Source organism: Streptomyces sp. NBC_01551, from assembly GCF_026339935.1.
GTDB lineage: Bacteria > Actinomycetota > Actinomycetes > Streptomycetales > Streptomycetaceae > Streptomyces.
Window position 1 is genome coordinate 3,944,555 of record NZ_JAPEPX010000001.1, and the last position, 55,100, is coordinate 3,999,654.

General features: G+C 68.5%; 62 protein-coding genes (2 of these 62 running past the window's edge). 58 read left to right on the plus strand and 4 right to left on the minus strand.

Translation table 11 applies throughout. The features are described 5' to 3' along the window. The 8 genes from rplK to OG982_RS17885 all read left to right on the plus strand — a co-directional run. A protein-coding gene (gene rplK, locus OG982_RS17850; protein WP_266785572.1) for a 50S ribosomal protein L11 crosses the window boundary here: on the plus strand, positions 1-78 show its final stretch. Its footprint begins 357 nt before the window's first position; only the last 78 of its 435 coding nucleotides appear in the window; its start codon lies off the left edge, out of view; it ends in the stop codon at positions 76-78. 90 nt (positions 79-168) lie between these two features. After that, positions 169-897, plus strand: a complete 729-nt coding sequence (gene rplA, locus OG982_RS17855; protein ID WP_266785570.1) for a 50S ribosomal protein L1 — start codon at positions 169-171, stop codon at positions 895-897. Positions 898-1,097: 200 nt separating this feature from the next. Then, entirely contained in the window at positions 1,098-1,985 is an 888-nt protein-coding gene (locus tag OG982_RS17860; RefSeq protein ID WP_266785568.1) for an LppX_LprAFG lipoprotein, read from the plus strand. Between the two features lie 144 nt (positions 1,986-2,129). Beyond that, complete coding sequence (locus OG982_RS17865) at positions 2,130-2,954, plus strand: hypothetical protein (protein ID WP_266948868.1); 825 nt, start codon at positions 2,130-2,132, stop codon at positions 2,952-2,954. Between the two features lie 255 nt (positions 2,955-3,209). Further along, complete coding sequence (gene rplJ, locus OG982_RS17870) at positions 3,210-3,740, plus strand: 50S ribosomal protein L10 (RefSeq protein ID WP_099889951.1); 531 nt, start codon at positions 3,210-3,212, stop codon at positions 3,738-3,740. A 110-nt stretch (positions 3,741-3,850) separates the two neighbouring features. Next, a complete protein-coding gene (gene rplL / locus OG982_RS17875; RefSeq protein WP_266785562.1) occupies positions 3,851-4,234 on the plus strand; it encodes a 50S ribosomal protein L7/L12 in 384 nt (127 codons plus the stop codon). Positions 4,235-4,831: 597 nt separating this feature from the next. Continuing rightward, entirely contained in the window at positions 4,832-8,314 is a 3,483-nt protein-coding gene (gene rpoB, locus OG982_RS17880; protein WP_266785560.1) for a DNA-directed RNA polymerase subunit beta, read from the plus strand. Positions 8,315-8,411: 97 nt separating this feature from the next. Further along, positions 8,412-12,311 carry a DNA-directed RNA polymerase subunit beta' gene (locus OG982_RS17885; protein WP_030230602.1) on the plus strand — a complete coding sequence of 1,300 codons (3,900 nt, stop codon included), beginning with the start codon at positions 8,412-8,414 and terminating at the stop codon, positions 12,309-12,311. An 81-nt stretch (positions 12,312-12,392) separates the two neighbouring features. Here the strand turns inward: OG982_RS17885 and OG982_RS17890 are convergent, their stop codons facing one another. Beyond that, complete coding sequence (locus OG982_RS17890) at positions 12,393-14,969, minus strand: YfhO family protein (RefSeq protein ID WP_266948869.1); 2,577 nt, start codon at positions 14,967-14,969, stop codon at positions 12,393-12,395. 457 nt (positions 14,970-15,426) lie between these two features. On the opposite strand from OG982_RS17890, the gene rpsL reads away from it, so the two are divergent. The 41 genes from rpsL (at position 15,427) to glmM (ending at position 43,710) form a co-directional block, all read left to right on the plus strand. Then, complete coding sequence (rpsL, locus tag OG982_RS17895) at positions 15,427-15,798, plus strand: 30S ribosomal protein S12 (protein WP_007265893.1); 372 nt, start codon at positions 15,427-15,429, stop codon at positions 15,796-15,798. Positions 15,799-15,800: 2 nt separating this feature from the next. Then, positions 15,801-16,271 carry a 30S ribosomal protein S7 gene (rpsG, locus tag OG982_RS17900; protein WP_007265894.1) on the plus strand — a complete coding sequence of 157 codons (471 nt, stop codon included), beginning with the start codon at positions 15,801-15,803 and terminating at the stop codon, positions 16,269-16,271. A gap of 39 nt (positions 16,272-16,310) precedes the next feature. After that, positions 16,311-18,443 carry an elongation factor G gene (gene fusA, locus OG982_RS17905; protein WP_266785555.1) on the plus strand — a complete coding sequence of 711 codons (2,133 nt, stop codon included), beginning with the start codon at positions 16,311-16,313 and terminating at the stop codon, positions 18,441-18,443. Positions 18,444-18,591: 148 nt separating this feature from the next. Beyond that, the gene (gene tuf / locus OG982_RS17910; RefSeq protein ID WP_037798043.1) at positions 18,592-19,785 is read left to right on the plus strand and encodes an elongation factor Tu; all 1,194 of its coding nucleotides are present in this window, start codon (positions 18,592-18,594) and stop codon (positions 19,783-19,785) included. Positions 19,786-19,987: 202 nt separating this feature from the next. Then, complete coding sequence (locus OG982_RS17915; protein WP_266948870.1) at positions 19,988-20,347, plus strand: hypothetical protein; 360 nt, start codon at positions 19,988-19,990, stop codon at positions 20,345-20,347. 460 nt (positions 20,348-20,807) lie between these two features. Continuing rightward, complete coding sequence (gene rpsJ, locus OG982_RS17920; RefSeq protein WP_003948644.1) at positions 20,808-21,116, plus strand: 30S ribosomal protein S10; 309 nt, start codon at positions 20,808-20,810, stop codon at positions 21,114-21,116. Between the two features lie 14 nt (positions 21,117-21,130). Continuing rightward, positions 21,131-21,775, plus strand: a complete 645-nt coding sequence (gene rplC, locus OG982_RS17925; RefSeq protein ID WP_007265899.1) for a 50S ribosomal protein L3 — start codon at positions 21,131-21,133, stop codon at positions 21,773-21,775. A gap of 5 nt (positions 21,776-21,780) precedes the next feature. Beyond that, entirely contained in the window at positions 21,781-22,431 is a 651-nt protein-coding gene (gene rplD / locus OG982_RS17930) for a 50S ribosomal protein L4 (protein WP_031152736.1), read from the plus strand. Next, complete coding sequence (gene rplW / locus OG982_RS17935; RefSeq protein ID WP_030154694.1) at positions 22,431-22,754, plus strand: 50S ribosomal protein L23; 324 nt, start codon at positions 22,431-22,433, stop codon at positions 22,752-22,754. Before rplD ends, rplW begins: the two co-directional genes overlap by 1 nt. A gap of 39 nt (positions 22,755-22,793) precedes the next feature. Then, entirely contained in the window at positions 22,794-23,630 is an 837-nt protein-coding gene (rplB, locus tag OG982_RS17940) for a 50S ribosomal protein L2 (RefSeq protein WP_030154695.1), read from the plus strand. Between the two features lie 12 nt (positions 23,631-23,642). Next, entirely contained in the window at positions 23,643-23,924 is a 282-nt protein-coding gene (rpsS, locus tag OG982_RS17945) for a 30S ribosomal protein S19 (protein ID WP_266785550.1), read from the plus strand. Positions 23,925-23,967: 43 nt separating this feature from the next. Next, a complete protein-coding gene (gene rplV, locus OG982_RS17950; RefSeq protein ID WP_007265904.1) occupies positions 23,968-24,315 on the plus strand; it encodes a 50S ribosomal protein L22 in 348 nt (115 codons plus the stop codon). Next, on the plus strand, positions 24,315-25,154 hold the full coding sequence (gene rpsC / locus OG982_RS17955; protein ID WP_007265905.1) for a 30S ribosomal protein S3: 840 nt from the start codon (positions 24,315-24,317) through the stop codon (positions 25,152-25,154). Before rplV ends, rpsC begins: the two co-directional genes overlap by 1 nt. A gap of 5 nt (positions 25,155-25,159) precedes the next feature. After that, positions 25,160-25,579, plus strand: a complete 420-nt coding sequence (rplP, locus tag OG982_RS17960; protein WP_008739704.1) for a 50S ribosomal protein L16 — start codon at positions 25,160-25,162, stop codon at positions 25,577-25,579. After that, positions 25,579-25,803 carry a 50S ribosomal protein L29 gene (rpmC, locus tag OG982_RS17965; protein ID WP_008739703.1) on the plus strand — a complete coding sequence of 75 codons (225 nt, stop codon included), beginning with the start codon at positions 25,579-25,581 and terminating at the stop codon, positions 25,801-25,803. Before rplP ends, rpmC begins: the two co-directional genes overlap by 1 nt. Continuing rightward, positions 25,803-26,087, plus strand: a complete 285-nt coding sequence (rpsQ, locus tag OG982_RS17970; protein WP_008739702.1) for a 30S ribosomal protein S17 — start codon at positions 25,803-25,805, stop codon at positions 26,085-26,087. The genes rpmC and rpsQ overlap by 1 nt, the downstream gene beginning before the upstream one ends. Positions 26,088-26,192: 105 nt before the next feature. Next, positions 26,193-26,561 (plus strand): 50S ribosomal protein L14, encoded by a 369-nt coding sequence (gene rplN / locus OG982_RS17975; RefSeq protein WP_003956455.1) that lies wholly within the window; start codon positions 26,193-26,195, stop codon positions 26,559-26,561. Between the two features lie 2 nt (positions 26,562-26,563). After that, positions 26,564-26,887, plus strand: coding sequence for a 50S ribosomal protein L24 (rplX, locus tag OG982_RS17980; RefSeq protein ID WP_266785548.1), 324 nt, complete (start codon positions 26,564-26,566; stop codon positions 26,885-26,887). Next, complete coding sequence (gene rplE / locus OG982_RS17985) at positions 26,887-27,438, plus strand: 50S ribosomal protein L5 (RefSeq protein WP_030008469.1); 552 nt, start codon at positions 26,887-26,889, stop codon at positions 27,436-27,438. The genes rplX and rplE overlap by 1 nt, the downstream gene beginning before the upstream one ends. A gap of 5 nt (positions 27,439-27,443) precedes the next feature. Further along, the gene (locus tag OG982_RS17990; protein ID WP_003956452.1) at positions 27,444-27,629 is read left to right on the plus strand and encodes a type Z 30S ribosomal protein S14; all 186 of its coding nucleotides are present in this window, start codon (positions 27,444-27,446) and stop codon (positions 27,627-27,629) included. A 223-nt stretch (positions 27,630-27,852) separates the two neighbouring features. After that, positions 27,853-28,251: a 30S ribosomal protein S8 gene (gene rpsH / locus OG982_RS17995; RefSeq protein ID WP_007265911.1), complete on the plus strand. Its 399-nt coding sequence runs from the start codon at positions 27,853-27,855 to the stop codon at positions 28,249-28,251. Positions 28,252-28,271: 20 nt separating this feature from the next. Continuing rightward, entirely contained in the window at positions 28,272-28,811 is a 540-nt protein-coding gene (gene rplF, locus OG982_RS18000; protein ID WP_266785545.1) for a 50S ribosomal protein L6, read from the plus strand. Between the two features lie 2 nt (positions 28,812-28,813). After that, a complete protein-coding gene (rplR, locus tag OG982_RS18005) occupies positions 28,814-29,197 on the plus strand; it encodes a 50S ribosomal protein L18 (RefSeq protein WP_266785543.1) in 384 nt (127 codons plus the stop codon). 45 nt (positions 29,198-29,242) lie between these two features. Next, a complete protein-coding gene (gene rpsE / locus OG982_RS18010) occupies positions 29,243-29,845 on the plus strand; it encodes a 30S ribosomal protein S5 (RefSeq protein ID WP_030388857.1) in 603 nt (200 codons plus the stop codon). After that, positions 29,845-30,027, plus strand: a complete 183-nt coding sequence (gene rpmD / locus OG982_RS18015; RefSeq protein WP_005313525.1) for a 50S ribosomal protein L30 — start codon at positions 29,845-29,847, stop codon at positions 30,025-30,027. Before rpsE ends, rpmD begins: the two co-directional genes overlap by 1 nt. A gap of 1 nt (position 30,028) precedes the next feature. After that, the gene (gene rplO, locus OG982_RS18020) at positions 30,029-30,484 is read left to right on the plus strand and encodes a 50S ribosomal protein L15 (RefSeq protein WP_030008473.1); all 456 of its coding nucleotides are present in this window, start codon (positions 30,029-30,031) and stop codon (positions 30,482-30,484) included. Positions 30,485-30,670: 186 nt separating this feature from the next. Further along, entirely contained in the window at positions 30,671-31,984 is a 1,314-nt protein-coding gene (secY, locus tag OG982_RS18025) for a preprotein translocase subunit SecY (RefSeq protein ID WP_266785541.1), read from the plus strand. Next, a complete protein-coding gene (locus OG982_RS18030) occupies positions 31,984-32,631 on the plus strand; it encodes an adenylate kinase (protein ID WP_266785539.1) in 648 nt (215 codons plus the stop codon). The genes secY and OG982_RS18030 overlap by 1 nt, the downstream gene beginning before the upstream one ends. Positions 32,632-32,722: 91 nt before the next feature. Continuing rightward, positions 32,723-33,559: a type I methionyl aminopeptidase gene (map, locus tag OG982_RS18035; protein ID WP_266785537.1), complete on the plus strand. Its 837-nt coding sequence runs from the start codon at positions 32,723-32,725 to the stop codon at positions 33,557-33,559. 153 nt (positions 33,560-33,712) lie between these two features. Continuing rightward, positions 33,713-33,934: a translation initiation factor IF-1 gene (infA, locus tag OG982_RS18040; RefSeq protein WP_003956442.1), complete on the plus strand. Its 222-nt coding sequence runs from the start codon at positions 33,713-33,715 to the stop codon at positions 33,932-33,934. Between the two features lie 74 nt (positions 33,935-34,008). Beyond that, on the plus strand, positions 34,009-34,122 hold the full coding sequence (gene rpmJ, locus OG982_RS18045) for a 50S ribosomal protein L36 (protein WP_003956441.1): 114 nt from the start codon (positions 34,009-34,011) through the stop codon (positions 34,120-34,122). 200 nt (positions 34,123-34,322) lie between these two features. Then, the gene (rpsM, locus tag OG982_RS18050) at positions 34,323-34,703 is read left to right on the plus strand and encodes a 30S ribosomal protein S13 (RefSeq protein ID WP_030710357.1); all 381 of its coding nucleotides are present in this window, start codon (positions 34,323-34,325) and stop codon (positions 34,701-34,703) included. 54 nt (positions 34,704-34,757) lie between these two features. After that, positions 34,758-35,162: a 30S ribosomal protein S11 gene (gene rpsK, locus OG982_RS18055; protein ID WP_003956432.1), complete on the plus strand. Its 405-nt coding sequence runs from the start codon at positions 34,758-34,760 to the stop codon at positions 35,160-35,162. Between the two features lie 142 nt (positions 35,163-35,304). Continuing rightward, positions 35,305-36,327, plus strand: a complete 1,023-nt coding sequence (locus OG982_RS18060; RefSeq protein ID WP_008739666.1) for a DNA-directed RNA polymerase subunit alpha — start codon at positions 35,305-35,307, stop codon at positions 36,325-36,327. A 92-nt stretch (positions 36,328-36,419) separates the two neighbouring features. After that, positions 36,420-36,884: a 50S ribosomal protein L17 gene (rplQ, locus tag OG982_RS18065; protein ID WP_008739665.1), complete on the plus strand. Its 465-nt coding sequence runs from the start codon at positions 36,420-36,422 to the stop codon at positions 36,882-36,884. A gap of 107 nt (positions 36,885-36,991) precedes the next feature. Further along, a complete protein-coding gene (gene truA, locus OG982_RS18070) occupies positions 36,992-37,843 on the plus strand; it encodes a tRNA pseudouridine(38-40) synthase TruA (RefSeq protein ID WP_266785534.1) in 852 nt (283 codons plus the stop codon). Positions 37,844-37,981: 138 nt separating this feature from the next. After that, the gene (locus tag OG982_RS18075) at positions 37,982-39,613 is read left to right on the plus strand and encodes an ABC-F family ATP-binding cassette domain-containing protein (protein WP_266948872.1); all 1,632 of its coding nucleotides are present in this window, start codon (positions 37,982-37,984) and stop codon (positions 39,611-39,613) included. 54 nt (positions 39,614-39,667) lie between these two features. Then, positions 39,668-40,984, plus strand: a complete 1,317-nt coding sequence (locus OG982_RS18080; protein WP_266948873.1) for a glycosyltransferase family 87 protein — start codon at positions 39,668-39,670, stop codon at positions 40,982-40,984. Positions 40,985-41,215: 231 nt separating this feature from the next. After that, positions 41,216-41,659 (plus strand): 50S ribosomal protein L13, encoded by a 444-nt coding sequence (gene rplM, locus OG982_RS18085; protein ID WP_008739660.1) that lies wholly within the window; start codon positions 41,216-41,218, stop codon positions 41,657-41,659. 42 nt (positions 41,660-41,701) lie between these two features. Continuing rightward, positions 41,702-42,217 carry a 30S ribosomal protein S9 gene (rpsI, locus tag OG982_RS18090; RefSeq protein WP_008739658.1) on the plus strand — a complete coding sequence of 172 codons (516 nt, stop codon included), beginning with the start codon at positions 41,702-41,704 and terminating at the stop codon, positions 42,215-42,217. Between the two features lie 134 nt (positions 42,218-42,351). After that, complete coding sequence (gene glmM, locus OG982_RS18095; RefSeq protein WP_266785525.1) at positions 42,352-43,710, plus strand: phosphoglucosamine mutase; 1,359 nt, start codon at positions 42,352-42,354, stop codon at positions 43,708-43,710. 11 nt (positions 43,711-43,721) lie between these two features. On the opposite strand, the gene OG982_RS18100 is transcribed toward glmM, so the two are convergent. Both OG982_RS18100 and coaA read right to left on the minus strand, forming a co-directional pair. Continuing rightward, on the minus strand, positions 43,722-44,687 hold the full coding sequence (locus OG982_RS18100) for a DUF389 domain-containing protein (protein ID WP_266785523.1): 966 nt from the start codon (positions 44,685-44,687) through the stop codon (positions 43,722-43,724). A 24-nt stretch (positions 44,688-44,711) separates the two neighbouring features. Next, entirely contained in the window at positions 44,712-45,704 is a 993-nt protein-coding gene (gene coaA / locus OG982_RS18105; RefSeq protein ID WP_266791887.1) for a type I pantothenate kinase, read from the minus strand. Between the two features lie 348 nt (positions 45,705-46,052). Between coaA and OG982_RS18110 the strand changes: the two genes are divergently transcribed. The 8 genes from OG982_RS18110 to OG982_RS18145 all read left to right on the plus strand — a co-directional run bounded on the left by OG982_RS18110 (position 46,053) and on the right by OG982_RS18145 (position 54,054). After that, positions 46,053-46,793, plus strand: a complete 741-nt coding sequence (locus OG982_RS18110) for a hypothetical protein (protein ID WP_266785521.1) — start codon at positions 46,053-46,055, stop codon at positions 46,791-46,793. Positions 46,794-46,901: 108 nt separating this feature from the next. After that, positions 46,902-48,749: a glutamine--fructose-6-phosphate transaminase (isomerizing) gene (glmS, locus tag OG982_RS18115; protein ID WP_266785519.1), complete on the plus strand. Its 1,848-nt coding sequence runs from the start codon at positions 46,902-46,904 to the stop codon at positions 48,747-48,749. Between the two features lie 24 nt (positions 48,750-48,773). After that, entirely contained in the window at positions 48,774-49,142 is a 369-nt protein-coding gene (locus OG982_RS18120) for a holo-ACP synthase (protein WP_266785517.1), read from the plus strand. 36 nt (positions 49,143-49,178) lie between these two features. Then, on the plus strand, positions 49,179-50,573 hold the full coding sequence (locus OG982_RS18125) for an NAD(P)H-hydrate dehydratase (protein WP_266785515.1): 1,395 nt from the start codon (positions 49,179-49,181) through the stop codon (positions 50,571-50,573). 231 nt (positions 50,574-50,804) lie between these two features. Further along, positions 50,805-51,953: an alanine racemase gene (alr, locus tag OG982_RS18130; protein ID WP_266948875.1), complete on the plus strand. Its 1,149-nt coding sequence runs from the start codon at positions 50,805-50,807 to the stop codon at positions 51,951-51,953. An 11-nt stretch (positions 51,954-51,964) separates the two neighbouring features. Beyond that, positions 51,965-53,233, plus strand: a complete 1,269-nt coding sequence (locus OG982_RS18135) for an alpha/beta fold hydrolase (protein WP_266785511.1) — start codon at positions 51,965-51,967, stop codon at positions 53,231-53,233. After that, positions 53,136-53,744 (plus strand): tRNA (adenosine(37)-N6)-threonylcarbamoyltransferase complex ATPase subunit type 1 TsaE, encoded by a 609-nt coding sequence (gene tsaE / locus OG982_RS18140; protein ID WP_323139264.1) that lies wholly within the window; start codon positions 53,136-53,138, stop codon positions 53,742-53,744. The genes OG982_RS18135 and tsaE overlap by 98 nt, the downstream gene beginning before the upstream one ends. Before the next feature lie 127 nt (positions 53,745-53,871). After that, the gene (locus tag OG982_RS18145) at positions 53,872-54,054 is read left to right on the plus strand and encodes a hypothetical protein (RefSeq protein ID WP_266785507.1); all 183 of its coding nucleotides are present in this window, start codon (positions 53,872-53,874) and stop codon (positions 54,052-54,054) included. Between the two features lie 57 nt (positions 54,055-54,111). Here the strand turns inward: OG982_RS18145 and OG982_RS18150 are convergent, their stop codons facing one another. Continuing rightward, complete coding sequence (locus tag OG982_RS18150) at positions 54,112-54,684, minus strand: hypothetical protein (protein WP_266948877.1); 573 nt, start codon at positions 54,682-54,684, stop codon at positions 54,112-54,114. 125 nt (positions 54,685-54,809) lie between these two features. Here OG982_RS18150 and tsaB point away from each other — a divergent pair, with 125 nt between their 5' ends. After that, positions 54,810-55,100: the 5' portion of a tRNA (adenosine(37)-N6)-threonylcarbamoyltransferase complex dimerization subunit type 1 TsaB gene (gene tsaB / locus OG982_RS18155; RefSeq protein ID WP_266948878.1), read on the plus strand. 372 nt of this gene lie beyond the right edge of the window; 291 of the gene's 663 nt are visible here — the first part of the coding sequence; the start codon lies at positions 54,810-54,812; its stop codon lies off the right edge, out of view.

Genomic DNA, 55,100 nt, shown 5'->3' on the forward strand with positions numbered 1-55,100 from the left:
AACGCCAACGACATCGACGCCGCCGTGAAGATCATCTCCGGCACCGCGCGCTCGATGGGCATCACGGTCGAAGGCTGATCCAGCCACACCCCCCGTACCACCAGTGGTAGGACCAAGCGCTGGTCCGCACCACGACTCCACGCCTGAAGAAAAAACACAGGAGCAGAAGTGAAGCGCAGCAAGACTCTCCGCGCTGCGGACGCCAAGGTCGACCGGGAGAAGCAGTACGCCCCGCTCGAGGCCGTCCGTCTCGCCAAGGAGACCTCCACGACCAAGTTCGACGGCACCGTCGAGGTCGCCTTCCGCCTGGGTGTCGACCCGCGCAAGGCCGACCAGATGGTCCGTGGCACCGTGAACCTCCCGCACGGCACCGGCAAGACCGCCCGGGTCCTGGTCTTCGCGACCGGTGACCGTGCTGCGGCCGCGGAAGCCGCCGGCGCCGACATTGTCGGCGACGACGAGCTGATCAACGAGATCGCCAAGGGCAACCGCCTGAACGAGTTCGACGCCGTTGTGGCCACCCCGGACCTCATGGGCAAGGTCGGCCGCCTCGGCCGCGTGCTCGGTCCCCGTGGCCTCATGCCGAACCCGAAGACCGGCACCGTCACGATGGACGTCGCGAAGGCTGTCACCGAGATCAAGGGTGGCAAGATCGAGTTCCGCGTCGACAAGCACTCGAACCTGCACTTCATCATCGGCAAGGTCTCCTTCTCCGATGAGCAGCTGGTCGAGAACTACGGCGCGGCCCTGGACGAGATCCTCCGTCTGAAGCCGTCCGCCGCGAAGGGCCGCTACATCAAGAAGGCCGCCCTGAGCACCACGATGGGCCCCGGCATCCAGCTGGACTCCAACCGCACCCGGAACCTCCTCGTCGAGGAAGACCCGGCCGCGGTCTGATCGGTTCGGGCCTGACGGCTCACTGATCTGTTGAACGGGCCCGTCGCCCCCTTCCCGGGGGCGACGGGCCCGTTTTTCGTTTCCTGTGCGAACCCTGTGCGATTAGTGTCAGTGGCAAGACGTACAGTCAGTGCTGGCAGCATCACGGGCGAGACCGCCCGGAGCGTCGCTGCCTTGCGCACCCAGGGGTGGGGAAACAAGTGAACGCATACCGCAAGAAGACCGTCGGCGCCGTCCTGGCCGCCCTTCTGCTCGCAGGCGGCGCCACCGCGTGCGAGGACGGGAAGAACGCGAAGAAGGACAACGGGGGGTCCGCGTCCGCGCCTGCGTCCCCGTCCCCGTCCGCGTCCGCGAAGCAGCCGGCGGGGGTGACGCCGGCCGCGTACCTGGAGAAGACGAAGAAGAAGTCCGAGGAGATCACCTCCCTCCGCTACACCATCTCCGGCAAGGCCGCGGGCGAGAGCATCACCGGCGAGGCCGCCATGCGGATCAAGCCCACGGTGGCCATGTCGATGACCATGGAATCGCCCGAGAAGCCGGGCGAGAAGGTGCAGATCCGCCTCGTCGACGGCGCCATGTACATGGGCGCCGAGGGCAAGTGGCTGAAGTTCGACCTCAAGGCCCTGGCCCCGGAGCAGGCCAAGGAGCTGGACTCGCTCGGCTCCGCCCAGCAGGGCCAGAACCCGGCCGACACGGCCGACAGCCTGAGCGCCTCCAAGGACCTCAAGACGGTCGGCGAGGAGACCGTCGACGGGCAGAAGACGACGCACCTGGCCGGCACCGTCACGCTCGACGAGATGCGGGCCCGCAGCGCCGCCTCGACTCCGGAGGCCAAGGAGCGCCAGGAGAAGAACATCAAGGCGCTGGAGGAGCAGGGCATCAAGAGCCTGACGATGGACATCTGGATCGACGAGGCCGACCAGGTCAAGCAGGTCCGCACCCAGGGCCAGGGCACCACCGGCCCGATGGACGTCACCATCAAGTTCCTGGACGTCAACAAGCCGGTCGACGTGGCCGCGCCGCCGGCCGACCAGGTCATGGACCTCGGCGAGATGATGAAGGGCTCGGGCGGCGCGGGCAGCGCCTGACCACGCCCCGCGCACGCTCGAGACCGGGCCCTCCGCCTCCCTTCCGGGAGCCGGGGGGCCCGGTTTCGTCGTGGATGTGGGGATTTTTGATCTTCCGCGTAGGGTCGTGGAGCCGTACAGAGATCCACACATGGGGGAGACCAGATGAACAAGGCTGTCCGGACACGGGTCGGCGCCGCCATGGCGGGCGCCGTACTGCTCGTGGGCGGCCTCACGGCCTGCGGCGGCGACAAGGCCGGCGCGGGCAAGGCCGGCGGGGACGGGAAGGCGGGGGCCTCCGAGGCCGCCCAGACGCCCGCCGAGGCCGTGAAGGCGTCGTACCTGAAGACGGTGAAGGCCGGCTTCGCGAAGGCCGAGCTGTCGACCGCGGGGGCGGACGGGAAGACCACGGGGCAGTCCGGGACCAAGGGCTGGTACCCGTCCACGCACGACATCACGCTGACGGGCGGTGAGAAGCCGCACCGCTCGACCATGATCGGCGACACCGTCTACACGCAGATGGACAAGCCGGTCGACGGCAAGACCTGGATGAGGATCGACCTGGCCAAGGACGGCAAGCCCGGCGTCCGGCTGAACGAGGACCCGGCCGAGTACCTGGCGATGCTGCTGGGCCAGGAGAAGCTCACGCTCGTCGGGACGGAGAAGGCCGGCGGGACCGAGACCCGGCACTTCAAGGCCGTCCTCACCCACGAGGACCTGCTCAAGGCGGACGAGAGCGGCAAGGTCATGGAGCAGAAGAACCGCGATTACCTCCACGAGGCCGTGAAGCACCTCACGGCCTTCGAGGCGGACGTGTGGATCGGCGCCGACGGCTACCCCGTCCGCGTCGACGCCGTGAGCACGGACAAGGACGGGGCGAGCAGGACCACGGCGAAGTTCTCCGACTACGGCAGCGTCCCGGCGATCGCGGCCCCGGCGGCGGACGACGTGATCTCCTTCGACGACCTCATGAAGGGCTCCGGCTCCTGACGGCCGAGGCCGATTTGCCTCGGCTCGACCCCTTCACGTAGTCTTCCCCGGAAGCCAAAGACCGCTGGTCGTTGCCGTGCCCGCAAGGGTTCGGTGGCCGAAGGATCCGCTGATCGCGGACGTCCTGCGCAGGTGACCTTGGAAAGCTCCCGGGATTCGTTCCGGTCGAGCTACGCCCTGGCGCCTGCGCCGGGGCGTTTCGCATGTCAGCCCCTTCTGAGCGGTCCTCATCACCCGGAAGGAGGCGAACGCACCATGCCGACGCCCAACAAGGCTGCATCGGTAGCCGAGCTCAAGGACGCGTTCCAGAGCTCGAACGCCGCCGTGCTGACCGAGTACCGGGGTCTCACCGTCGCGCAGCTCAAGACGCTGCGTCGCTCTCTCGGTGAGAACGCCCAGTACGCCGTGGTGAAGAACACGCTGACCAAGATTGCGGCCAACCAGGCCGGGATCACCGCGCTGGACGAGCACTTCGCTGGTCCGACCGCGGTCGCCTTCATCACCGGTGACCCGGTGGAGTCGGCGAAGAGCCTGCGTGACTTCGCCAAGGAAAACCCCAACCTCATCATCAAGGCGGGTGTCCTTGATGGTAAGGCGCTCACCGCCGATGAGATCAAGAAGCTTGCGGACCTCGAGTCCCGCGAGGTTCTGCTCAGCAAGCTGGCCGGCGCGTTCAAGGGCAAGCAGTCCCAGGCTGCCTCGCTCTTCCAGGCGCTGCCGTCGAAGTTCGTCCGCACCGCGGAAGCGCTTCGCGTCAAGCTCGCCGAGCAGGGCGGTGCCGAGTAATTCGGCTCGCGCACTGATCCACGCCGCCTAGTGCGTGGGTCGTAGCGGGCCGTTACGCCCGCCTCTATATACATCCGGCACCTGCCGATTTAGTGGAAGGATCGCCCATCATGGCGAAGCTCTCTCAGGACGACCTCCTCGCCCAGTTCGAGGAGATGACCCTCATCGAGCTCTCCGAGTTCGTGAAGGCCTTCGAGGAGAAGTTCGACGTCACCGCCGCCGCCGCCGTCGCCGTTGCCGGTCCGGCCGGCACCGGTGCCGCCGTTGAGCCCGAGGAGGAGAAGGACGAGTTCGACGTCATCCTCACCGGTGCGGGCGACAAGAAGATCCAGGTCATCAAGGTCGTGCGCGAGCTGACCTCCCTGGGTCTGAAGGAGGCCAAGGACCTCGTCGACGGCACCCCGAAGCCGGTCCTCGAGAAGGTCAACAAGGAGGCCGCTGACAAGGCCGCCGAGGCCCTCAAGGCCGCCGGCGCCGGCGTCGAGGTCAAGTAACACCTCTGAGGCCCTCTGAGGCCTCTTCGAAGGGCGATCACCCGTAAGGGTGGTCGCCCTTTGGCGTACCCGCAGTGCCTGACTTGCCCTGGTCTCGTTGGGGAGTAGGGTGATCTTCGTTGCCTCGAAGCAGGGTCCGGAGATGATCCGCTCGGAGCAGGGGGCCTTGACGAACGGCACGCGGCGCGCAATTCTCAGTCCCGTTGTGAGATCGGCCCGCCCGCGATCCGAGATCCGAGGCACTGATCGAGGATCCGAGGTATGGATCGACTACGAAGAGGGCAGTACTGATACGCGCTCTGTGTTCGAGGGTCGCAGCGTGAGACGCAGGATTGGTTCGTTTTAAACGACATGGGGAAGGCCTGTTGCCGGTTTCCGGAAACCTGGTCTGGACATCAGTGAGCCGAGTGGCTACACTGACCCTTTGCGCTGCCTGTTAGCTGCCCCCTGCCCGTCGCCAGGGGCATGCCCACGCTCGAGCACACTTGATTGATACGCCTTGACCTGGTCTTTCCGGCCGGATTGGGCGGCCTGTCTTCTGTGTCAGCTGGGACCGGTACGCGCGTAGTGAGTCCGAGCCCTCGGAAGGACCCCCTCTTGGCCGCCTCGCGCAACGCCTCGACCAATACGAACACCGGTGCCAGCACCGCCCCGCTGCGCATCTCCTTTGCAAAGATCAAGGAGCCCCTCGAGGTTCCGAACCTCCTGGCGCTGCAGACCGAGAGCTTTGACTGGCTGCTCGGTAACGCAGCCTGGAAGTCTCGCGTCGAGTCGGCGCTTGAGAGTGGACAGGACGTCCCCACCAAGTCCGGTCTGGAAGAGATCTTCGAGGAGATCTCGCCGATCGAGGACTTCTCCGGGTCGATGTCGCTGACCTTCCGCGACCACCGTTTCGAGCCGGCGAAGAACTCTGTCGACGAGTGCAAGGAGCGCGACTTCACGTACGCGGCTCCGCTGTTCGTCACGGCCGAGTTCACGAACAACGAGACCGGAGAGATCAAGTCTCAGACGGTCTTCATGGGCGACTTCCCGCTCATGACCAACAAGGGCACCTTCGTCATCAACGGCACCGAGCGTGTCGTGGTGTCGCAGCTCGTCCGTTCCCCCGGTGTCTACTTCGACTCCTCCATCGACAAGACGTCCGACAAGGACATCTTCTCCGCCAAGATCATCCCGTCCCGGGGTGCCTGGCTGGAGATGGAGGTCGACAAGCGCGACATGGTCGGTGTCCGCATCGACCGCAAGCGCAAGCAGTCCGTCACCGTCCTCCTGAAGGCTCTCGGCTGGACCACCGAGCAGATCCTCGAGGAGTTCGGCGAGTACGAGTCCATGCGCGCCACCCTGGAGAAGGACCACACCCAGGGGCAGGACGACGCGCTGCTCGACATCTACCGCAAGCTGCGCCCGGGCGAACCGCCGACCCGCGAGGCCGCTCAGACGCTGCTCGAGAACCTCTACTTCAACCCGAAGCGCTACGACCTCGCGAAGGTCGGCCGCTACAAGGTGAACAAGAAGCTCGGCGCCGACGAGCCGCTCGACGCCGGTGTGCTCACCACCGACGACATCATCGCGACGATCAAGTACCTCGTGAAGCTCCACGCGGGCGAGACCGAGACCATCGGTGAGTCGGGCCGTTCGATCGTCGTCGAGACCGACGACATCGACCACTTCGGCAACCGTCGTCTGCGCAACGTCGGCGAGCTCATCCAGAACCAGGTCCGCACGGGTCTGGCTCGTATGGAGCGCGTCGTGCGCGAGCGCATGACCACGCAGGACGTCGAGGCGATCACGCCGCAGACCCTGATCAACATCCGGCCGGTCGTCGCCTCCATCAAGGAGTTCTTCGGCACCAGCCAGCTGTCGCAGTTCATGGACCAGAACAACCCGCTGTCGGGTCTGACGCACAAGCGTCGTCTCTCGGCGCTGGGTCCCGGTGGTCTGTCCCGTGAGCGGGCCGGCTTCGAGGTCCGTGACGTTCACCCGTCGCACTACGGCCGCATGTGCCCGATCGAGACCCCTGAAGGCCCGAACATCGGTCTGATCGGCTCGCTCGCGTCCTACGGTCGCGTCAACGCGTTCGGTTTCGTCGAGACCCCGTACCGCAAGGTCGTCGACGGTGTCGTCACCGACGAGGTCGACTACCTGACCGCCGACGAGGAAGACCGCTTCGTCATCGCCCAGGCGAACGCCGCGCTGAACGACGAGATGCGCTTCACCGAGAACCGCGTCCTCGTCCGCCGTCGTGGTGGCGAGATCGACTACATCGCCGGCGACGACGTCGACTACATGGACGTCTCCCCGCGCCAGATGGTGTCCGTCGCGACCGCGATGATCCCCTTCCTGGAGCACGACGACGCCAACCGTGCCCTCATGGGCGCGAACATGATGCGCCAGGCCGTTCCGCTCATCAAGGCGGAGGCGCCGCTCGTCGGCACCGGCATGGAGTACCGCTGTGCGGTCGACGCCGGTGACTCGATCAAGGCGGAGAAGGACGGTGTCGTCCAGGAGGTCTCGGCCGACTACATCACCGTCGCCAACGACGACGGCACGTACACCACGTACCGCGTCGCCAAGTTCTCCCGCTCGAACCAGGGCACCTCGGTCAACCAGAAGGTGATCGTCAACGAGGGTGACCGGATCGTCGAGGCCCAGGTCCTCGCCGACGGCCCGGCCACCGAAGAGGGCGAAATGGCCCTCGGCAAGAACCTGCTCGTCGCGTTCATGCCGTGGGAAGGCCACAACTACGAGGACGCGATCATCCTGTCGCAGCGCCTCGTGCAGGACGACGTCCTCTCCTCGATCCACATCGAGGAGCACGAGGTCGACGCCCGTGACACCAAGCTGGGCCCCGAGGAGATCACCCGGGACATCCCGAACGTCTCCGAAGAGGTCCTCGCCGACCTCGACGAGCGCGGCATCATCCGCATCGGTGCGGACGTCGTCGCCGGCGACATCCTGGTCGGCAAGGTCACGCCCAAGGGTGAGACCGAGCTGACCCCGGAGGAGCGCCTGCTCCGCGCGATCTTCGGTGAGAAGGCCCGCGAGGTGCGTGACACCTCGCTCAAGGTTCCTCACGGTGAGATCGGCAAGGTCATCGGTGTCCGCGTCTTCGACCGCGAGGAGGGCGACGAGCTTCCCCCGGGCGTGAACCAGCTGGTCCGCGTCTACGTCGCCCAGAAGCGCAAGATCACCGACGGTGACAAGCTCGCCGGCCGCCACGGCAACAAGGGTGTCATCTCCAAGATCCTTCCGATCGAGGACATGCCCTTCCTTGAGGACGGCACGCCGGTCGACATCATCCTGAACCCGCTGGGTGTCCCGTCCCGAATGAACCCGGGACAGGTCCTGGAGATCCACCTCGGCTGGCTCGCCAGCCGCGGCTGGGACGTCTCCGGCCTCGCGGAGGACTGGGCCGAGCGTCTGAAGGTCATCGGTGCCGACCGTGTCGAGCCCGGTACCAACGTCGCCACCCCCGTGTTCGACGGTGCCCGCGAGGACGAGCTCGCCGGCCTGTTCGAGCACACCATCCCGAACCGCGACGGTGACCGCCTGGTCCTGCCGTCCGGCAAGGCGCGCCTGTTCGACGGCCGCTCCGGCGAGCCGTTCCCGGACCCGATCTCGATCGGGTACATGTACATCCTCAAGCTCCACCACCTGGTCGACGACAAGCTCCACGCCCGGTCGACCGGTCCGTACTCGATGATCACGCAGCAGCCGCTGGGTGGTAAGGCGCAGTTCGGTGGCCAGCGCTTCGGTGAGATGGAGGTGTGGGCGCTTGAGGCTTATGGCGCCGCTTACGCCCTCCAGGAGCTGCTGACCATCAAGTCCGACGACGTCACCGGCCGCGTGAAGGTCTACGAGGCCATCGTCAAGGGCGAGAACATCCCCGAGCCGGGCATTCCCGAGTCCTTCAAGGTGCTCATCAAGGAAATGCAGTCGCTCTGCCTCAACGTGGAGGTGCTGTCCTCGGACGGCATGTCCATCGAGATGCGCGACACCGACGAGGACGTCTTCCGCGCGGCGGAGGAGCTCGGTATCGACCTGTCCCGGCGCGAGCCGAGCAGCGTCGAAGAGGTCTGACGGGCCTGACGGGGGGCTCGCTCAAGAGCCCCCCGTCATCCCCGGGACCGTTCAGACCATGATTGAGACTCGACCCCGAAAGAGGGATTGACGCACAGTGCTCGACGTCAACTTCTTCGACGAGCTGCGGATCGGCCTTGCCACCGCGGACGACATCCGAACCTGGTCGCACGGCGAGGTCAAGAAGCCGGAGACCATCAACTACCGCACCCTCAAGCCCGAGAAGGACGGACTCTTCTGCGAGAAGATCTTCGGTCCTACCCGGGACTGGGAGTGCTACTGCGGCAAGTACAAGCGTGTCCGCTTCAAGGGCATCATCTGTGAGCGCTGTGGCGTCGAGGTCACGCGCGCCAAGGTGCGTCGTGAGCGGATGGGCCACATCGAGCTTGCCGCTCCCGTCACCCACATCTGGTACTTCAAGGGCGTCCCGTCGCGCCTTGGCTACCTGCTGGACCTCGCGCCGAAGGACCTCGAGAAGGTCATCTACTTCGCCGCGTACATGATCACGTTCGTCGACGACGAGCGCCGTCAGCGCGACCTGCCGTCGCTGGAGGCCCACGTCTCCGTCGAGCGCCAGCAGATCGAGAACCGCCGTGACGCGGACCTCGAAGGCCGTGCCAAGAAGCTCGAGACCGACCTGGCCGAGCTCGAGGCCGAGGGCGCGAAGGCCGACGTGCGCCGCAAGGTGCGCGAAGGCGCCGAGCGCGAGATGAAGCAGCTCCGTGACCGCGCCCAGCGCGAGATCGACCGCCTCGACGAGGTGTGGAACCGCTTCAAGAACCTCAAGGTCCAGGACCTCGAGGGCGACGAGCTGCTCTACCGCGAGCTGCGCGACCGCTTCGGCACGTACTTCGACGGTTCGATGGGCGCCGCGGCGCTGCAGAAGCGCCTGGAGTCCTTCGACCTCGAGGAGGAGGCCGAGCGCCTCCGCGAGATCATCCGTACCGGCAAGGGCCAGAAGAAGACCCGTGCGCTCAAGCGCCTCAAGGTCGTCTCCGCGTTCCTGCAGACCAGCAACAGCCCCAAGGGCATGGTGCTCGACTGCGTGCCGGTCATCCCGCCGGACCTGCGTCCGATGGTGCAGCTGGACGGTGGCCGCTTCGCGACCTCCGACCTGAACGACCTGTACCGCCGCGTGATCAACCGCAACAACCGTCTGAAGCGTCTCCTTGACCTCGGTGCCCCCGAGATCATCGTGAACAACGAGAAGCGCATGCTTCAGGAGGCCGTGGACGCCCTCTTCGACAACGGTCGTCGTGGTCGTCCGGTGACCGGTCCCGGCAACCGTCCGCTGAAGTCCCTGAGCGACATGCTCAAGGGCAAGCAGGGTCGATTCCGTCAGAACCTCCTCGGCAAGCGCGTGGACTACTCCGCGCGTTCCGTGATCGTCGTCGGTCCGCAGCTGAAGCTGCACCAGTGTGGTCTGCCCAAGGCCATGGCGCTGGAGCTCTTCAAGCCGTTCGTGATGAAGCGCCTGGTCGACCTGAACCACGCGCAGAACATCAAGTCGGCGAAGCGCATGGTCGAGCGCGGCCGCACGGTCGTGTACGACGTGCTCGAAGAGGTCATCGCCGAGCACCCGGTGCTGCTGAACCGTGCGCCCACGCTGCACCGTCTCGGCATCCAGGCCTTCGAGCCCCAGCTGGTCGAAGGCAAGGCCATCCAGATCCACCCGCTCGTCTGCACCGCGTTCAACGCGGACTTCGACGGTGACCAGATGGCCGTGCACCTGCCGCTCTCCGCGGAGGCGCAGGCCGAGGCCCGCATCCTGATGCTGTCCTCGAACAACATCCTGAAGCCGGCCGACGGCCGTCCGGTCACGATGCCGACCCAGGACATGGTCCTCGGTCTGTTCTTCCTGACCACCGACGGTGAGCTCCGTGACGTCAAGGGCGAGGGCCGCGCGTTCGGCTCGACCGCCGAGGCGATCATGGCGTTCGACGCCGGCGAGCTCGCGCTGCAGTCGTCCGTCGACATCCGCTTCCCGGTGGGCACCATCCCGCCGCGCGGCTGGGTCGCGCCGGTCGCCGAAGAGGGCGAGCAGGAGTTCCAGCCGGGTGACAGCTTCCGTCTGAAGACCACGCTGGGTCGTGCGCTCTTCAACGAGCTGCTGCCCGAGGACTACCCGTTCGTCGACTACTCGGTGGGCAAGAAGCAGCTCTCCGAGATCGTCAACGACCTGGCGGAGCGCTACCCCAAGGTCATCGTGGCGGCGACGCTCGACAACCTGAAGGCGGCCGGCTTCCACTGGGCGACCCGTTCGGGCGTCACCGTGGCCATCTCCGACGTCGTGGTTCCCGAGGCGAAGAAGGAAATCGTCGCGGGCTACGAGGCCAAGGACGAGAAGGTCCAGAAGCAGTACGAGCGCGGTCTGATCACCAAGGAAGAGCGCACTCAGGAGCTCATCCAGATCTGGACGCAGGCGACCAACGAGGTCGCCGAGGCGATGAACGCGAACTTCCCCAAGACGAACCCCATCTTCATGATGGTTGACTCGGGTGCCCGAGGAAACATGATGCAGATGCGACAGATCGCCGGTATGCGTGGTCTGGTGTCGAACGCGAAGAACGAGACCATCCCGCGTCCGATCAAGGCGTCCTTCCGTGAGGGCCTCACCGTTCTGGAGTACTTCATCTCCACGCACGGTGCCCGTAAGGGTCTGGCGGACACCGCCCTGCGTACCGCCGACTCGGGTTACCTCACCCGTCGTCTGGTGGACGTCTCGCAGGACGTCATCATCCGCGAGGAGGACTGCGGCACCGAGCGCGGCCTCAAGCTCAAGATCGGTGTCAAGGACGAGGCGGGTGTCCTGCGCAAGGCGGACGACGTCGAGACCTCCGTGTACGCCCGCATGCTGGCCGAGGACGTCGTCATCGACGGCAAGGTCATCGCGCCGGCGAACGTGGACCTCGGTGACGTGCTCATCGACGCCCTCATCGCGAACGGCGTCGAGGAGGTCAAGACCCGCTCGGTCCTGACCTGCGAGTCCGCGGTCGGCACCTGTGCCTTCTGCTACGGCCGCTCGCTGGCCACCGGCAAGCTGGTCGACATCGGTGAGGCGGTCGGCATCATCGCCGCCCAGTCCATCGGTGAGCCCGGTACCCAGCTGACGATGCGTACCTTCCACACCGGTGGTGTGGCCGGTGACGACATCACGCAGGGTCTGCCGCGTGTCGTCGAGCTCTTCGAGGCCCGTACCCCGAAGGGTGTCGCCCCGATCTCCGAGGCCGCCGGCCGCGTGCGGATCGAGGAGACCGAGAAGACGAAGAAGATCGTCATCACGCCCGACGACGGCAGCGAGGAGACGGCGTTCCCGATCTCCAAGCGCGCCAAGGTCATCGTGCACGAGGGCGACCACGTCGAGGTGGGCCAGAAGCTCACCATGGGTGCCACCAACCCGCACGACGTGCTGCGCATCCTCGGCCAGCGTGCCGTCCAGGTCCACCTGGTCGGCGAAGTCCAGAAGGTCTACAACTCGCAGGGCGTGTCGATCCACGACAAGCACATCGAGATCATCATCCGGCAGATGCTGCGCCGCGTGACGATCATCGAGTCCGGCGACGCGGAGCTCCTGCCGGGCGAGCTCGTCGAGCGCTCGAAGTTCGAGACCGAGAACCGTCGTGTGGTCACCGAGGGCGGTCACCCCGCCTCCGGCCGTCCGCAGCTGATGGGTATCACCAAGGCCTCGCTGGCGACGGAATCCTGGCTGTCGGCCGCCTCCTTCCAGGAGACGACCCGAGTCCTGACGGATGCGGCGATCAACGCCAAGTCCGACAGCCTCATCGGCCTCAAGGAGAACGTCATCATCGGTAAGCTCATCCCGGCCGGTACGGGTCTGTCCCGCTACCGCAACATCCGGGTCGAGCCCACCGAGGAAGCCAAGGCCGCGATGTACTCGGCCGTCGGTTACGACGACATCGACTACTCGCCCTTCGGCACCGGCTCCGGCCAGGCTGTCCCGCTGGAGGACTACGACTACGGCCCGTACAACGGCTGACAGCTCGTGTGAAGAAGCCCCCCGTCGCTCCGAGAGGAGCGGCGGGGGGCTTCTTCGTGTTCGCGCGCTGTCCGCGAGCCGTCAGGCGTCGCGGGTGCGCCGGCGGCGGACGAGGGTCGTGGTGGCGACCGAGGTCAGGGTGAGGAGGGCCAGAGTGGCGGCTGCCAGGCCCGGGGGGAGGCCCTTCGGGGTGAAGGTGCAGGTCAGGGGGGAGCCGTCGGGGGGGACGGGGAGGGCGAGGAGGCCGTGGAAGTCGGTGATCGGGGCTGAGCAGTGCCAGCCCGGGGTGGAGGTGACGGCGAAGACGGCGGTGCCCGTGGCGGCGCGCGGGAGGGTGGCTTCGATGGTGTGGCCGCCCGTCTTGACCGAGGTGGCGCCCGTCGTCGTGAGGTGGCGGACCGCCGCGTCGAGGCGGGTGCGGTCCAGGCAGCCGACGGGGTGGTCCCCGGCGGTGGCGCCGGCCGTCAGGGTGTGGACCGCCACGGTGACGCGGCCGGAGGCGGGGACGGGGCCCAGGGGCAGGACGCCGGTCATGCGGTCCTCCAGGCGGCGCCGGGTGCCGTCCGAGAGGGCCGTGCCGTAGATCGTGGGGGAGTACCAGTACGCCTCGGAGCCCGGCGCACACCTGGCCTCGTAGGTCTGCGCGGTGGCGGTACCGCCCCGGCTCACCTGCGGGACCTGGTAGACGGTGGCGCCGAGGACGTTCTCCTGGCGGGCGTAGACGCTGTCCGCCGGGTTCGGCGAGGTGTACGGGGCCGAGCGGACCGTGACCAGTGGCGGGGCGGGGAAGCGCGAGGCGGTCCAGGTGCCCGGCGCGGCTCCGGGGCGGACCCGCGCGCCGATGGAGAAGATCGCGTCCAACACCGGGTTGTCGGCGCCGAAGAAGGTCCGGCCGTCGTTCTTGAAGCCGTATCCGAGGGGCTCCAGGGCCCGGTACGTCGCCTTGGGGAGGTAGCTGCTGTAGTACTGCGGCCCCTCCGCGCCGAGCGCCAGGGCGTCGTTGTACGAGGTCTGCGGCGCGCCCGAATCCGTCCGGTACGCGGGCCAGCCGTCCACCCGTCGGACGGCGTCGTAGTGCCGGGAGATCGAGGCGCCCGACGTGACGGCGGGCTTCGCCCAGCGCTCCCGGGCCCGCCGGGCGTCGGCGTTCGCGGCCGCGGCCGTGGACTCGGCGAAGACGACCCCGGCCATCAGCACGGCCGCCGCCGGGACCAGCACGCGGTGCCCCCGCCCTCCCCCCGAACCCAGCCCCAGAAGGAGCAGCGCCGACAGCGACAGCGCCCCGCCGCCCAGCACGGCGGGCCAGGTCCAGCCGCCGAAGTCGTCGGTGCGCCGGAGCGCGAACGCGGCCGCCACCAGCAGCGCGGCGCAGACCGCCAGGTGCAGCGGGCGCGGCCGGTGGGCCAGCGCCAGCCAGGCGAGGACCACCACCATCGCGCTGAACACGAACGTCTCGCGGTACGGGTTGCCGTTCGGGACGGCGAGCCCGTGCCACACGTACTGGGTCGGCGGGAACTGGAACGAGGCGAGCACCAGCAGCGTCGCGGCCGCCCACACCAGCCGCGTCCGGCGTGCGATCGCCGTGTTGAGTACGAAGGTTCCCGCCAGGATCAGGCCGAGCGAGGCCACGTACAGCCGGGGCCGCCCGCCCCACAGGTGGGTGGCCGGGAGCAGCCCCGTCAGGAACGCGTCCAGCCGCACCGGGTCGAAGGCGCCGGCCCGCGTGGGCTGCGCGTCCCCGCTGGCCAGGAACGACGGCAGCAGGAGCGGGAGGGTGAGCAGGATCCCCGTCACCGCGGCGCTCGCGGCCCGCCCCAGCGCGCGCAGCCGCTCGCGGCCGGTCATCTCGCGGGTGAGCAGCCGGATCCCGAGCAGCACGCAGGCGGCCATCGTCGCCATCATCGCGGTGTAGAAGTTGCCGAACCAGGCGAGCGCGACGAGCAGCGTCGCGCCCGGCCAGCGGCGGCCCTCCAGGCACCACTCGACGGCGATCCCGAGCAGCGGCAGGGCGACCAGGCCCCACAGCCACATCGGGATGTACGAGGCGTCACTGAGCGCCCAGCCGCACAGGCCGTAGCAGGCGCCGAGGATCCCGCGCTGCCACCACGGGCCGGACTGGAGCTTGCCGAGGTACCCGGCCATGAGGGCGGCGGCGGTGCCCATGGTGAGCGGGGTGACGGCGAAGACGGCCAGGTCCACGTGGTCGCGCGGGACCAGCACGGCCAGCCAGGAGAAGGGGTTGGCGAGGTACGTGTGGTAGTCGGCCAGGAACTGCTGGCCGAAGCCGCCGCGCCAGGTGAAGAGCAGGTCGCCGGCGGCCCGGCCGTGCACCAGGTCCCAGAGGCCGCGGTGGAAGGGAACGTACTGGTTGGCCTGGTCGTTGACGGCGTGCCCGGCGCCGCCGAAGGGGTAGCCGCCGCGGAGGGCCCAGGCCGTGCAGAAGGCGCCCGCGGTGATCACGAAGGCGAGCAGCGGCCCGTACAGCCGTGACAGCCGGGGCAGCTGGGACAGCCGGGGCAGCTGGGACAGCCGGGGCAGCCGCGGGAGCCGGCCGAGGCGGCGCGACCCGGAGCCCGGGCCGGGACCGGATCCGGGGGCGCGGGCCGACGGGCCCTCGGCCGTCACGGGATCCGGGCTGCCCGAGGTGACCGTCCCCAATGTCCCACTCCCTGGTGAGTCGTGTAATTCGGGATGAATCGCTGAGGCAGTGTAGTTCTCGGGACGGCCCCGGGGCGGGTCGAGCGGTGTCGCTCGCGCGAGTGTCCGTACCACACCCGAACGACTTCCGCACATCCGCCCTGCCACGCCGGCACGGCGCGGGGCCGTCGGCCGTGCGGCGTCTGGCCTGCGGGCATGCGGGGCGCTCCGGGCCCGCGGTGCGCCGGGGCTTTTGTTTTGACCGGAGTGGATGCGGTAGGTACGCTCAGACCTTGTGCCTGGGGTGTGCCTGGGCTCCCGTGCGTGTCCATCAACCGCACGCGAGTCGAATCGGCCACCGCGATCCATGCGTTTCCGTGCTTGCGCGGAGGTCCGCCGGATCCGACACACCCGACCGCGTGGGTCGGCAAAGTTCCAGGTTAGCTTCACTACACGGCACACAGAAACCGGAGAAGTAGTGCCTACGATCCAGCAGCTGGTCCGTAAGGGCCGGCAGGACAAGGTCGAGAAGACAAAGACTCCCGCGCTTGAGGCCTCGCCCCAGCGTCGCGGCGTCTGCACGCGTGTGTTCACGACCACCCCGAAGAAGCCGAACTCGGCGCTCCGTAAGGTCGCGCGTGTGCGTCTGACCTCCGGCATCGAGGTCACCGCTTACATTCCGGGTGAGGGACACAACCTGCAGGAGCACTCGATCGTGCTCGTGCGTGGTGGCCGTGTGAAGGACCTGCCGGGTGTTCGTTACAAGATCATCCGCGGTGCGCTTGACACCCAGGCTGTCAAGAACCGCAAGCAGGCCCGCAGCCGCTACGGCGCCAAGAAGGAGAAGTAAGAATGCCTCGTAAGGGCCCCGCCCCGAAGCGCCCGGTCATCATCGACCCGGTCTACGCATCTCCTCTGGTGACGTCGCTCATCAACAAGATCCTCCTGAACGGCAAGCGCTCCACCGCCGAGCGCATCGTTTACGGCGCCATGGAAGGCCTCCGCGAGAAGACCGGCAACGACCCGGTCATCACGCTGAAGCGCGCGCTGGAGAACGTCAAGCCGTCCCTCGAGGTCAAGTCCCGCCGTGTCGGTGGCGCGACCTACCAGGTCCCCGTCGAGGTCAAGCCGGGTCGCCAGTCGACCCTGGCCCTCCGCTGGCTCGTGGGTTACTCCCGCGCCCGTCGTGAGAAGACCATGACCGAGCGCCTCATGAACGAGCTGCTCGACGCCTCCAACGGTCTTGGCGCTGCCGTCAAGAAGCGCGAGGACACGCACAAGATGGCCGAGTCCAACAAGGCCTTCGCGCACTACCGCTGGTAGTCCCACCCCACATCGAGACCGAGAGAAGACCGAAGCCTTATGGCTACCACTTCGCTTGACCTGGCCAAGGTCCGCAACATCGGGATCATGGCCCACATCGACGCGGGCAAGACGACCACCACCGAGCGCATCCTGTTCTACACCGGTGTGTCTTACAAGATCGGTGAGGTCCACGACGGCGCTGCCACGATGGACTGGATGGAGCAGGAGCAGGAGCGCGGCATCACGATCACGTCTGCCGCGACGACCTGCCACTGGCCGCTCGAGGACGTCGACCACACCATCAACATCATCGACACCCCGGGTCACGTTGACTTCACGGTCGAGGTGGAGCGTTCGCTCCGCGTCCTCGACGGTGCCGTCACCGTGTTCGACGGTGTCGCCGGTGTGGAGCCGCAGTCCGAGACCGTTTGGCGTCAGGCGGACCGCTACGGCGTCCCGCGCATCTGCTTCGTCAACAAGCTCGACCGTACCGGCGCCGAGTTCCACCGCTGCGTCGACATGATCAAGGACCGCCTCGGTGCGGTTCCGATCGTCATGCAGCTCCCCATCGGTGCCGAGGCCGACTTCCAGGGTGTCGTCGACCTCGTCACGATGAAGGCGTTCGTCTGGTCCGCCGAGGCGACCAAGGGCGAGATGTACGACATCGTCGACATCCCGGCCACGCACACCGAGGCCGCTGAAGAGTGGCGCGGCAAGCTGGTCGAGACCGTCGCCGAGAACGACGACGAGATCATGGAGCTCTTCCTGAACGGCGACGAGCCGTCCGTGGAGCAGCTGCACGCCGCCGTCCGTCGCATCATCCTCGGCTCCGGCAAGGGCAAGGGCGAGCCCACGATCACCGCGGTGTTCTGTGGCACGGCGTTCAAGAACAAGGGCGTTCAGCCCCTGCTCGACGCCGTCGTCCGTTACCTGCCGTCGCCGCTGGACATCGAGGCCATCGAGGGCCACGACGTCCGCGACGCCGAGGCCATCGTGAAGCGCAAGCCGTCCGACGAGGAGCCCCTCGCGGCGCTGGCGTTCAAGATCATGAGCGACCCGCACCTCGGCAAGCTCACCTTCGTCCGGGTTTACTCGGGCCGCCTGGAGGCCGGCACCTCGGTGCTGAACTCCGTCAAGGGCAAGAAGGAGCGCATCGGCAAGATCTACCGCATGCACGCCAACAAGCGTGAAGAGATCGACGCGGTGGGCGCCGGCGACATCGTCGCCGTCATGGGCCTGAAGCAGACCACCACCGGTGAGACGCTGTGTGACGACAAGCAGCCCGTGATCCTGGAGTCCATGGACTTCCCGGCTCCGGTCATCCAGGTCGCCATCGAGCCCAAGTCCAAGGGTGACCAGGAGAAGCTGGGTGTCGCCATCCAGCGCCTGGCGGAGGAGGACCCCTCCTTCCACGTTCACTCGGACGAGGAGACGGGCCAGACCATCCTCGGCGGTATGGGCGAGCTGCACCTCGAGGTGCTGGTCGACCGTATGAAGCGCGAGTTCAAGGTCGAGGCCAACGTCGGCAAGCCGCAGGTCGCGTACCGCGAGACGATCCGCGGGACCGTCGAGCGTCACGACTACACCCACAAGAAGCAGACCGGTGGTACCGGTCAGTTCGCCAAGGTGCAGATCGCGATCGAGCCGATCACCGAGGCCGACGGCCCGGCGTACGAGTTCGTGAACAAGGTCACCGGTGGCCGCGTGCCGAAGGAGTACATCCCTTCGGTCGACGCCGGTGCGCAGGAGGCCATGCAGTTCGGCATCCTGGCCGGCTACGAGATGACGGGCGTCCGCGTCACGCTTCTCGACGGTGGCTACCACGAGGTCGACTCCTCCGAGCTCGCGTTCAAGATCGCCGGTTCGCAGGCCTTCAAGGAGGCCGCGCGCAAGGCGTCCCCCGTGCTCATGGAGCCGATGATGGCCGTCGAGGTCACCACGCCCGAGGACTACATGGGTGACGTCATCGGTGACATCAACTCCCGCCGTGGCCAGATCCAGGCCATGGAGGAGCGTCACGGTGCTCGCGTCGTGAAGGGCCTCGTGCCCCTTTCGGAGATGTTCGGCTACGTCGGCGACCTCCGCAGCAAGACCTCGGGTCGCGCCAGCTACTCGATGCAGTTCGACTCCTACGCCGAGGTTCCCCGGAACGTCGCCGAGGAGATCATCGCGAAGGCCAAGGGCGAGTAACTCTTCCGAGTACACGCTTTAGGCTTGTCACCGGAGCCTCTGGGGCAACAGGAGTAACCCTCCGTTGCCCCGGAGGGGCCGGCTTTCCAGCAAAGATCACCTGGCGCCGATGAGTAAGGCGTACAGAACCACTCTCCAGGAGGACCCCGTGGCGAAGGCGAAGTTCGAGCGGACTAAGCCGCACGTCAACATCGGCACCATCGGTCACATTGACCACGGTAAGACGACCCTCACGGCCGCCATTACCAAGGTGCTGCACGACGCGTACCCGGACCTGAACGAGGCCTCGGCCTTCGACCAGATCGACAAGGCTCCTGAGGAGCGCCAGCGCGGTATCACCATCTCCATCGCGCACGTCGAGTACCAGACCGAGGCGCGTCACTACGCCCACGTCGACTGCCCGGGTCACGCCGACTACATCAAGAACATGATCACCGGTGCCGCGCAGATGGACGGCGCCATCCTCGTGGTCGCCGCCACCGACGGCCCGATGCCGCAGACCAAGGAGCACGTGCTCCTGGCCCGCCAGGTCGGCGTTCCGTACATCGTCGTCGCCCTGAACAAGGCCGACATGGTGGACGACGAGGAGATCCTGGAGCTCGTCGAGCTCGAGGTTCGTGAGCTCCTCTCCGAGTACGAGTTCCCGGGCGACGACCTGCCGGTCGTCCAGGTCTCGGCGCTCAAGGCGCTCGAGGGCGACAAGGAGTGGGGCGAGAAGCTCCTCGGCCTCATGAAGGCCGTCGACGAGCACATCCCCACGCCGCCGCGTGACACCGAGAAGCCGTTCCTCATGCCCGTCGAGGACGTCTTCACGATCACCGGTCGCGGTACGGTCGTCACCGGCCGTATCGAGCGCGGTGTCCTGAAGGTCAACGAGACCGTTGACATCATCGGCATCAAGGAAGCCAAGACCACCACCACGGTCACCGGCATCGAGATGTTCCGCAAGCTGCTCGACGAGGGCCAGGCCGGCGAGAACGTCGGTCTGCTCCTCCGTGGCATCAAGCGCGAGGACGTCGAGCGCGGCCAGGTCATCATCAAGCCCGGTTCGGTCACGCCGCACACCGAGTTCGAGGCCCAGGCCTACATCCTGTCGAAGGACGAGGGTGGCCGTCACACCCCCTTCTTCAACAACTACCGCCCGCAGTTCTACTTCCGTACCACGGACGTCACGGGTGTCGTCACCCTGCCGGCCGGCACGGAGATGGTCATGCCGGGCGACAACACCGAGATGACGGTCGCGCTGATCCAGCCGGTCGCCATGGAGGAGGGCCTGAAGTTCGCCATCCGTGAGGGTGGTCGTACCGTGGGCGCCGGCCAGGTCACCAAGATCACGAAGTAATTCGTGTTCTGACCTGGTAGCCCGCGCGAGCGGGCACCGTGTCTGACAGAAGGGCCCCTCCTTCGACGCTTCGGCGCCGGGGGAGGGGCCCTTCGTCGTGCCAGGGAGGGCGTGCGAGAGGCTGCGCCGTCGCAGGGCGCGGGGCCGATGGCGGGCCGCGCGCGGATCTTCCGGGTGGGGACACGCCCTGCGGTCGGATCTGGTGGCCGACCTGCTGCCGCTCCCGCCCGCGGCTGCGGCGCTGGGGCTGGAGCTGCCGGACCCGGAGCCGGAAGGGGTCATCGAGCCGCTGGAGGAGGTGCTGAGGGCCCCTTCCGAGGCGCATGACCCGCTGGACCTCTTCAGCCGGGCCGACCCCGCAGAGGTCAAGCTCGTGGGTGATGCGGTCAAGGTCCGCGGCCGGATGCGGGTGGAGGCGAGCGCCGAGTGCCCGGGCCAGGTCCACGTGCGGACCGACTACTCCTTCGTCTACCCGTTCGTGCAGGCGAAGCCGGGTGCCGAGCAGGTCGAGCGGACCGTCGACGACACGCAGGAGGACTGCCGGGTCATCTCGCGATCCTGACCGGATTCCGCAACGGATCCAGGGGTGCGGCGCGGTTTGACGTGTCCGCGCGGAGGGGTATTGTTTTCCGCCCGATTGGCGCAGTACGCGTCTCGTATGGCAGACTACTCAAGTTGCTCGGTTGAGTGCCGATGCTGCGCGCCTCCCGCCGGGAGGACCGGAAGCGAGTCCCACAGTACTCGTCGCCTCTATCTGTCCCTCGGGGCAGCAATGGGGGCGGACGTACGGGAATCTTCTGGGAAGTGTCAGCACGGGGCCGACCAGGCACCCGGTGGGTGTTTCTCCCCCGAATCGCGGTCTTGGGACCGCACCCCCTTGAAGAGGGAAATTTCCGTATGGGGATTTTCTGTAGAGGGAGTGCGACACGCCCGACCGCGTGGGTCGGAGAGAAGCGGTGGAGAGATCCACAGCCGCCCGGGAGCCAGAGCGTTTCCACAACAGACAGGACTACGGAGTAGCCATGGCGGGACAGAAGATCCGCATCCGGCTCAAGGCCTACGACCACGAGGTCATCGACTCCTCGGCGAAGAAGATCGTCGAGACGGTGACCCGCACTGGTGCGTCGGTCGCAGGCCCGGTGCCGCTGCCCACTGAGAAGAACGTGTACTGCGTCATCAAGTCGCCGCACAAGTACAAGGACTCGCGCGAGCACTTCGAGATGCGCACGCACAAGCGCCTGATCGACATCCTCGACCCGACGCCCAAGACCGTTGACTCGCTGATGCGCCTGGACCTTCCGGCCGGCGTTGACATCGAGATCAAGCTCTGAGAGGCGTCGAGAAGATGGCAAAGCAGATCAAGGGCGTCCTGGGCGAGAAGCTCGGCATGACCCAGGTCTGGGACGAGAACAACCGTGTCGTCCCGGTGACCGTTGTCAAGGCCGGGCCCTGCGTCGTTACCCAGGTCCGTACGAACGACATCGACGGCTACGAGTCGGTCCAGATCGCCTTCGGCGAGATTGACCCGCGCAAGGTGAACAAGCCCCTCAAGGGCCACTTCGCCAAGGCCGACGTGACCCCCCGCCGCCACCTGGTGGAGCTCCGCACCTCCGACGCCAGCGAGTACACGCTCGGCCAGGAGATCACTGCTGAGGTGTTCGAGTCCGGCGTCAAGGTTGACGTCACGGGCAACAGCAAGGGCAAGGGCTTCGCCGGTGTCATGAAGCGGCACAACTTCCGGGGCCTCGGCGCCGGTCACGGTGTGCAGCGCAAGCACCGCTCCCCCGGTTCGATCGGTGGCTGCGCCACCCCTGGGCGTGTCTTCAAGGGCATGCGCATGGCTGGTCGTATGGGCAACGAGCGCGTCACCACCCAGAACCTGACCATCCACGCGGTAGACGCGGAGAAGGGTCTGCTGCTCATCAAGGGCGCGGTCCCCGGTCCGAACGGCGGCCTCGTCCTGGTCCGTACCGCGGCCAAGGGGGCTTGAGGTTAATGAGCACCATTGACATCCTTTCGCCGGCAGGCGACAAGGCCGGTACCGTCGAGCTCCCCGCGGAGATCTTCGACGCGAAGACCAGCGTTCCGCTGATCCACCAGGTCGTCGTCGCACAGCTGGCTGCTGCCCGTCAGGGCACGCACAAGACCAAGACCCGTGGCGAAGTCCGTGGTGGTGGCCGCAAGCCGTACCGCCAGAAGGGCACCGGCCGCGCGCGTCAGGGTTCGACCCGTGCGCCGCAGTTCGCCGGCGGTGGCGTCGTCCACGGCCCGCAGCCGCGTGACTACTCGCAGCGGACCCCGAAGAAGATGAAGGTCGCCGCCCTCCGCGGTGCCCTGTCGGACCGCGCGCGTCACTCCCGCATCCACGTCGTCACCGGCGTGGTCGAGGGTGCCGCCTCCACGAAGGCCGCCAAGACGCTGTTCGGCAAGATCTCGGAGCGCAAGAACCTGCTCCTGGTCGTCGAGCGTGCCGACGAGGCCGCGTGGCTGTCCGCCCGCAACCTGCCCCAGGTCCACATCCTGGAGCCGGGCCAGCTGAACACGTACGACGTGATCGTCTCTGACGACGTGGTCTTCACTCAGGCCGCGCTTGAGTCCTTCGTGTCTGGCCCCAAGGCCGATGAGACCGAAGGGAGCGACGCCTGATGTCTGAGGCGACCGTTACCAGCAAGACCTTCACTGACCCGCGCGACCTGCTGATCAAGCCGGTTGTCTCGGAGAAGAGCTACGCGCTGCTGGACGAGAACAAGTACACGTTCATCGTCGCGCCCGGCTCCAACAAGACTCAGATCAAGCAGGCCGTCGAGGCGGTCTTCGGGGTCAAGGTCACCGGGGTCAACACGATCAACCGTCAGGGTAAGCGCAAGCGCACCAAGACCGGTTTCGGCAAGCGCGCTGACACCAAGCGCGCCATCGTGACCCTCGCTGAGGGCGACCGAATCGACATCTTCGGCGGCCAGGCCTCCTAACGGAGGTCTAGTCGTCCGGAATCGGACGAGGACTGAGAAATGGGTATCCGCAAGTACAAGCCGACGACCCCGGGCCGTCGTGGCTCCAGCGTCGCCGACTTTGTCGAGATCACGCGGTCCACGCCGGAGAAGTCGCTGGTTCGCCCGCTGCACAGCAAGGGCGGCCGTAACAACACCGGTCGGATCACCGTTCGCCACCAGGGTGGTGGACACAAGCGCGCCTACCGCGTGATCGACTTCCGTCGTCACGACAAGGACGGCGTGCCGGCCAAGGTCGCGCACATCGAGTACGACCCCAACCGCACCGCGCGCATCGCGCTCCTGCACTACGCGGACGGCGAGAAGCGCTACATCATCGCTCCCCGCGGTCTGAACCAGGGCGACCGGATTGAGAACGGCCCCACGGCCGACATCAAGCCCGGCAACAACCTGGCCCTCCGCAACATCCCGGTCGGTACCACGATCCACGCGATCGAGCTCCGTCCCGGTGGTGGCGCCAAGTTCGCCCGTTCCGCGGGTGCCTCCGTGCAGCTGCTGGCGAAGGAGGGCACCATGGCCCACCTTCGTATGCCGTCGGGTGAAATCCGTCTCGTCGACGCGCGCTGCCGCGCGACCGTCGGTGAGGTCGGCAACGCCGAGCAGTCGAACATCAACTGGGGCAAGGCCGGCCGCATGCGCTGGAAGGGCGTTCGCCCCTCCGTCCGCGGTGTCGCGATGAACCCGGTCGACCACCCGCACGGTGGTGGTGAGGGTAAGACCTCCGGTGGTCGTCACCCGGTCTCCCCGTGGGGTCAGAAGGAGGGTCGTACTCGCTCGCCGAAGAAGGCTTCGAGCAAGTACATCGTCCGCCGCCGCAAGACGAACAAGAAGCGCTAGGAGCGGGTTTAGATGCCGCGCAGTCTCAAGAAGGGACCCTTCGTCGACGGACACCTCATCAAGAAGGTGGACGTACAGAACGAAGCTGGTACCAAGAACGTCATCAAGACCTGGTCCCGTCGCTCGATGATCATCCCGGCCATGCTGGGTCACACCATCGCGGTGCACAACGGCAAGACCCACGTCCCGGTGTTCGTCACCGAGTCGATGGTCGGCCACAAGCTCGGCGAGTTCTCGCCGACTCGCACCTTCCGCGGCCACGTCAAGGACGACCGGAAGTCGAAGCGCCGCTAAAGGCGGGGTGGAACGACTAATGACTTACACCGAAGGGACAACCATGGAAGCCAGGGCCCAGGCGCGGTACATCCGCGTCACGCCCATGAAGGCCCGCCGCGTGGTGGACCTTATCCGTGGCATGGATGCCACGGAGGCTCAGGCGGTCCTGCGTTTCGCCCCGCAGGCCGCGAGCGTGCCGGTTGGCAAGGTGCTGGACAGCGCCATTGCCAATGCCGCACACAACTACAACCACCCGGACGCCTCCACGCTGGTCATCAGCGAGGCGTACGTGGACGAGGGCCCGACCCTGAAGCGGTTCCGTCCGCGTGCCCAGGGCCGTGCCTACCGGATCCGCAAGCGGACCAGCCACATCACCGTGGTCGTCAGCAGCAAGGAAGGTTCCCGGTAATGGGCCAGAAGGTAAACCCGCACGGGTTCCGGCTCGGCATCACCACCGACTTCAAGTCGCGTTGGTACGCCGACAAGCTGTACAAGGACTACGTCAAGGAAGACGTCGCCATCCGTCGGATGATGACGTCCGGCATGGAGCGCGCCGGCATCTCGAAGGTTGAGATCGAGCGCACCCGTGACCGCGTGCGTGTGGACATCCACACCGCTCGTCCGGGCATCGTCATCGGCCGCCGTGGCGCCGAGGCCGACCGCATCCGCGGTGACCTCGAGAAGCTCACGGGCAAGCAGGTCCAGCTGAACATCCTCGAGGTCAAGAACCCCGAGCTTGACGCTCAGCTGGTTGCCCAGGCCGTTGCCGAGCAGCTCTCCTCCCGCGTCTCCTTCCGTCGCGCCATGCGTAAGAGCATGCAGGGCACGATGAAGGCCGGCGCCAAGGGCATCAAGATCCAGTGTGGCGGTCGCCTCGGCGGCGCCGAGATGTCCCGCTCCGAGTTCTACCGCGAGGGTCGTGTGCCGCTGCACACGCTGCGCGCGAACGTGGACTACGGCTTCTTCGAGGCCAAGACCACCTTCGGCCGTATCGGTGTGAAGGTCTGGATCTACAAGGGCGACGTCAAGAACATCGCCGAGGTTCGCGCCGAGAACGCTGCGGCCCGTGCGGGTAACCGCCCGGCCCGTGGTGCCGGCGCTGGCGACCGTCCCGCCGGCCGTGGTGGCCGTGGTGGCGAGCGCGGCGGCCGTGGTGGCCGCAAGCCGCAGCAGGCTGCTGGTGCCGAGGCCCCCAAGGCCGACGCTCCCGCCGCCGCTCCGGCCGAGAGCACCGGAACGGAGGCCTGACCGACATGCTGATCCCTCGTAGGGTCAAGCACCGCAAGCAGCACCACCCGAAGCGCAGCGGTATGGCCAAGGGCGGTACTGAGGTCACGTTCGGCGAGTACGGCATCCAGGCGCTGACCCCGGCGTACGTGACGAACCGCCAGATCGAGGCGGCTCGTATCGCGATGACCCGCCACATCAAGCGTGGCGGCAAGGTCTGGATCAACATCTACCCGGACCGTCCTCTGACGAAGAAGCCGGCCGAGACCCGCATGGGTTCCGGTAAGGGTTCTCCCGAGTGGTGGATCGCCAACGTGCACCCGGGTCGGGTCATGTTCGAGCTGTCCTACCCGAACGAGAAGATTGCTCGTGAGGCGCTCACCCGCGCTGCTCACAAGCTTCCGATGAAGTGCCGGATTGTTCGGCGCGAGGCAGGTGAGTCGTGATGGCGACGGGAACCAAGGCGTCCGAGCTGCGTGAGCTCGGCAACGAGGAGCTCGTTGGCAAGCTGCGCGAGGCCAAGGAGGAGCTGTTCAAGCTCCGCTTCCAGGCGGCCACGGGTCAGCTGGAGAACAACGGCCGGCTCAAGTCCGTCCGTAAGGACATCGCTCGCATCTACACCCTGATGCACGAGCGTGAGCTCGGTATCGAGACGGTGGAGAGCGCCTGATGAGCGAGAAGAACGTGACTGAGACCACTGAGCAGCGCGGTTTCCGCAAGACCCGTGAGGGTCTGGTCGTCAGCGACAAGATGGACAAGACCGTCGTCGTCGCCGTCGAGGACCGCGTGAAGCACGCGCTGTACGGCAAGGTCATCCGCCGTACGAACAAGCTCAAGGCTCACGACGAGCAGAACGCTGCCGGCGTCGGCGACCGCGTCCTCATCATGGAGACGCGTCCGCTGTCGGCGAGCAAGCGCTGGCGCATCGTCGAGATCCTCGAGAAGGCCAAGTAAGCATCTGAGGGGTTTCCCTCAGGTTCGTTCCGCCAGGCTCGGTGGGGGGACCGCTAGTCACTAGCGGCCCCCCGCCGGGAACCGGCAGACAATCAGGAGATAGACGTGATCCAGCAGGAGTCGCGACTGCGTGTCGCCGACAACACTGGTGCCAAGGAGATCCTTTGCATCCGTGTTCTCGGTGGCTCGGGTCGCCGCTACGCGGGCATCGGTGACGTCATCGTCGCCACCGTCAAGGACGCGATCCCCGGTGGCAACGTGAAGAAGGGTGACGTCGTCAAGGCGGTCATCGTTCGCACCGTCAAGGAGCGCCGCCGCCAGGACGGCTCGTACATCCGCTTCGACGAGAACGCCGCTGTCATTCTCAAGAACGACGGCGACCCTCGTGGCACCCGTATCTTCGGCCCCGTGGGCCGTGAGCTGCGCGAGAAGAAGTTCATGAAGATCATCTCGCTCGCGCCGGAGGTGCTGTAAGCATGAAGATCAAGAAGGGCGACCTGGTTCAGGTCATCACCGGTAAGGACAAGGGCAAGCAGGGCAAGGTCATCGTCGCCTTCCCCGCCGACAACCGCGTCCTGGTCGAGGGTGTCAACCGGGTCAAGAAGCACACCAAGGCCGGTCAGACCGCTGGTGGCTCGCAGGCCGGTGGCATCGTGATCACCGAGGCCCCGATCCACGTCAGCAACGTTCAGCTGGTTGTGGAGAAGGACGGCCAGAAGGTCGTCACCCGCGTCGGCTACCGCTTCGACGACGAGGGCAACAAGATCCGCGTTGCCAAGCGGACGGGTGAGGACATCTGATGGCTACCACTCCGCGTCTCAAGACGAAGTACCGCGAGGACATCGCCGGCAAGCTGCGTGAGGAGTTCTCGTACGAGAACGTCATGCAGATCCCCGGTCTCGTGAAGATCGTGGTCAACATGGGTGTGGGCGACGCCGCCCGCGACTCCAAGCTGATCGACGGCGCCATCAAGGACCTGACGACGATCACCGGTCAGAAGCCGGCCGTCACGAAGGCCCGCAAGTCCATCGCGCAGTTCAAGCTGCGCGAGGGTCAGCCGATCGGCTGCCACGTCACCCTCCGTGGTGACCGCATGTGGGAGTTCCTGGACCGTACGCTGTCGCTCGCGCTGCCGCGTATCCGTGACTTCCGTGGTCTGTCGCCGAAGCAGTTCGACGGCCGTGGCAACTACACCTTCGGTCTCACGGAGCAGGTCATGTTCCACGAGATCGACCAGGACAAGATCGACCGTACCCGGGGTATGGACATCACCGTGGTCACCACGGCGACCAACGACGCTGAGGGCCGCGCGCTCCTTCGTCACCTCGGCTTCCCCTTCAAGGAGGCGTAAGCGAGATGGCGAAGAAGGCTCTCATCGCGAAGGCTGCCCGCAAGCCCAAGTTCGGTGTGCGTGCGTACACCCGCTGCCAGCGCTGCGGTCGTCCCCACTCCGTGTACCGCAAGTTCGGCCTGTGCCGCGTCTGCCTTCGTGAGATGGCTCACCGTGGCGAGCTGCCGGGCGTGACCAAGAGCTCCTGGTAATTCCCTCTCGTCCGCAAGGACTTGGGAACTTCCAGGCACTCTCGGTAAGCATCTGGACGGTGGGTGCCCGGCCCCGCATGCCGTAGGCTTGTGGGGTTGGGCGTCCGCCGCCCATAACGACTTACTACGCCGTAGGTCCCCGCACCGCACCCGTCCCGCCACTGAGTGGGGAGAGGGATGGCGCATACAGGAAACCCCGGCGAGAGAGGCCGAAGGCCACTTCATGACCATGACTGACCCGATCGCAGACATGCTGACCCGTCTGCGTAACGCTAACTCGGCGTACCACGACACCGTCGTGATGCCGCACAGCAAGATCAAGTCGCACATCGCGGAGATCCTCAAGCAGGAGGGTTTCATCACCGGCTGGAAGGTCGAGGACGCCGAGGTCGGCAAGAACCTCGTCCTCGAGCTGAAGTTCGGGCCGAACCGTGAGCGCTCCATCGCGGGCATCAAGCGGATCTCGAAGCCCGGTCTGCGCGTGTACGCAAAGTCCACCAACCTGCCGAAGGTCCTCGGCGGCCTGGGCGTGGCGATCATCTCCACGTCCCACGGTCTCCTGACCGGCCAGCAGGCAGGCAAGAAGGGCGTAGGTGGGGAAGTCCTCGCCTACGTCTGGTAGTCGGGAACGGAGGAAAAGCAATGTCGCGAATCGGCAAGCTCCCCATCCAGGTTCCCGCCGGTGTGGACGTCACCATCGACGGCCAGACGGTCGCGGTGAAGGGCCCCAAGGGTTCCCTCACGCACACCGTCAAGGCGCCGATCGAGATCGTCAAGGGTGAGGACGGCGTTCTCAACGTCACCCGCCCGAACGACGAGCGTCAGAACAAGGCCCTGCACGGCCTGTCCCGCACGCTGGTGGCGAACATGATCACCGGTGTGACCACGGGGTACGTCAAGGCTCTCGAGATCAGCGGTGTCGGTTACCGCGTCGCCGCGAAGGGCTCCAACCTGGAGTTCCAGCTTGGTTACAGCCACCCGATCCTGATCGAGGCGCCCGAGGGCATCTCCTTCAAGGTCGAGTCGCCCACCAAGTTCTCGGTCGAGGGCATCGACAAGCAGAAGGTCGGCGAGGTCGCCGCCAACATCCGCAAGCTGCGGAAGCCCGACCCGTACAAGGCCAAGGGTGTCAAGTACGCCGGCGAAGTCATCCGCCGCAAGGTCGGAAAGGCTGGTAAGTAGCCATGGCATACGGTGTGAAGATCGCCAAGGGCGACGCGTACAAGCGCGCTGCCAAGGCTCGCCGCCACATCCGCATCCGCAAGAACGTCTCGGGTACGGCGGAGCGTCCGCGCCTCGTCGTGACGCGTTCCAACCGCAACATCGTTGCTCAGGTCATCGACGACCTCCAGGGTCACACCCTGGCGTCCGCGTCGACCCTGGACGCTTCGATCCGCGGTGGCGAAGGCGACAAGAGCGCCCAGGCCCAGCAGGTCGGCGCGCTCGTCGCCGAGCGTGCCAAGGCTGCGGGTGTCGAGACCGTCGTGTTCGACCGCGGTGGCAACCGATACGCCGGGCGCATTGCCGCTCTGGCTGACGCCGCCCGCGAAGCCGGGCTGAAGTTCTAAGCCCCGGTTCCGGGACTCACGGACGTAACAGAGAGAGGTAATCCAATGGCTGGACCCCAGCGCCGCGGAAGCGGTGCCGGTGGCGGCGAGCGGCGGGACCGGAAGGGTCGCGACGGTGGCCCTGCCGCCGAGAAGACCGCTTACGTTGAGCGCGTTGTCGCGATCAACCGCGTCGCCAAGGTTGTCAAGGGTGGTCGCCGCTTCAGCTTCACCGCGCTGGTCGTGGTGGGCGACGGTGACGGCACCGTAGGTGTCGGTTACGGCAAGGCCAAGGAAGTTCCCGCGGCCATCGCCAAGGGCGTCGAGGAAGCCAAGAAGAACTTCTTCAAGGTTCCCCGTATCCAGGGCACCATCCCGCACCCGATCCAGGGCGAGAAGGCGGCCGGCGTTGTCCTGCTGAAGCCTGCTTCCCCCGGTACCGGTGTTATCGCCGGTGGCCCGGTGCGCGCCGTTCTGGAGTGCGCCGGCGTTCACGACATCCTGTCGAAGTCCCTGGGCTCCGACAACGCGATCAACATCGTGCACGCGACCGTGGCGGCCCTCCAGGGCCTGCAGCGTCCCGAGGAGATCGCGGCTCGCCGTGGTCTGCCCCTCGAGGACGTCGCCCCCGCGGCTCTGCTCCGTGCGCGTGCTGGGGCGGGTGCGTAATGGCTCGCCTCAAGATCACGCAGACGAAGTCGTACATCGGCAGCAAGCAGAACCACCGCGACACTCTGCGTTCGCTCGGGCTCAAGCGCCTGAACGACGTGGTCGTCAAGGAGGACCGCCCCGAGTTCCGCGGAATGGTTCACACCGTCCGCCACCTCGTGACGGTTGAGGAGGTTGACTAACATGGCTGAGAACAGCCCGCTCAAGGCCCACAACCTCCGTCCCGCCCCCGGTGCCAAGACCGCGAAGACCCGTGTCGGTCGTGGTGAGGCGTCGAAGGGTAAGACGGCCGGTCGTGGTACGAAGGGCCAGAAGGCCCGCTACCAGATCCCGCAGCGCTTCGAGGGTGGGCAGATGCCCCTCCACATGCGTCTGCCGAAGCTCAAGGGCTTCAAGAACCCCTTCCGCACCGAGTTCCAGGTTGTCAACCTGGACAAGCTCGGCGCTCTCTACCCCGAGGGTGGAGAGGTCACGGTGGCCGACCTGGTCGCCAAGGGCGCGGTGCGCAAGAACAGCCTCGTCAAGGTCCTGGGCCAGGGCGAGATCTCCGTGGCGCTGCAGGTTTCGGTTGACGCCGTCTCCGCTTCCGCCAAGGAGAAGATTGCCGCTGCCGGCGGCACCGTCACCGAGCTCGTCTAAGACGAAACTCTGTGATTAATAGCTGAAACCCGACCGGGGATGCCTCACATATGGGGCATCCCCGGTTGGTCGTTCCACGGGGGGCGCAGTCGCCGGTAAGGTGGCCTGCACCTTTGCTTGTACGTATTCGTCGATCCCTCAGACCGTCACCTCTGACGCAGTAGCGCGGGGGTCGCAGGAGGCACCGTGCTCACCGCGTTCGCCCGGGCGTTCAAGACGCCCGACCTGCGCAAGAAGCTGCTCTTCACGCTCGGCATCATCGTGCTGTTCCGGCTCGGGTCACACATCCCCGTCCCCGGCGTGAGCTACAAGAACGTTCAGATCTGTGTTGACCAGCCGGGCAACAGCAATGGGCTGTTCGGTCTCGTCAACCTGTTCAGCGGCGGTGCGCTGCTGCAGATCACGATCTTCGCGCTCGGCATCATGCCGTACATCACGGCGAGCATCATCCTGCAGCTGCTGACCGTGGTCATCCCGAAGCTGGAGAACCTCAAAAAAGAGGGACAGTCCGGCACGGCGAAGATCACTCAGTACACGCGCTATCTGACGGTCGCGCTCGCGATCCTGCAGGGCACCGGCCTCGTGGCCACCGCCCGCAGCGGCGCCCTGTTCCAGGGCTGCCAGGTCGCCAGCCAGATCGTCCCGGACCGGTCGATCTTCACCACGGTCGTCATGGTCGTCACGATGACCGCCGGTACCTGTGTCGTCATGTGGCTCGGTGAGCTCGTGACCGACCGCGGCATCGGCAACGGCATGTCGATCCTCATGTTCATCTCCATCGCGGCCGGCTTCATCAGCGCCCTGTGGGGGATCAAGGTCCAGGGCAAGATCGCGGACGGCTGGGTCGAGTTCGGCGTGGTCATCCTCGTCGGCCTGGCGATGGTCGCCCTGGTGGTCTTCGTCGAGCAGGCGCAGCGCCGGATCCCGGTCCAGTACGCGAAGCGCATGATCGGTCGCCGCGCCTACGGCGGTACCTCGACCTACATCCCGCTCAAGGTCAACCAGGCGGGTGTCATCCCGGTCATCTTCGCCTCGTCGCTGCTGTACATCCCGGCGCTGATCGTTCAGTTCAGCGGCTCGACCGCCGGCTGGGCGACCTGGATCAACAAGCACTTCGTCAAGGGCGACCACCCGTACTACATCGCGGCCTACTTCCTCCTGATCGTGTTCTTCGCGTTCTTCTACGTGGCGATCTCGTTCAACCCCGAGGAAGTTGCAGACAACATGAAGAAGTATGGTGGGTTCATCCCGGGCATCCGCGCCGGCCGACCTACCGCCGAGTACCTGAGCTACGTACTCAACCGGATCACCTGGCCGGGGTCGCTGTACCTGGGTCTCATCGCTCTTGTGCCGACGATGGCGTTGGCAGGCTTCGGCGCGAACCAGAACTTCCCGTTCGGCGGGACGAGCATCCTGATCATCGTGGGTGTGGGTCTGGAGACCGTGAAGCAGATCGAGAGCCAGCTCCAGCAGCGCAATTACGAAGGGTTCCTCCGCTGATGCGAATCGTCCTCGTCGGACCTCCCGGTGCGGGCAAGGGAACGCAGGCCGCGTTCCTTGCCAAGAACCTGTCGATCCCGCACATCTCCACGGGCGATCTCTTCCGCGCCAACATCAGCCGGAACACGGAGCTGGGCCAGCGCGCGAAGGCGTTCATGGACGCCGGCGACCTCGTCCCCGACGAGATCACCATCGGCATGGCCAAGGACCGCATGGAGCAGCCCGACGCCGTGAACGGCTTCCTGCTCGACGGTTTCCCGCGCAACGTGTCCCAGGCCGAGGCGCTGGACCGGATGCTCGAGGCGGAGGGCATGAAGCTCGACGCCGTCCTCGACCTGGAGGTCGAGGAGGATGAGGTCGTCAAGCGGATCGCCGGCCGCCGGATCTGTCGCAACGACTCCGCGCACGTCTTCCACGTCACGTACGCCCCGCCGAAGACCGACGGCGTCTGCGACGCCTGCGGCGGCGAGCTGTACCAGCGCGGCGACGACTCCGAGTCGACGGTGCGCAACCGGCTGGAGGTCTACCACACGCAGACCGAGCCGATCATCGACTACTACAAGGCCCAGGGCCTGCTGGTGACCATCCCGGCCCTCGGTGAGGTCGCGGACGTCACGCAGCGCGCGATGGACGCCCTCAAGAAGTAGTTCCCTTGCTGTGCAGGAACGGCCGCGGTGTCCCCAGGGCATCGCGGCCGTACTGTTGAGAAGACCCGAATCAAAGGTGGAAGGCCAGTCCATGGTGCAGATCAAGAGCCCCGAGCAGATCGCGAAGATGCGCGAGGCAGGGCTGGTCGTCGCCGCGATCCACGCGGCGACCCGTGAGGCGGCCGTGCCGGGTGCCACGACGCGGGATCTGGACATGGTGGCCCGCAAGGTCATCGCCGACGCCGGCGCGAAGTCGAACTTCCTCGGGTACGGCGGTTTCCCCGCGACCATCTGCACCTCGGTGAACGAGGTCGTCGTCCACGGCATCCCGGACGACAAGACGGTCCTCAAGGACGGCGACGTCATCTCGATCGACGCCGGCGCGATCGTGGACGGCTGGCACGGCGACGCCGCGTACACGGCCTTCGTGGGCACGGGGCACGCCCCTGAGCTCATCGAGCTCTCCCGGGTGACCGAGGAGTCGATGTGGGCCGGCATCGCGGCCATGAAGCTCGGCAACCGCCTCGTGGACATCTCGAAGGCGATCGAGGGCTACATCCGCCGCCAGCCGCGTCCCGCGACCGGCAAGTACGGGATCATCGAGGACTACGGCGGCCACGGCATCGGTTCCGAGATGCACATGGACCCGCACCTGCTGAACTACGTCTCGCGCAAGCGCGGCAAGGGCATCAAGCTGGTCCCGGGCGTCTGCCTGGCGATCGAGCCCATGGTCTCCCTGGGCACCGCCCAGACGGAGGTCCTGGCGGACGACTGGACGGTCATCACGACCGACGGCACCTGGTCCTCGCACTGGGAGCACTCCATCGCGCTGACCGAGGAGGGCCCGATCGTGCTGACCAGCCCGGACTGCGGCAAGGCGAAGCTGGCGGCCTACGGCGTCACCACGGCGCCCGATCCCCTGGGCTGACCCCGCAGGTTAATGATCTAGTGTGTGGGGCAAACTTTCCGGATTCGTCTTTCTGGGTGCCCTGACGTAGACTGACTCGTCGGCTCCTTTGCACCCGCATGTCCGCATGCGAAGCGGGGAGCTGATCAAGGTAGCCGATTCGAAAGGCGAAGCGTGGCCAAGAAGCAAGGTGCCATCGAAATCGAGGGCACCGTGATCGAGTCCCTCCCGAACGCGATGTTCAAGGTGGAACTCCAGAACGGTCACAAGGTCCTCGCGCACATCAGCGGCAAGATGCGGATGCACTACATCCGAATCCTGCCCGATGACCGGGTTGTGGTGGAGCTTTCCCCGTACGACCTGACGCGTGGCCGGATCGTCTACCGATACAAGTAGATCTTGTCCTCGCTCCCGTCTGGGCGTCTCGTCCCGGCGCGGGTGGTGGCACTGACCCGGAGAACCTCACCAACATGAAGGTCAAGCCGAGCGTCAAGAAGATCTGCGACAAGTGCAAGGTGATCCGCCGTCACGGTCGGGTCATGGTCATCTGCGACAACCTGCGCCACAAGCAGCGCCAGGGCTGACGCACGCCGACCGACCTGCCTTCCGCAGTTCTTCGCGCGACGTAAGAAAAACGTACATACGCAGAACCCGCCCAGCCCCCTGTGGGGCCGGCGGCACCTCCGGCGGGGGCCGGGGACCCGGACGTACCACCACCCATCAGGTGTGGTCGGCGGTCGGGGTCGGTTCTGCGGAAGACCCCCGAACACACAGGAGCCATTGAATGGCACGCGTTTCCGGTGTTGACATCCCGCGCGAAAAGCGTGTGGAGATCGCACTCACCTACGTCTTCGGTATCGGGCGCACCCGGTCCAAGGAGATCCTCGCCTCCACCGGCGTGAACCCGAACACCCGCGTTCGTGACCTGGCCGAAGAGGACCTGGTCAAGATCCGCGAGTACGTGGACGCCAACCTCCGTACCGAGGGTGACCTCCGCCGCGAGATCCAGGCCGACATCCGTCGCAAGGTCGAGATCCAGTGCTACCAGGGTATCCGCCACCGTCGCGGCCTCCCGGTGCACGGTCAGCGCACCAGCACGAACGCGCGTACCCGCAAGGGCCCGCGTCGCGCGATCGCCGGTAAGAAGAAGCCGGGCAAGAAGTAGTCCTGTTCAGCGGTCTTGCGCTGTAGGACCGACCACCTCCCGTAGGAGATTTAGATGCCCCCCAAGGGTCGTCAGGGCGCTGCCAAGAAGGTGCGCCGCAAGGAAAAGAAGAACGTCGCTCACGGGCACGCCCACATCAAGAGCACGTTCAACAACACCATCGTTTCGATCACCGACCCCTCGGGCAACGTGATCTCCTGGGCCTCCGCCGGCCACGTCGGCTTCAAGGGCTCGCGCAAGTCCACCCCCTTCGCCGCGCAGATGGCCGCCGAGTCGGCCGCCCGCCGCGCGCAGGAGCACGGCATGCGCAAGGTTGACGTCTTCGTCAAGGGTCCGGGCTCCGGCCGCGAGACCGCGATCCGCTCCCTCCAGGCCACCGGCCTCGAGGTCGGCTCGATCCAGGACGTCACCCCCACCCCGCACAACGGCTGCCGCCCGCCGAAGCGCCGCCGCGTCTGACGCAGCGGACGCACCCGTGCGTCTTTGAGTGTCCGGGCGGTACGTTCTCCTTCGGGGGGACGTACCGCCCGTACCCTTGCTGTACCTGGCTTTACCCGTCGGGCGTCAAATAGTGGGCGTCCACGACTGAAGGAACACAGACATGCTTATCGCTCAGCGTCCTTCGCTGACCGAAGAGGTCGTCGACGAGTACCGCTCGCGGTTCGTGATCGAGCCGCTGGAGCCGGGCTTCGGCTACACCCTCGGCAACTCGCTGCGCCGTACCCTCCTGTCCTCCATCCCGGGTGCCGCTGTCACCAGCATCCGCGTGGACGGCGTCCTGCACGAGTTCACCACCGTGCCGGGCGTCAAGGAAGACGTCACCGACATCATCCTCAACATCAAGCAGCTGGTCGTCTCCTCGGAGCACGACGAGCCGGTCGTGATGTACCTGCGCAAGCAGGGTCCCGGCCTGGTCACCGCTGCCGACATCGCGCCCCCGGCCGGTGTCGAGGTGCACAACCCGGACCTGGTCCTCGCCACGCTCAACGGCAAGGGCAAGCTGGAGATGGAGCTGACCGTCGAGCGCGGTCGCGGCTACGTCTCCGCCGTCCAGAACAAGCAGCTGGGCCAGGAGATCGGTCGCATCCCGATCGACTCCATCTACAGCCCGGTCCTCAAGGTCACCTACAAGGTCGAGGCGACCCGAGTCGAGCAGCGCACCGACTTCGACAAGCTGATCGTCGACGTCGAGACCAAGCAGGCCATGCGCCCGCGTGACGCCATGGCGTCCGCCGGCAAGACCCTGGTCGAGCTGTTCGGTCTGGCGCGCGAGCTCAACATCGACGCCGAGGGCATCGACATGGGCCCCTCGCCGACGGACGCGGCCCTGGCCGCCGACCTGGCGCTGCCGATCGAGGAGCTGGAGCTCACGGTCCGCTCGTACAACTGCCTCAAGCGCGAGGGCATCCACTCCGTGGGTGAGCTCGTCGCCCGCTCCGAGGCGGACCTGCTCGACATCCGCAACTTCGGTGCGAAGTCGATCGACGAGGTCAAGGCGAAGCTGGCCGGCATGGGCCTGGCCCTCAAGGACAGCCCGCCCGGATTCGACCCGACCGCCGCCGCCGACGCCTTCGGCGCCGACGACGACGCGGACGCCGGTTTCGTCGAGACCGAGCAGTACTAAGCACCACCTGTAGATCTTTCCCGCGGCATCCGCCCCGGGGGAACTGACACCGGTACCTGACACGGCCGGTGCAGATATGAAGGAGTATCACCATGCCGCGTCCCGCAAAGGGTGCCCGTCTGGGCGGCAGCGCCGCGCACGAGAAGCACCTCCTCGCGAACCTCGCGAAGTCGCTCTTCGAGCACGGCCGCATCACGACGACCGAGGCCAAGGCCCGCCGCCTGCGTCCGGTCGCCGAGCGTCTGATCACCAAGGCGAAGAAGGGCGACATCCACAACCGTCGCCTCGTTCTGCAGACGATCACGGACAAGAGCATCGTGCACACGCTGTTCACCGAGATCGCCCCGCGCTACGAGAACCGCCCCGGTGGTTACACGCGCATCACCAAGATCGGCAACCGTCGCGGCGACAACGCCCCGATGGCCGTGATCGAGCTGGTCGAGGCCCTTACGGTCGCCCAGCAGGCCACCGGTGAGGCCGAGGCCGCCACCAAGCGCGCGGTCAAGGAGGCGGAGGCCACCGAGGCTCCCGCCGCCGAGGAGACCAAGGAGGCCTGATCCCCTCCGGGATCACGCTGAATGGCTCTGAGCGGGCCCGCCCCTTTCCCGGGGCGGGCCCGTTCTGCTTTTCCTGACGTTCTTGTGCTTCTGAGAGGATCGCTCACGTGAGTGACGAGGTGGAGCCCGGGCACGTCCGGGTGCGGCTGGACCTGTCGTACGACGGGAAGGACTTCTCCGGCTGGGCCAAGCAGCGCACGCTGCGTACGGTCCAGGGCGAGCTGGAATCGGCCCTGAAGACCGTGATGCGGCTGCCCGAGCCGGTCGAGCTGACCGTCGCAGGGCGGACCGACGCCGGGGTGCACGCCCGCGGTCAGGTGGCCCAGTTCGACCTGGCCGAGGAGGTGTGGGCCGAGCACCACGACAAGCTGCTGCGCCGGCTCGCCGGGCGGCTGCCGCACGACGTACGGGTGTGGAAGGCCGCCGAGGCCCCCGAGGGGTTCAACGCGCGCTTCTCCGCCATCTGGCGCCGGTACGCCTACCGCGTCGGCGACCACCAGGCCGGGGTGGACCCGCTGCGCCGCGGGCACGTCCTGTGGCACCAGTGGCCCCTGGACGTGGACGCCATGAACCGGGCGTCCGCCGCGCTGCTCGGGGAGCACGACTTCGCCGCGTACTGCAAGAAGCGCGAGGGCGCCACGACCATCCGTACGCTCCAGCAGCTCAGCTGGGAGCGGGCCGAGGACGGGATCGTCACCGCGACCGTCCGGGCCGACGCGTTCTGCCACAACATGGTCCGCTCGCTGGTCGGCGCCCTGCTGCACGTCGGCGACGGCCACCGGCCCGTCGAATGGCCCGGGCAGGTGCTGGCCGCGGCCGTACGGGACTCCTCGGTGCACGTGGTCAGGCCGCACGGGCTGACCCTGGAGGAGGTCGGCTACCCGGCGGACGAGCTGCTGGCCGCGCGCAGCAAGGAGGCGCGGAACCTGCGCACCCTCCCGGGCGCGGGCTGCTGCTGAGCCGGGCGACGCGGTCCTGCCGTCCCCGCGCCACGTGGTCCTTTCGTCGTCGCGCCGGGGCATGACCGGGTCCATCGGTGCACGGGGAGCCCGGTGTCGCCGCAAAGCATTTGGGCGGCGCCCCGGTGGCCCGGGACAATGCCCCGCATGGGACATCTCGAAGCCAGCCACCTGGAGTACTACCTTCCCGACGGGCGGGTCCTGCTCCCCGACGTCTCCTTCCGTGTGGGGGAGGGGTCGGTCGTCGCCCTCGTCGGGGCGAATGGGGCCGGCAAGACCACCTTGCTCAAGATGATTTCCGGGGAGCTCCAGCCGCACGGCGGCGGCATCACCGTCTCCGGCGGGCTCGGCGTCATGTCGCAGTTCGTGGGCTCCGTACGGGACGAGACGACCGTGCGCGACCTGCTGGTCTCGGTGGCGCAGCCGCGGATCCGGGAGGCCGCGAAGGCCGTGGACCGCGCCGAGCAGCTGATCCTCACGGTGGACGACGAGGCCGCCCAGATGGCGTACGCGCAGGCGCTCAGCGACTGGGCCGACGTCCAGGGCTACGAGGCGGAGACCCTGTGGGACGTCTGCACGATGGCCGCGCTGGCGATCCCGTACGACACCGCGCAGTTCCGCGAGGTGCGCACGCTCTCGGGCGGTGAGCAGAAGCGGCTCGTGCTGGAGGCGCTGCTGCGCGGGCCGGACGAGGTGCTGCTGCTCGACGAGCCGGACAACTACCTCGACGTCCCGGGCAAGCGGTGGCTGGAGGAGCAGCTGAAGGCCACCCGCAAGACGGTGCTGTTCGTCTCGCACGACCGGGAGCTGCTGACCCAGGCCGCCGAGAAGATCATCAGCCTGGAGGCGAGCCCGACGGGCTCGGACGTCTGGGTGCACGGCGCGGGCTTCGACACGTACCACGACGCCCGCAAGGAGCGCTTCGCGCGCTTCGAGGAGCTCAAGCGGCGCTGGGACGAGGAGCACGCCCGCCTGAAGGCGCTGGTGCTGCGGCTGCGCAACCAGGCGGCGAGCAGCCCCGACATGGCCTCGCGGTACCGGGCGATGCAGACCCGCTTCCAGAAGTTCGAGGAGGCCGGGCCGCCGCCGGAGCCGCCGCGCGAGCAGGACATCCGGATGCGGCTCAAGGGCGGCCGTACGGGCGTGCGCGCGCTCACCGTCGAGAACCTGGAGCTGACGGGGCTGATGAAGCCCTTCTCGCTGGAGGTCTTCTACGGCGAGCGGGTCGCGGTGCTCGGCTCGAACGGCTCCGGGAAGTCGCACTTCCTGCGGCTGCTGGCGGGCGAGGACGTCAAGCACACGGGCACCTGGAAGCTGGGCGCCCGCGTGCTGCCCGGGCACTTCGCGCAGACCCACGCGCATCCCGAGCTGTTCGGCCGCACGCTGGTCGACATCCTGTGGACGGAGGCGGCGAAGCCCCTCGGTGCGGCGATGGGCGTGCTGCGGCGCTATGAGCTGGAGCGCCAGGGGGAGCAGCCGTTCGAGAAGCTGTCGGGCGGGCAGCAGGCGCGCTTCCAGATCCTGCTGCTGGAGCTGGCGGGCACCACTGCGCTGCTGCTGGACGAGCCGACCGACAACCTGGACCTGGAGTCGGCGGAGGCCCTGCAGGACGGCCTGGAGTCGTACGACGGCACTGTGCTGTGCGTCACGCACGACCGGTGGTTCGCCCGCACATTCGACCGCTACCTGGTCTTCGGTTCGGACGGTGTGGTGCGGGAGACTCAGGAGCCGGTCTGGGACGAGCGGCGCGTGAAGCGCGAGCGCACGTAGGGTCGGGCGCAAGCGCCGGGGGAGACGCCCCTTGAGCGGCCGATGGGAGGCGTTGTGGGGCTGAGGCCTGGCACCTGGCTCAGGAGACGGGACCTCGCCGGCGGGCGGGGCGGCCCGGGTGTACGGGCCGAGCGGCTGGTCGAACGGCTGCTGCTGCCCGCGTCCCGGCCCTGGAAGGCCGTCTCCCTCGCGGTGCTGCTCGGCATCTGCGTCTCCACCAGCCTGCGCGGGAACTGGGGCTCGGACAACGCGTTCGTGGTCAAGGCCGCCGACGCGCTGCTCGCGGGCGCCTCCCCGTACGAGGACAAGCGGTTCCTGTACCTCCCGAGCGCCGTCGTCATGGCGGTGCCGGAGGCGCTGCTGCCGACGGCGGTGCTGCGCTGGCTGCTGCCGGTCGCGATGTCCGGCCTGCTGGCGGTCGGCTGGTGGGCCGCGCTGCGGCTGTTCTCGGTGCCGCCGCGGTCCCGCTTCGCGGTCGGCGGTTTCGCGCTGTTCGCGATCGCCTACAAGCCGTACGTCAATCTCGTGCTGATCGGGAACTGGACGGCCATCTCCGCCGCCGCCCTGCCGGTGGCGCTGCTGCTCGCGCACCGGCGGTCCTGGGTGGCAGCAGGGCTCGTCGTCGGGCTGGCGATCGCCTGCAAGCCGATGCTGGTGCCGATCGGGCTGCTCTTCGTACTGGCCCGGCAGTGGCGCGGGCTGGCGGCGGCGGTGCTGCTGCCGGTGGCGGTGTCGCTGGCCGGGGCGCTGCTGATGCCGAGCCCGACGCTGTTCTTCACCAAGACGCTGCCGTTCCTGCTCCAGGGGCAGGACGCGTACGCGCTGCCCTGGGACGCCTCGCCGATCGCCGTGCTGCCGCGCCTGGGGGTCCCGCAGCCGGTGGCGGTGGCGGTGGCCTTCGCGGGGGCCGGAGCCGGCCTGTGGGGCGCGTGGCGGCGCTGGCGGCGGCCGGACTCCGCCGAGGGCGAGGGGGGTGACCAGGGGCAGCTGCGGCTGGTGGAGACGGCCTGCATGGTGATGCTCGCCGCATTCCTGGTCTCCCGTCCCTCCTTCGACCACTACCTCCTGGTGGTGCTGCCGCTGCTGCTGGCGTCGGGGGTGCGGCCCGGCTCGATGCCGCGCTCGCCCTGGTTCTGGCTGGCTCTGACGCCCCAGCTGGCCCTGATCCCGTGGCCCTCGGAGCTGGCCCACAAGCGGCGCGCCTTCAAGGACTGCGCCACCCTGTGCGGGCTCGCGATGGTGCTGGTGCGTCGTGCGCTGCGCTCCGCTCGGGTTACTCTGGAGCCCGTAACAACTGCGGGGTCCCCACCCAGGACCGAACCGGAGTGCGCCGCGACGCCAGCAGGACCGGCATCGCGGACCGCGTTTTGACCCGTACGGGTCTGCTTGGGTATCCTGCTGGTTTGTTATGCGTATTGGCTTTCTCATTCTCACGTGAAAGGGCCTTGCGCCGGTCCACCGGACCGATGACCAGCAGTTCACACGGGTTGCGTCCCCGTTGTGAACGAGGGCTGTCGTGATCGTCCGTGGTGACCCTGTCAGGACCTTCCCGTGGGGCTTGCGCCCTTGGGATACCACCACTGAAGAAGCGAAGGCATACGCGTGCGTACGTTCAGCCCCAAGCCCGGCGACATCTCGCGCCAGTGGCTCGTCATCGACGCCCAGGACGTTGTCCTCGGCCGTCTGGCGACCCAGGCCGCTGCCCTCCTGCGGGGTAAGCACAAGCCGACTTACGCCCCCCACATGGACATGGGCGACTTCGTCATCATCGTCAACGCCGACAAGGTGCACCTGTCCGGCAACAAGGCGTCCCAGAAGATGGCGTACCGCCACTCCGGCTACCCGGGTGGTCTCCGCTCGGTGCGCTACGACGACCTCCTGGCGAACAACCCGGAGAAGGCCGTCGAGAAGGCCATCAAGGGCATGCTCCCCAAGAACACCCTGGGCCGTCAGATGCTCTCGAAGCTGAAGGTCTACTCGGGCGACCAGCACCCCCACGCTGCCCAGCAGCCGGTGCCGTTCGAGATCACCCAGGTCGCGCAGTAGTTCCGGCCACCCCCTAAGACGTAGAAAATTCTGAGGAGCATCGTGGCCGAGACCACCGCCGAGACCCCCGTCGAAGAGTTCGAGGGCGTCGAGGAGTACACCACCGAGTCTGAGGTCGTCGTCGAGGGCGACTACACCTCCGAGTCCCTTGCCGGTCGCTTCGGTGACCCCCAGCCGGCCGCCGGCCTGGGCCGTCGCAAGAACGCCATCGCCCGCGTCCGGATCGTTCCGGGCACCGGCAAGTGGAAGATCAACGGTCGCACCCTTGAGGACTACTTCCCCAACAAGGTGCACCAGCAGGAAGTCAACGAGCCGTTCAAGCTCCTTGAGCTCGACAACCGCTACGACGTCATCGCGCGCATCGCGGGTGGCGGCGTTTCCGGCCAGGCCGGCGCCCTGCGCCTCGGCGTGGCCCGTGCGCTGAACGAGGCGGACGTCGACAACAACCGCCCGGCGCTGAAGAAGGCCGGCTTCCTTTCCCGCGACGACCGTGCGGTCGAGCGCAAGAAGGCCGGTCTCAAGAAGGCCCGTAAGGCTCCGCAGTACAGCAAGCGTTAATCTGCGCCTGCTGTTCAGCAACGAAACCGCCCCGGCAGCACTCTCCGTGCTGCCGGGGCGGTTCGTTTACCGCCAAAAGCGGCAATACCTGGCACAAGCGGTCACACACAATCAGTGAACTCGGGAGGACAACAGTGGGACGACTCTTCGGGACGGACGGTGTACGAGGCGTCGCCAACGCGGATCTGACGGCTGAGCTCGCGCTCGGCCTCTCCGTGGCGGCGGCGCACGTACTCGCCGAAGCGGGTACTTTCGCGGGCCACCGGCCGACGGCCGTGGTCGGCCGCGACCCCCGGGCCTCCGGCGAGTTCCTCGAGGCCGCGGTCGTCGCGGGCCTCGCGAGCGCGGGCGTGGACGTCCTGCGCGTCGGTGTGCTGCCCACCCCGGCGGTGGCGTATCTCACCGGTGCGCTGGGCGCCGACCTCGGCGTGATGCTCTCCGCGAGCCACAACGCGATGCCCGACAACGGCATCAAGTTCTTCGCGCGCGGCGGCCACAAGCTCGCCGACGAGCTGGAGGACCGGATCGAGTCGACCTACGAGGAGCACCGCACCGGCGCTCCCTGGGACCGGCCCACCGGCTCCGGCGTCGGCCGGGTCTCCGACTACGACGAGGGCTTCGACAAGTACGTCGCGCACCTCATCGGCGTCCTGCCCAACCGCCTCGACGGGCTGAAGGTCGTCCTGGACGAGGCGCACGGCGCGGCCGCCCGCGTCTCGCCCGAGGCGTTCACCCGGGCCGGCGCCGAGGTGATCACCATCGGTGCCGAGCCCGACGGCCTGAACATCAACGACGGCTGCGGCTCCACCCACCTGGGCCTGCTGAAGCAGGCCGTCGTCGAGCACGGCGCCGACTTCGGCATCGCGCACGACGGCGACGCCGACCGCTGCCTCGCGGTGGATGGCGCCGGCGAGGAGGTCGACGGCGACCAGATCCTCGCGGTGCTGGCGCTGGCCATGCGCGAGGCGGGGCAGCTGCGCGGCAACACCGTCGTCGGCACCGTGATGTCCAACCTGGGCTTCAAGCTGGCCATGGAGGGCGAGGGCATCCAGGTCGTGCAGACCGGCGTCGGCGACCGCTACGTGCTGGAGTCGATGAAGGAGCACGGGTACGCGCTGGGCGGCGAGCAGTCCGGCCACGTGATCATCCTCGACCACGCGACCACCGGTGACGGCACCCTGACCGGCCTGATGCTGGCGGCGCGCGTCGTGGCCACCGGGCGTTCCCTGGCCGAGCTGGCCGGGGTCATGCAGCGGCTGCCGCAGGTCCTGGTCAACGTCCCGGACGTGGACAAGTCCCGCGTCGCCACCTCCGGCGAGCTGGCCGCGGCGGTCGCCGAGGCCGAGCGCGAGCTGGGCACCACCGGCCGGGTGCTGCTGCGTCCCTCCGGTACGGAGCCGCTGGTCCGCGTGATGGTCGAGGCCGCCGACATCGAGCAGGCCCGCGCGGTCGCGGGGCGGCTCGCGGACGTCGTGAAGTCGGCGCTGGGCTAGGCCGACCGGGCCTAGGCACCGGGGGGCCGCAGCCCCTCGGAACGGCGGATCCAGCGACCTCGCTGGGTCCGCCACAGCGCTTTCTGGGCGTACAGGGTCAGCACGCCGGCCAGCATGATCCCGGCCAGGTTCAGCAGCAGCTGCTCGATCGAGCCCCACATTTGGCCGAACTCCCCGTAGCTGAGGGCGACGGCGGCGTTCGCCCCGGCCGGGACGGTGGTCACGGAGATCGCCACGCCGACGAGCGCCCCGGACTTCGCGGAGGTCAGCGAGAGCGTGCCGGCGATGCCCGCGAGCAGCGACACCACGAAGGACAGCGGGTCCGGCTGCCAGATGAAGCCGGTGTTCGGGCGGGGCTGGTCCAGCATCTGCCGCGAGAACTGCCCGATGCCGTCCATCCCCAGGCTGAACACGGTGGTGGCGACGATCCCCACGGCGAAACCGATCAGGAGTGCCGTCAGGGAGCGCAGCGCGAGGCGCGGCTTGGAGCGGACGATTCCGGTGCAGACGCCCGCCAGCGGGCCGAACTCCGGGCCGACGGCCATCGCGCCCACGATCAGGATCGAGTTGTCGAGCACCACACCGCAGGCCGCGATCATGGTCGCGAGGATCATGAACCCGCAGTAGGTGATGGTGAGCGTGGACTCCTCGTGCGTCGCCTCGGTCAGCTGCTCCCACAGGACCGCGTCGGCGGCTTCCCCCGGGGCCTCCTCCTCGGCCGCGTCCGCCCTCTTCGACAGGGACAGGTCGATGTTCTCGACGGCGATCGAGCCGTCCTTCTCGATGCCCAGTGCCTGGAGTTCCCGCAGCAGCTGGTCCCCGGCCTCCCGGGCGACGTCGCAGAGCACGAGGTCGCCCTCGGGGTCGCGGGCGGCGCCGGGCAGCACGACGAGGTGCGTGGTGCCGACCGTCGATTCGATGACCGACACGGCGGACTCCGTGCGCTCGGACGGGACGATCAACCGCAGGTGCAGCATGGCCGCACCCTAGCGGCGAGCGGGTCAGAGCTTGCGGAGGCTGAGCTTCTGCACCTTGTGGTCGGGACCCTTGCGCACGACGAGGGTCGCGCGGCCGCGGGTGGGCGCGACGTTCTCCAGCAGGTTGGGCTTGTTGATCGTGCGCCACATGGTCTGCGCGTACTCCATGGCCTCCTCCTCGGAGACCTGGGTGTACTTGCGGAAGTAGGAGAAAGGATTCTGGAACGCGGTCTCGCGGAGCTTGCGGAACCGGTTCAGGTACCAGCGCTCGATGTCCTCGGGGCGGGCGTCCACGTACACGCTGAAGTCGAAGTAGTCCGCGAGACCGACGCGGGTGCGGCCGTCCTTGCCGGGCAGGGCCGGCTGCAGGACGTTGAGCCCCTCGACGATGAGGATGTCGGGGCGCCGTACGACGAGCTGCTCGCCGGGGACGATGTCGTAGATCAGGTGCGAGTACACCGGGGCCGTGACCTCGTCCTTGCCGGCCTTGATGTCGGCGACGAAGCGGGTCAGCGCGCGGCGGTCGTACGACTCGGGGAAGCCCTTGCGGGCGGTCAGGCCGCGCCGCTGGAGCTCCTTCATGGGGTAGAGGAAGCCGTCCGTGGTGACCAGCTCGACGCGCGGGTGCTCGGGCCAGCGGGCGAGCAGGGCCTGGAGCAGACGGGCCACGGTGGACTTGCCGACGGCGACCGAGCCGGCGACCCCTATGACGAACGGGGTGCCCTGCTGGGCGCCGTGCCCGTTGCCGGCGTCGCCGAGGAAGGTGTTCAGGGTGCCGCGGAGGTTGCTGGTGGCGCCCACGTAGAGGTTGAGGAGGCGGGAGAGCGGGAGGTAGACGTCCCGGACCTCGTCGAGGTCGATGACGTCGCCGAGGCCGCGCAGCCGCTCGACCTCGTCGGCGGTGAGGGGGAGCGGGGTCCGCTCGCGCAGGGCGCTCCACTCGGCCCGGGTGAGGTCGACGTACGGCGAGACCTCGGCCCGGCGGTGGGGGCGCTCGGTCCGGTCGGGGCGCTCCATCGCGCTGTCCGGCGTGCTTCGTGGCGGCGAAGTGATCACAGGGCCATTGTCGGGGCTCGGGGCCGGTTGTGGGTGGTGGGGTCGGTCACGTGCGGGCGTTCCGGCGGTCACGTGCGGGTATCCAGGCGGTCACGTGCGGGCGCCCCGGCGGTGGGTTGTACGCGGTCCGGTCTCGATGGGAAGGCCGTGCGATCTCGCATGGGTCACGATTGGGGGCGGCTGGTGGAAATCGGCCACGGGTGGCCAGTCTTTACCCGTAGATTGCCGTCACCGCCGCTTTTGACGAGCGCCCTCCGCCGTGTGGGTGCCGCTCGCGGCTGCCCGGCCGCCGCTCCAGGGAGACACTCCGTGCGTACCGCTCTTGTCCGTCGTACCGTCCTGACCGCCTCCGCGGTCTCGCTGGCGCTGCTCGCCACCGCTTGCGGCTCGGGTGAGGGTGACAGCAAGGGGGACGCCAAGTCCTCCGCCAAGCCGTCGGCCGCCGCGTCGCCGAGCCCGACGCCCGAGGCCAAGGCGCTGACGGCCGAGGAGCTGGAGAAGGTCAGCCTGGTCAACGGGGACGTCCCGAAGGTGGAGCTGGCCAAGGCCGGCGCGGACGACGTGTCGAAGGTCTCCGAGGTCAGCAGCGACAAGGCCGAGTGCAAGCCGCTCGCGCTGGTCGGCAGCCTGGCCACGCTGGGCGACTCCGTCACCTCCACGGAGCGCATCGCCACGGGCGAGCCGACCGACATGAAGAACCCGCTGAGCATCACCATCACGGCGGTCAAGGTCCAGTCGTACAACGGCAAGGGCGCGGAGGCGGCGCTGGCCTCGCTGAAGACCGCCGGCACCGCGTGCGCGGGCGGGTTCATCGTCACGGCCGGCGGTGACAAGACCACGATCAAGTCGGTGGCCCCGGCCACCGCCACCGCCGGCGACGAGGCCGCCGCGTGGGACGTCACCATGTCGGAGGACGGCGAGGCCATCGAGTCCCGGCTGGTCGCCTTCCGCAAGGGCAGCAACCTGGTGACCATCCAGCACGTCTCGTTCACGGGCAAGCCCGGCACCCCGCAGGCGTTCATCGACGCCCAGCTGAAGAAGCTCGGCTGATCCGGCACTGACCCGGCGTCAACCCCGTTCCGGCGTATGTGCCGGGGCGGGGTTTTCGTCTTGTTCCGCTACGGGTAGGGGACCCGAGTACGGCGTACCCTGCCGCGTATGTGCGGAATTGTGGGTTACGTGGGAGCGCAGTCTGCGCTCGATGTGGTCATCGCCGGACTCAAGCGGCTGGAGTACCGCGGCTACGACTCGGCCGGGGTCGCCGTGCTCGCGGACGGGGAGCTCGCCACCGTCAAGAAGGCCGGCAAGCTGGTCAACCTGGAGAAGGAGCTGGTCGGGCATCCGATGCCGGCCGGTTCCACGGGCCTGGGGCACACCCGGTGGGCGACCCACGGCGGGCCCACCGACGTCAACGCCCACCCGCACCTCGACAACACGGGGCGGGTCGCCGTCGTCCACAACGGCATCATCGAGAACTTCGCCGATCTGCGGGCGGAGCTGGCCGAGCGCGGGCACCGGCTGGAGTCCGAGACGGACACCGAGGTCGTGGCGCACCTGCTGGCGGAGCGTTTCGCGGTGTGCGGGGACCTGGCGGAGGCCATGCGCCAGGTGTGCCGGCGGCTGGCGGGCGCGTTCACGCTGGTCGCGGTGCACGCCGACGCGCCGGACGTGGTGGTAGGCGCCCGCCGGAACTCCCCCCTGGTGGTGGGCGTTGGAGAAGGCGAGCACTTCCTCGCCTCGGACGTGGCCGCGTTCATCGCCCACACGCGATCCGCGATCGAGCTGGGGCAGGACCAGGTCGTCGAGCTCCGCCGCGACGGGGTGACGGTGACCGACTTCAGCGGTGCGCCCGCGGCCGTGCGCGCGTACCACGTGGACTGGGACGCCTCGGCGGCCGAGAAGGGGGGATATGACTACTTCATGCTCAAGGAGATCGCCGAGCAGCCGAAGGCTGTCGCCGACACCCTCCTGGGCAGGATCGACGCGAGCGGCCTGCTGACCCTGGACGAGGTGCGCATCCCCACCTCGGTGCTCCGGGAGGTCGACAAGGTCGTGATCGTGGCGTGCGGTACGGCGTACCACGCGGGCATGATCGCGAAGCTGGCCATCGAGCACTGGACCCGCATCCCGTGCGAGACGGAGCTGGCGAGCGAGTTCCGCTACCGCGACCCGATCCTGGACCAGCGGACGCTGGTGATCGCGATCTCGCAGTCCGGCGAGACCATGGACACCCTGATGGCGCTCCGGCACGCGCGCGAGCAGGGCGCCAAGGTGCTGGCCGTCTGCAATACGAACGGGTCGACGATCCCGCGCGAGTCGGACGCCGTGCTGTACACGCACGCCGGTCCGGAGGTGGCCGTCGCCTCGACCAAGGCGTTCCTGACGCAGCTGGTGGCCTGCTATCTGGTCGCGCTGTACCTCGGGCAGGTGCGGGGTACGAAGTGGGGCGACGAGATCGAGGCGGTGATCCGGGAGCTGTCGGACATCGCCGGCGCGGTGGACACCGTACTGGAGACCATGGAGCCGGTGCGGGCGCTGGCGCGGTCGCTGGCGGACAAGGACACCGTGCTGTTCCTGGGGCGGCACGTCGGGTACCCGGTGGCGCTGGAGGGCGCGCTCAAGCTCAAGGAGCTCGCGTACATGCACGCCGAGGGGTTCGCGGCGGGCGAGCTCAAGCACGGGCCGATCGCGCTGATCGAGGAGGACCTGCCGGTGGTGGTCGTCGTACCGTCGCCGCGCGGGCGCTCGGTGCTGCACGACAAGATCGTGTCGAACATCCAGGAGATCCGGGCGCGCGGGGCGCGGACCATCGTGATCGCGGAGGAGGGTGACCAGGCGGTCGTGCCGTACGCCGACCACCTGATCCGGATCCCGGCCACGCCGACACTGCTCCAGCCGCTGGTGGCGACGGTGCCGCTACAGGTGTTCGCGTGCGAGCTGGCGACCGCGCGGGGCAACGAGGTGGACCAGCCGCGTAATCTCGCCAAGTCCGTGACGGTGGAGTGAGCGCAGAGTAGAGGGCTTGGTGTTGTGATTATCGGTGTGGGGATCGACGTTGCCGAGATCGAGCGGTTCGGCGCCGCGCTGGAGCGGACGCCTCACCTGGCGCAACGGCTTTTCAACGACGCCGAGTTGACGCTGCCGAGCGGCGAGCGGCGCGGGACCGCCTCGCTCGCCGCCCGGTTCGCGGCGAAGGAGGCCCTGGCCAAGGCGCTCGGCGCGCCCGGCGGGCTGCTGTGGACGGACGCCGAGGTGTACGTCGAGGAGAGCGGGCAGCCGCGGCTGCGGGTGTCCGGGACGGTCGAGGCGCGGGCGGTGGAGCTGGGCGTGAAGTCCTGGCACATCTCGCTCAGTCACGACGCCGGGGTGGCGTCCGCCGTGGTGATCGCCGAGGGGTAGCGGGCCGTCGCGCGTCCGGTCGGGCAGGGTGGTGGCATGCGTACTGCTTACAGCGTGGAGACCGTACGGGCCGCCGAGCGCGAGCTGATGGCCAGGCTGCCCGAGGGCGCCCTGATGCAGCGGGCGGCGGCCGGGCTGGCCGCCGTGTGCGCGGGGCTGCTGCGGAAGGTGTACGGGGCGCGGGTCGTCCTGCTGGTCGGGCCCGGGGACAACGGCGGCGACGCCCTGTACGCGGGCGCGCGGCTGGCGCGACGCGGGGCCGGGGTGACGGCCGTGCCGATGGATCCGGCGCGGGTGCACGAGGGCGGGCTGCGGGCGCTGCTCGCCGCCGGGGGGCGGGTGTCGCGGGACGTTCCCGGGGGCCGGGCGGACCTGGTGCTGGACGGGCTCGTCGGGATCGGCGGGCGGGGCGGGCTGAGGCCGGCCGCGGCGGCGCTGGTGGAGCGGATCCCGGCCGGCGCGGTGGTGGTGGCCGTGGACCTGCCGAGCGGGGTGGACGCGGACACCGGGGAAGTGGCGGGGGCGGCGGTGCGGGCCGACGTCACCGTGACCTTCGGGGCGTACAAGCCGGGGCTGCTGATCGACCCGGGGGCGTCGCGGGCTGGCGCGGTACGGCTGGTGGACATCGGGCTGTCGCTGCCGGAGCCGGAGTTGGAGGCGTTGCAGGACGCCGATGTGGCGGGGCTGCTGCCGGTGCCGACGGCGTCGAGCGACAAGTACCGGCGGGGCGTGGTCGGGGTCGTCGCCGGGTCGGCGCAGTACCCGGGCGCGGCGGTGCTGGCCGTGGCGGGGGCGCTGCGGGGCGGCGCGGGCGCGGTGCGGTACGTCGGGCCGGCGGCGCAGGCGGTGCTCGCGCGGTACCCGGAGACGCTGATCGGGCGGGGCCGGGTGCAGGCGTGGGTGGTCGGGCCGGGGCTGGGGGCGGAGCGGGGCGCGGAGGTCGCGGAGGTCCTGGCGGACCCGGTGCCGGTGCTGGTGGACGCGGACGGGCTGCGCGGGCTGGACCCGGAGGTGCTGCGGGGGCGGCCGGCGCCGACGCTGCTGACGCCGCACGCGGGCGAGGCGGCGGCGCTGCTGGGGGTCTCGCGGGAGTCGGTGGAGTCGGCCCGGCTGGCGTCGGTGCGCACGCTGGCGGCGAAGTACGGGGCGGTGGCGCTGTTGAAGGGCTCGACGACGCTGGTCGCCGCCGCGGGCGGGGGGCCGGTGCGCGTGAACCCGACGGGTACGCCGTGGCTGGCGACGGCGGGCAGCGGTGACGTCCTCTCGGGGCTCACGGGGTCCCTGCTGGCGGCGGGCCTGGACGTGCTGGACGCGGCCTCGGTGGGCGCGTACCTCCACGGCCTGGCGGCCCGCCACGCCGCCTCCGGCGCCCCCCTGGTGGCCCAGGAAATCGCCGCGGCCCTCCCCAGGGCCTGGCGCCAACACCCCTGACGGGGCCGACCGGAACCGAAGCCCCGGCCCCCTGGGGCTCGGCCCTCGGGCTAGCTGGAAAGCTCCGCGCCATCCGGCTCCCGGAGCCGTCCGGCGGCAACGGCTGCGTCCGGACCCGGGGAGCCGGTCCCGTCGGCGATGTCGGAGGGCTGGGTCCGCAGTGGGGCCGGATGGTCGGTGCGGGGCGAGCCACGGGAGGGGGTGGGTGGGGGTTCTGAGAGACTGTGCGGGATGAACGAGACAGCGACGCGCGTGTACGCCGAGATCGATCTTGATGCCGTACGGGGGAACGTGCGCGCCCTGCGGGAGCGGGCGCCGCGGGCCCGGGTGATGGCCGTCGTCAAGGCGGACGGCTACGGCCACGGAGCCGTGCCGTGCGCCCGCGCCGCCCTGGACGCCGGCGCGGCCTGGCTCGGTACCGCCACGCCCGAGGAGGCCCTCGCGCTGCGCGCCGCCGGCATCGACGCCCCCGTCATGTGCTGGCTGTGGACCCCCGGCGGGCCCTGGCGGGAGGCCGTCGAGGCCGGCATCGACGTCTCCGTCAGCGCCCTGTGGGCCCTCGACGAGGTCCGCGCCGCCGCCCGCGCCGCCGGCCGCACCGCCCGCGTCCAGCTCAAGGCCGACACCGGCCTCGGCCGGGGCGGCTGCCAGCCCGCCGACTGGGCGGAGCTCGTCGGCGCGGCCGTCGCCGCCCAAGCCGAGGGCACCGTCCACGTCACCGGCCTCTGGTCGCACTTCGCCTGCGCCGACGAGCCCGGCCACCCCTCGATCCCGCTCCAGCTCGCCGCGTTCCGCGACATGCTCGCGTACGCCGAGAAGGAGGGCGTCGAGCCCGAGGTCCGGCACATCGCCAACTCGCCCGCGACCCTCACCCTCCCCGAGAGCCACTTCGACCTCGTCCGCTGCGGCCTCGCCGTCTACGGCGTGTCGCCCGCGCCCGAGCTCGGTACCGCCGCCCAGCTCGGGCTGCGCCCGGCCATGACGCTCAAGGCCTCCGTGGCGCTCGTCAAGGACGTCCCCGCCGGGCACGGCGTCAGCTACGGCCACCACCACGTCACCGCCGAGGACACCCGCCTCGCACTGGTCCCCGCCGGTTACGCCGACGGCATCCCGCGCCACGCCTCCGGCCGCGGGCCGGTGCTGCTCGGCGGGAAGACCCGTACGGTCGCCGGGCGCGTCGCCATGGACCAGTTCGTCGTCGATCTCGGCTCCGGCGACGACGCCGCCCAGGTCAGGGCCGGTGACGAGGCCGTCCTCTTCGGCCCCGGAGAGGGCGGCGAACCCACCGCCGAGGACTGGGCACAGGCCGCCGGCACCATCGCGTATGAGATCGTCACCCGTATCGGGGCCCGGGTGCCCCGGGTGTACCGCAACGGCTGAGCGAGGGCAGCGTGGGTGACGGCGTGGGCGACGGCGTGAGCGAGAACTGGCGCAGGGCCGGCTGGGCCGGCGCCGCCATCGGCATCGTCGCCGCGGGCGCGGCGGCCGGAGTCGCCATAGAGCGGCTCACCGTCGGCCGCGGCATGCGCGTGAAGGCCCGCCTCGCGCTCGACGCCGCCGGGGACTACGGCTCCCTGCGCGGGGCCGAGGGGACCACCCGCGCCGAGGACGCCACCGAGCTCTACTACGAGGTCGACGAGCTGCCCGCGGACAGCCGCAAGGAGAACCGCGGGCGCCTGCTGCGCCGCAAGGCCGCGGCCGCGCCGACCGTCGTGTTCTGCCACGGCTACTGCCTCAGCCAGGACGCCTGGCACTTCCAGCGCTCCGCCCTGCGCGGCGTGGTCCGAGCCGTCTACTGGGACCAGCGCAGCCACGGCCGCTCCGCGCGCGGCCTCGCCCAGGCCGACGGCGAGCCGGTGACCATCGAGCAGCTCGGCCGCGACCTCAAGGCCGTCATCGACGCCGCCGCCCCCGAGGGCCCGCTCGTGCTGGTCGGCCACTCCATGGGTGGCATGACGATCATGGCGCTGGCCGAGCAGTTCCCCGAGCTGGTACGGGACCGCGTGCTCGGTGTGGCCCTGGTCGGCACCTCCAGCGGAGGGCTGGGCGAGGTGACGTACGGGCTGCCGCTGCCGGCCGCCGGGCTGAGCGCCGTACGCCGGGTGCTGCCCGGGGTGCTCAAGGCGCTCGGATCGCAGGTCGAGCTGGTCGAGAAGGGCCGCCGCGCCACCGCCGACCTCTTCGCCGGGATGATCAAGCGCTACTCGTTCGGCTCCCGCGACGTGGACCCGGCGGTCGCGCGCTTCGCCGAGCGGCTCATCGAGGCCACCCCCATCGACGTGGTCGCGGAGTTCTACCCGGCGTTCCAGATCCACGACAAATCCGCCGCGCTCCAGCGCTTCGCGGACATCCCCGTCACCGTCATCGCCGGGGACCACGACATGATCACCCCGGCCGCGCACAGCGAGGCCATCAAGGCCGAGCTGCCGGCCGCCGAGCTGACCGTCCTGGAGTCCGCCGGGCACCTGATGATGCTGGAGCACCCGGAGACCGTGACCGGGCTGCTGGGCGACCTGCTGGCGCGCACCGGAGCCGTGGCCGCAGCGACTAACGTTGGCGGGCATGGAAGAAGTACGGCGGGAAACACCGCAGGAACCGCAGCCTCAGGTACCCCGGGCGCCGCAGGAACCGCAGGAAGTACCGCGCAGCCAGGCCACTGACGCCGCTGCCCAGGCCCTCGTCACCGTCGATTCCCCGGACTCCATGCGGGAGCTGGGCCGCCGGATCGCGGGCCTGCTGCGCCCCGGCGACCTCGTGCTGCTGACGGGCGAGCTCGGCGCGGGCAAGACCACCCTGACCCGGGGCCTGGGCGAGGGTCTCGGCGTCCGCGGGGCCGTGACCTCGCCGACCTTCGTGATCGCCCGGGTGCACCCCTCGCTCGGGGACGGTCCGCCGCTGGTGCACGTGGACGCGTACCGGCTCGGCGGCGGGCTGGAGGAGATGGAGGACCTGGACCTCGACGTCTCGCTGCCCGAGTCCGTGGTCGTCGTGGAGTGGGGCGACGGCAAGGTCGAGGAGCTCTCCGACGACCGGCTGCACGTGGTGATCGCCCGGGCGGTGGGCCACGAGGAGGTCCTGGACGACGTACGGGAGGTCTCGCTGCACGGGGTCGGGGCGCGCTGGACCGACGGGGCCGGGCTCGAAGAGCTCGCCGGGGTCCTGTCGGAGTAGGCGCGGGGAAACGTACCGACAACTCGTCGGCAAGATATTGCGCTGGTGGCGGGGGTCGTGGTCACATGGTACCGAGACTTTCTTAGGTATGCCTAAGTTCAGCGTCCCGGGCCCCCAGGAGGCAGCCATGTCGGCAGACGCAGAAGTGCACGGCGACCCCCGTCCGTCCGTCGTGTCCATGAGGGCGCTGCTGGCCGCGGGCATGGCCGCCAGTGCGGTGTCGACGCCGCCCGCGTGGGGCCGGCCGCGCCCGGTGGAGCCCGAGGGACCCACGACGCAGCAGGCCGCCCCGGAGTCCGAAGCGGCCTGAAGCCTGGTCCCACGTATGGGTGAACGCGCGCCCGCCGCCCGGCGGGGCGCAGGCCCGTCAGGGAACGACGACGACCTTCGAGTTGACCGTCGCGAAGGACCACATCGCGTCGCCGTCCTGGCGCGTCATGCGGATGCCGCCCGTCTTCTTGTCGGGGTTGGGCTCCGGCATCGAGCCGTCCACGCGGGCGCTGAACCCGACCGCGACCCCCTCGGCCGTGGTGAACCGTACGACGTGCTCGATCGGCACCCCGTCCGAGCCGGTGACGGAGCCCGAGCGCGAACCGACCCCGACCACGTAACTGCCCGGCTTCGGGTGCACCGTGCTCGGCATCACCGCGAACGACTTCGGCTCACCGGCCTCGCCGACCAGCCACACCCGCTTCAGGGACACCGAGTACACGACCCGCTTCCCGGTGCCGGAGCCCTCCGGCAGGGCCACCGGCTTGGCCGGGTCCTGCTTGGGGGCCGCCGCGGCGCCGGACGGGCTCGGGGCGGGGCTCGAGGCCTGGCCGCCCGCCTTCGACGGGAGCGCGGGCGCCGTCGCGGAGGCCTGGTAGCCGAGGAAGCCCACGGCGGCCAGCGCCGCTACGGTGAGCCCGGCCACGATTCCCGAGCTGCTGCGTGCCACCTTGCTCCACCTCTCCACGCCTGCCTTGGTCCCGCACCACCGGGCACCTCGGTCGAAAGGTAGCAGCCGGGGTGCCCCACGACCGGCCGCGAGGCCCCCCGGCCCGGGAGTCGTAGGCTGTTCGCGTGCTCTTGCTCGCTGTAGATACCGCCACGCCCGCCGTCACCGTCGCCCTGCACGACGGCGAGTCCGTCCTCGCCGAGTCGAACCAGGTCGACGCCCGCCGCCACGGGGAGCTCCTGCTGCCCTCCGTCGACACCGTCCTCGCCGAGGCCGGGGTCAAGCTCGAAGCCGTCACCGGCATCGTCGTCGGCGTCGGCCCCGGCCCCTACACCGGGCTCCGCGTCGGCCTCGTCACCGCCTCCACCTTCGCCTCCGTCCTCGGCGTCCCCGTGCACGGCCTGTGCACCCTCGAC

What these genes read in the sequence shown, in the direction of transcription:
- OG982_RS17865 (WP_266948868.1), top strand. Translation starts at nt 2,130, where the DNA reads ATGAACAAGGCTGTCCGGACACGGGTCGGCGCCGCCATGGCGGGCGCC.
- rplJ (WP_099889951.1), top strand. Translation starts at nt 3,210, where the DNA reads ATGCCGACGCCCAACAAGGCTGCATCGGTAGCCGAGCTCAAGGACGCG.
- rplL (WP_266785562.1), top strand. Translation starts at nt 3,851, where the DNA reads ATGGCGAAGCTCTCTCAGGACGACCTCCTCGCCCAGTTCGAGGAGATG.
- rpsG (WP_007265894.1), top strand. Translation starts at nt 15,801, where the DNA reads ATGCCTCGTAAGGGCCCCGCCCCGAAGCGCCCGGTCATCATCGACCCG.
- fusA (WP_266785555.1), top strand. Translation starts at nt 16,311, where the DNA reads ATGGCTACCACTTCGCTTGACCTGGCCAAGGTCCGCAACATCGGGATC.
- rpsJ (WP_003948644.1), top strand. Translation starts at nt 20,808, where the DNA reads ATGGCGGGACAGAAGATCCGCATCCGGCTCAAGGCCTACGACCACGAG.
- rplC (WP_007265899.1), top strand. Translation starts at nt 21,131, where the DNA reads ATGGCAAAGCAGATCAAGGGCGTCCTGGGCGAGAAGCTCGGCATGACC.
- rplD (WP_031152736.1), top strand. Translation starts at nt 21,781, where the DNA reads ATGAGCACCATTGACATCCTTTCGCCGGCAGGCGACAAGGCCGGTACC.
- rplW (WP_030154694.1), top strand. Translation starts at nt 22,431, where the DNA reads ATGTCTGAGGCGACCGTTACCAGCAAGACCTTCACTGACCCGCGCGAC.
- rplB (WP_030154695.1), top strand. Translation starts at nt 22,794, where the DNA reads ATGGGTATCCGCAAGTACAAGCCGACGACCCCGGGCCGTCGTGGCTCC.
- rpsS (WP_266785550.1), top strand. Translation starts at nt 23,643, where the DNA reads ATGCCGCGCAGTCTCAAGAAGGGACCCTTCGTCGACGGACACCTCATC.
- rplV (WP_007265904.1), top strand. Translation starts at nt 23,968, where the DNA reads ATGGAAGCCAGGGCCCAGGCGCGGTACATCCGCGTCACGCCCATGAAG.
- rpsC (WP_007265905.1), top strand. Translation starts at nt 24,315, where the DNA reads ATGGGCCAGAAGGTAAACCCGCACGGGTTCCGGCTCGGCATCACCACC.
- rplP (WP_008739704.1), top strand. Translation starts at nt 25,160, where the DNA reads ATGCTGATCCCTCGTAGGGTCAAGCACCGCAAGCAGCACCACCCGAAG.
- rpmC (WP_008739703.1), top strand. Translation starts at nt 25,579, where the DNA reads ATGGCGACGGGAACCAAGGCGTCCGAGCTGCGTGAGCTCGGCAACGAG.
- rpsQ (WP_008739702.1), top strand. Translation starts at nt 25,803, where the DNA reads ATGAGCGAGAAGAACGTGACTGAGACCACTGAGCAGCGCGGTTTCCGC.
- rplX (WP_266785548.1), top strand. Translation starts at nt 26,564, where the DNA reads ATGAAGATCAAGAAGGGCGACCTGGTTCAGGTCATCACCGGTAAGGAC.
- rplE (WP_030008469.1), top strand. Translation starts at nt 26,887, where the DNA reads ATGGCTACCACTCCGCGTCTCAAGACGAAGTACCGCGAGGACATCGCC.
- OG982_RS17990 (WP_003956452.1), top strand. Translation starts at nt 27,444, where the DNA reads ATGGCGAAGAAGGCTCTCATCGCGAAGGCTGCCCGCAAGCCCAAGTTC.
- rpsH (WP_007265911.1), top strand. Translation starts at nt 27,853, where the DNA reads ATGACCATGACTGACCCGATCGCAGACATGCTGACCCGTCTGCGTAAC.
- rplF (WP_266785545.1), top strand. Translation starts at nt 28,272, where the DNA reads ATGTCGCGAATCGGCAAGCTCCCCATCCAGGTTCCCGCCGGTGTGGAC.
- rplR (WP_266785543.1), top strand. Translation starts at nt 28,814, where the DNA reads ATGGCATACGGTGTGAAGATCGCCAAGGGCGACGCGTACAAGCGCGCT.
- rpsE (WP_030388857.1), top strand. Translation starts at nt 29,243, where the DNA reads ATGGCTGGACCCCAGCGCCGCGGAAGCGGTGCCGGTGGCGGCGAGCGG.
- rpmD (WP_005313525.1), top strand. Translation starts at nt 29,845, where the DNA reads ATGGCTCGCCTCAAGATCACGCAGACGAAGTCGTACATCGGCAGCAAG.
- rplO (WP_030008473.1), top strand. Translation starts at nt 30,029, where the DNA reads ATGGCTGAGAACAGCCCGCTCAAGGCCCACAACCTCCGTCCCGCCCCC.
- OG982_RS18030 (WP_266785539.1), top strand. Translation starts at nt 31,984, where the DNA reads ATGCGAATCGTCCTCGTCGGACCTCCCGGTGCGGGCAAGGGAACGCAG.
- map (WP_266785537.1), top strand. Translation starts at nt 32,723, where the DNA reads ATGGTGCAGATCAAGAGCCCCGAGCAGATCGCGAAGATGCGCGAGGCA.
- rpmJ (WP_003956441.1), top strand. Translation starts at nt 34,009, where the DNA reads ATGAAGGTCAAGCCGAGCGTCAAGAAGATCTGCGACAAGTGCAAGGTG.
- rpsM (WP_030710357.1), top strand. Translation starts at nt 34,323, where the DNA reads ATGGCACGCGTTTCCGGTGTTGACATCCCGCGCGAAAAGCGTGTGGAG.
- rpsK (WP_003956432.1), top strand. Translation starts at nt 34,758, where the DNA reads ATGCCCCCCAAGGGTCGTCAGGGCGCTGCCAAGAAGGTGCGCCGCAAG.
- OG982_RS18060 (WP_008739666.1), top strand. Translation starts at nt 35,305, where the DNA reads ATGCTTATCGCTCAGCGTCCTTCGCTGACCGAAGAGGTCGTCGACGAG.
- rplQ (WP_008739665.1), top strand. Translation starts at nt 36,420, where the DNA reads ATGCCGCGTCCCGCAAAGGGTGCCCGTCTGGGCGGCAGCGCCGCGCAC.
- OG982_RS18075 (WP_266948872.1), top strand. Translation starts at nt 37,982, where the DNA reads ATGCCCCGCATGGGACATCTCGAAGCCAGCCACCTGGAGTACTACCTT.
- OG982_RS18100 (WP_266785523.1), bottom strand. Translation starts at nt 44,687, where the DNA reads ATGCTGCACCTGCGGTTGATCGTCCCGTCCGAGCGCACGGAGTCCGCC.
- coaA (WP_266791887.1), bottom strand. Translation starts at nt 45,704, where the DNA reads ATGGAGCGCCCCGACCGGACCGAGCGCCCCCACCGCCGGGCCGAGGTC.
- glmS (WP_266785519.1), top strand. Translation starts at nt 46,902, where the DNA reads ATGTGCGGAATTGTGGGTTACGTGGGAGCGCAGTCTGCGCTCGATGTG.
- OG982_RS18125 (WP_266785515.1), top strand. Translation starts at nt 49,179, where the DNA reads ATGCGTACTGCTTACAGCGTGGAGACCGTACGGGCCGCCGAGCGCGAG.
- alr (WP_266948875.1), top strand. Translation starts at nt 50,805, where the DNA reads ATGAACGAGACAGCGACGCGCGTGTACGCCGAGATCGATCTTGATGCC.
- tsaE (WP_323139264.1), top strand. Translation starts at nt 53,136, where the DNA reads ATGGAAGAAGTACGGCGGGAAACACCGCAGGAACCGCAGCCTCAGGTA.
- OG982_RS18145 (WP_266785507.1), top strand. Translation starts at nt 53,872, where the DNA reads ATGTCGGCAGACGCAGAAGTGCACGGCGACCCCCGTCCGTCCGTCGTG.